Annotated in this window: 49 protein-coding genes and 2 tRNA genes; 21 read left to right on the forward strand and 30 right to left on the reverse strand. The window is 57.8% G+C overall.

Features of this window, described 5'->3' with window-relative positions; translation table 11 throughout:
- Nucleotides 1-1,096: 1,096 nt before the first annotated feature.
- Complete coding sequence (locus AC2FD9_RS04085; RefSeq protein ID WP_282171006.1) at nt 1,097-1,861, forward strand: DUF3299 domain-containing protein; 765 nt, start codon at nt 1,097-1,099, stop codon at nt 1,859-1,861.
- A 698-nt stretch (nt 1,862-2,559) separates the two neighbouring features.
- Here the strand turns inward: AC2FD9_RS04085 and gph are convergent.
- Nucleotides 2,560-3,219, reverse strand: coding sequence for a phosphoglycolate phosphatase (gph, locus tag AC2FD9_RS04090; protein ID WP_282121072.1), 660 nt, complete (start codon nt 3,217-3,219; stop codon nt 2,560-2,562).
- Nucleotides 3,220-3,444: 225 nt separating this feature from the next.
- Here gph and hemP point away from each other — a divergent pair, with 225 nt between their 5' ends.
- Complete coding sequence (hemP, locus tag AC2FD9_RS04095) at nt 3,445-3,612, forward strand: hemin uptake protein HemP (protein WP_081894606.1); 168 nt, start codon at nt 3,445-3,447, stop codon at nt 3,610-3,612.
- Complete coding sequence (locus AC2FD9_RS04100; RefSeq protein WP_496835519.1) at nt 3,609-4,085, forward strand: hypothetical protein; 477 nt, start codon at nt 3,609-3,611, stop codon at nt 4,083-4,085. Before hemP ends, AC2FD9_RS04100 begins: the two co-directional genes overlap by 4 nt.
- Nucleotides 4,086-4,136: 51 nt before the next feature.
- On the opposite strand, the gene AC2FD9_RS04105 is transcribed toward AC2FD9_RS04100, so the two are convergent.
- The 6 genes from AC2FD9_RS04105 to AC2FD9_RS04130 all read right to left on the reverse strand — a co-directional run bounded on the left by AC2FD9_RS04105 (nt 4,137) and on the right by AC2FD9_RS04130 (nt 12,458).
- Nucleotides 4,137-7,202 (reverse strand): aminotransferase class III-fold pyridoxal phosphate-dependent enzyme, encoded by a 3,066-nt coding sequence (locus tag AC2FD9_RS04105; RefSeq protein WP_496835521.1) that lies wholly within the window; start codon nt 7,200-7,202, stop codon nt 4,137-4,139.
- 15 nt (nt 7,203-7,217) lie between these two features.
- Nucleotides 7,218-8,090 carry an NAD(P)-dependent oxidoreductase gene (locus tag AC2FD9_RS04110; RefSeq protein WP_496835522.1) on the reverse strand — a complete coding sequence of 291 codons (873 nt, stop codon included), beginning with the start codon at nt 8,088-8,090 and terminating at the stop codon, nt 7,218-7,220.
- A gap of 97 nt (nt 8,091-8,187) precedes the next feature.
- Nucleotides 8,188-8,577, reverse strand: coding sequence for a Cu(I)-responsive transcriptional regulator (gene cueR, locus AC2FD9_RS04115; protein WP_496835524.1), 390 nt, complete (start codon nt 8,575-8,577; stop codon nt 8,188-8,190).
- Complete coding sequence (locus AC2FD9_RS04120) at nt 8,574-11,054, reverse strand: heavy metal translocating P-type ATPase (RefSeq protein WP_496835526.1); 2,481 nt, start codon at nt 11,052-11,054, stop codon at nt 8,574-8,576. Before AC2FD9_RS04120 ends, cueR begins: the two co-directional genes overlap by 4 nt.
- Before the next feature lie 307 nt (nt 11,055-11,361).
- Nucleotides 11,362-11,982 (reverse strand): pyridoxamine 5'-phosphate oxidase family protein, encoded by a 621-nt coding sequence (locus tag AC2FD9_RS04125; RefSeq protein ID WP_496835528.1) that lies wholly within the window; start codon nt 11,980-11,982, stop codon nt 11,362-11,364.
- 11 nt (nt 11,983-11,993) lie between these two features.
- On the reverse strand, nt 11,994-12,458 hold the full coding sequence (locus tag AC2FD9_RS04130; protein WP_496835530.1) for a nuclear transport factor 2 family protein: 465 nt from the start codon (nt 12,456-12,458) through the stop codon (nt 11,994-11,996).
- A 301-nt stretch (nt 12,459-12,759) separates the two neighbouring features.
- On the opposite strand from AC2FD9_RS04130, the gene AC2FD9_RS04135 reads away from it, so the two are divergent.
- Nucleotides 12,760-13,323 carry a TetR/AcrR family transcriptional regulator gene (locus AC2FD9_RS04135; protein ID WP_496733740.1) on the forward strand — a complete coding sequence of 188 codons (564 nt, stop codon included), beginning with the start codon at nt 12,760-12,762 and terminating at the stop codon, nt 13,321-13,323.
- Between the two features lie 126 nt (nt 13,324-13,449).
- Nucleotides 13,450-14,607: an acyl-CoA dehydrogenase family protein gene (locus tag AC2FD9_RS04140; protein ID WP_282121082.1), complete on the forward strand. Its 1,158-nt coding sequence runs from the start codon at nt 13,450-13,452 to the stop codon at nt 14,605-14,607.
- A gap of 144 nt (nt 14,608-14,751) precedes the next feature.
- Here the strand turns inward: AC2FD9_RS04140 and AC2FD9_RS04145 are convergent, their stop codons facing one another.
- Nucleotides 14,752-15,642 (reverse strand): LysR substrate-binding domain-containing protein, encoded by an 891-nt coding sequence (locus AC2FD9_RS04145; RefSeq protein WP_496835533.1) that lies wholly within the window; start codon nt 15,640-15,642, stop codon nt 14,752-14,754.
- 96 nt (nt 15,643-15,738) lie between these two features.
- On the opposite strand from AC2FD9_RS04145, the gene AC2FD9_RS04150 reads away from it, so the two are divergent.
- Genes AC2FD9_RS04150 through AC2FD9_RS04165 form a run of 4 tightly spaced genes read left to right on the forward strand, consistent with a single transcriptional unit; the run spans nt 15,739 to nt 21,463 of the window.
- Entirely contained in the window at nt 15,739-16,905 is a 1,167-nt protein-coding gene (locus AC2FD9_RS04150; RefSeq protein WP_472722965.1) for a pyridoxal phosphate-dependent aminotransferase, read from the forward strand.
- A gap of 23 nt (nt 16,906-16,928) precedes the next feature.
- The gene (locus tag AC2FD9_RS04155; protein WP_496835535.1) at nt 16,929-19,121 is read left to right on the forward strand and encodes a dehydrogenase E1 component subunit alpha/beta; all 2,193 of its coding nucleotides are present in this window, start codon (nt 16,929-16,931) and stop codon (nt 19,119-19,121) included.
- Complete coding sequence (locus AC2FD9_RS04160) at nt 19,118-20,152, forward strand: ACP S-malonyltransferase (protein ID WP_496835536.1); 1,035 nt, start codon at nt 19,118-19,120, stop codon at nt 20,150-20,152. The genes AC2FD9_RS04155 and AC2FD9_RS04160 overlap by 4 nt, the downstream gene beginning before the upstream one ends.
- A gap of 39 nt (nt 20,153-20,191) precedes the next feature.
- Nucleotides 20,192-21,463 (forward strand): NAD(P)/FAD-dependent oxidoreductase, encoded by a 1,272-nt coding sequence (locus AC2FD9_RS04165; protein WP_496835537.1) that lies wholly within the window; start codon nt 20,192-20,194, stop codon nt 21,461-21,463.
- Nucleotides 21,464-21,465: 2 nt separating this feature from the next.
- On the opposite strand, the gene AC2FD9_RS04170 is transcribed toward AC2FD9_RS04165, so the two are convergent.
- Nucleotides 21,466-22,167, reverse strand: a complete 702-nt coding sequence (locus AC2FD9_RS04170) for an SDR family oxidoreductase (protein WP_282153795.1) — start codon at nt 22,165-22,167, stop codon at nt 21,466-21,468.
- Between the two features lie 103 nt (nt 22,168-22,270).
- On the opposite strand from AC2FD9_RS04170, the gene AC2FD9_RS04175 reads away from it, so the two are divergent.
- On the forward strand, nt 22,271-23,122 hold the full coding sequence (locus AC2FD9_RS04175) for a LysR substrate-binding domain-containing protein (RefSeq protein WP_496835538.1): 852 nt from the start codon (nt 22,271-22,273) through the stop codon (nt 23,120-23,122).
- Here AC2FD9_RS04175 and AC2FD9_RS04180 read toward each other — a convergent pair.
- Nucleotides 23,113-24,015, reverse strand: coding sequence for a LysR family transcriptional regulator (locus AC2FD9_RS04180; RefSeq protein WP_058275318.1), 903 nt, complete (start codon nt 24,013-24,015; stop codon nt 23,113-23,115). The genes AC2FD9_RS04175 and AC2FD9_RS04180 overlap by 10 nt on opposite strands.
- A 76-nt stretch (nt 24,016-24,091) precedes the next feature.
- Between AC2FD9_RS04180 and AC2FD9_RS04185 the strand changes: the two genes are divergently transcribed.
- The 5 genes from AC2FD9_RS04185 to AC2FD9_RS04205 all read left to right on the forward strand — a co-directional run bounded on the left by AC2FD9_RS04185 (nt 24,092) and on the right by AC2FD9_RS04205 (nt 31,269).
- A complete protein-coding gene (locus AC2FD9_RS04185; protein WP_496835540.1) occupies nt 24,092-27,304 on the forward strand; it encodes a reductive dehalogenase in 3,213 nt (1,070 codons plus the stop codon).
- A gap of 129 nt (nt 27,305-27,433) precedes the next feature.
- Nucleotides 27,434-28,300 carry an FAD binding domain-containing protein gene (locus AC2FD9_RS04190; RefSeq protein WP_496757267.1) on the forward strand — a complete coding sequence of 289 codons (867 nt, stop codon included), beginning with the start codon at nt 27,434-27,436 and terminating at the stop codon, nt 28,298-28,300.
- Complete coding sequence (locus tag AC2FD9_RS04195; RefSeq protein ID WP_058278395.1) at nt 28,297-28,776, forward strand: (2Fe-2S)-binding protein; 480 nt, start codon at nt 28,297-28,299, stop codon at nt 28,774-28,776. Before AC2FD9_RS04190 ends, AC2FD9_RS04195 begins: the two co-directional genes overlap by 4 nt.
- Nucleotides 28,776-31,031 carry a xanthine dehydrogenase family protein molybdopterin-binding subunit gene (locus AC2FD9_RS04200; RefSeq protein ID WP_496757269.1) on the forward strand — a complete coding sequence of 752 codons (2,256 nt, stop codon included), beginning with the start codon at nt 28,776-28,778 and terminating at the stop codon, nt 31,029-31,031. Before AC2FD9_RS04195 ends, AC2FD9_RS04200 begins: the two co-directional genes overlap by 1 nt.
- Nucleotides 31,024-31,269 (forward strand): MoaD/ThiS family protein, encoded by a 246-nt coding sequence (locus AC2FD9_RS04205; protein ID WP_170559220.1) that lies wholly within the window; start codon nt 31,024-31,026, stop codon nt 31,267-31,269. The genes AC2FD9_RS04200 and AC2FD9_RS04205 overlap by 8 nt, the downstream gene beginning before the upstream one ends.
- Here the strand turns inward: AC2FD9_RS04205 and AC2FD9_RS04210 are convergent.
- A complete protein-coding gene (locus AC2FD9_RS04210; protein WP_496757271.1) occupies nt 31,266-31,973 on the reverse strand; it encodes a lysophospholipid acyltransferase family protein in 708 nt (235 codons plus the stop codon). The two genes, AC2FD9_RS04205 and AC2FD9_RS04210, sit on opposite strands and share 4 nt — an antisense overlap.
- Nucleotides 31,974-32,116: 143 nt before the next feature.
- Between AC2FD9_RS04210 and AC2FD9_RS04215 the strand changes: the two genes are divergently transcribed.
- The 3 genes from AC2FD9_RS04215 (at nt 32,117) to lptF (ending at nt 33,970) form a co-directional block, all read left to right on the forward strand.
- Nucleotides 32,117-32,192: transfer RNA gene (locus tag AC2FD9_RS04215), tRNA-Trp, on the forward strand.
- A gap of 288 nt (nt 32,193-32,480) precedes the next feature.
- On the forward strand, nt 32,481-32,648 hold the full coding sequence (locus AC2FD9_RS04220; RefSeq protein WP_282170985.1) for a hypothetical protein: 168 nt from the start codon (nt 32,481-32,483) through the stop codon (nt 32,646-32,648).
- Nucleotides 32,649-32,830: 182 nt separating this feature from the next.
- Complete coding sequence (gene lptF, locus AC2FD9_RS04225; protein WP_496835544.1) at nt 32,831-33,970, forward strand: LPS export ABC transporter permease LptF; 1,140 nt, start codon at nt 32,831-32,833, stop codon at nt 33,968-33,970.
- On the opposite strand, the gene AC2FD9_RS04230 is transcribed toward lptF, so the two are convergent.
- The gene (locus AC2FD9_RS04230) at nt 33,967-34,797 is read right to left on the reverse strand and encodes a LysR family transcriptional regulator (protein WP_496835546.1); all 831 of its coding nucleotides are present in this window, start codon (nt 34,795-34,797) and stop codon (nt 33,967-33,969) included. The two genes, lptF and AC2FD9_RS04230, sit on opposite strands and share 4 nt — an antisense overlap.
- Before the next feature lie 100 nt (nt 34,798-34,897).
- Between AC2FD9_RS04230 and AC2FD9_RS04235 the strand changes: the two genes are divergently transcribed.
- On the forward strand, nt 34,898-35,488 hold the full coding sequence (locus tag AC2FD9_RS04235; RefSeq protein ID WP_496696466.1) for an HD domain-containing protein: 591 nt from the start codon (nt 34,898-34,900) through the stop codon (nt 35,486-35,488).
- Here AC2FD9_RS04235 and speB read toward each other — a convergent pair.
- From speB to AC2FD9_RS04285, 10 genes are all read right to left on the reverse strand, one after another.
- The gene (gene speB / locus AC2FD9_RS04240) at nt 35,485-36,327 is read right to left on the reverse strand and encodes an agmatinase (protein ID WP_496835548.1); all 843 of its coding nucleotides are present in this window, start codon (nt 36,325-36,327) and stop codon (nt 35,485-35,487) included. The two genes, AC2FD9_RS04235 and speB, sit on opposite strands and share 4 nt — an antisense overlap.
- Nucleotides 36,324-37,493 carry a carboxynorspermidine decarboxylase gene (locus tag AC2FD9_RS04245; protein ID WP_496835550.1) on the reverse strand — a complete coding sequence of 390 codons (1,170 nt, stop codon included), beginning with the start codon at nt 37,491-37,493 and terminating at the stop codon, nt 36,324-36,326. Before AC2FD9_RS04245 ends, speB begins: the two co-directional genes overlap by 4 nt.
- 75 nt (nt 37,494-37,568) lie before the next feature.
- A complete protein-coding gene (locus AC2FD9_RS04250) occupies nt 37,569-38,792 on the reverse strand; it encodes a saccharopine dehydrogenase family protein (protein WP_109312396.1) in 1,224 nt (407 codons plus the stop codon).
- Nucleotides 38,793-38,814: 22 nt separating this feature from the next.
- The gene (gene speA, locus AC2FD9_RS04255; protein ID WP_496835552.1) at nt 38,815-40,704 is read right to left on the reverse strand and encodes a biosynthetic arginine decarboxylase; all 1,890 of its coding nucleotides are present in this window, start codon (nt 40,702-40,704) and stop codon (nt 38,815-38,817) included.
- A 101-nt stretch (nt 40,705-40,805) separates the two neighbouring features.
- Entirely contained in the window at nt 40,806-41,891 is a 1,086-nt protein-coding gene (locus AC2FD9_RS04260; protein WP_496835553.1) for a DUF1513 domain-containing protein, read from the reverse strand.
- Nucleotides 41,892-41,894: 3 nt separating this feature from the next.
- On the reverse strand, nt 41,895-42,905 hold the full coding sequence (locus AC2FD9_RS04265; protein ID WP_496835555.1) for an imelysin family protein: 1,011 nt from the start codon (nt 42,903-42,905) through the stop codon (nt 41,895-41,897).
- Nucleotides 42,906-42,908: 3 nt separating this feature from the next.
- Entirely contained in the window at nt 42,909-44,456 is a 1,548-nt protein-coding gene (locus tag AC2FD9_RS04270) for a di-heme oxidoreductase family protein (protein WP_496835557.1), read from the reverse strand.
- The gene (gene bfr, locus AC2FD9_RS04275; protein WP_496835558.1) at nt 44,416-44,901 is read right to left on the reverse strand and encodes a bacterioferritin; all 486 of its coding nucleotides are present in this window, start codon (nt 44,899-44,901) and stop codon (nt 44,416-44,418) included. Before bfr ends, AC2FD9_RS04270 begins: the two co-directional genes overlap by 41 nt.
- On the reverse strand, nt 44,849-45,142 hold the full coding sequence (locus tag AC2FD9_RS04280) for a (2Fe-2S)-binding protein (RefSeq protein ID WP_496835560.1): 294 nt from the start codon (nt 45,140-45,142) through the stop codon (nt 44,849-44,851). The genes bfr and AC2FD9_RS04280 overlap by 53 nt, the downstream gene beginning before the upstream one ends.
- A gap of 140 nt (nt 45,143-45,282) precedes the next feature.
- Nucleotides 45,283-46,551 carry an imelysin family protein gene (locus tag AC2FD9_RS04285; protein ID WP_282170975.1) on the reverse strand — a complete coding sequence of 423 codons (1,269 nt, stop codon included), beginning with the start codon at nt 46,549-46,551 and terminating at the stop codon, nt 45,283-45,285.
- Nucleotides 46,552-46,782: 231 nt separating this feature from the next.
- On the opposite strand from AC2FD9_RS04285, the gene AC2FD9_RS04290 reads away from it, so the two are divergent.
- Entirely contained in the window at nt 46,783-47,310 is a 528-nt protein-coding gene (locus tag AC2FD9_RS04290) for a ZrgA family zinc uptake protein (RefSeq protein ID WP_282170974.1), read from the forward strand.
- Nucleotides 47,311-47,416: 106 nt separating this feature from the next.
- Here AC2FD9_RS04290 and glyA read toward each other — a convergent pair whose 3' ends face one another.
- The gene (gene glyA, locus AC2FD9_RS04295; RefSeq protein WP_282170973.1) at nt 47,417-48,724 is read right to left on the reverse strand and encodes a serine hydroxymethyltransferase; all 1,308 of its coding nucleotides are present in this window, start codon (nt 48,722-48,724) and stop codon (nt 47,417-47,419) included.
- A gap of 97 nt (nt 48,725-48,821) precedes the next feature.
- Here glyA and AC2FD9_RS04300 point away from each other — a divergent pair, with 97 nt between their 5' ends.
- Nucleotides 48,822-49,691, forward strand: a complete 870-nt coding sequence (locus tag AC2FD9_RS04300) for a LysR family transcriptional regulator (RefSeq protein WP_496835561.1) — start codon at nt 48,822-48,824, stop codon at nt 49,689-49,691.
- A 204-nt stretch (nt 49,692-49,895) separates the two neighbouring features.
- Here AC2FD9_RS04300 and AC2FD9_RS04305 read toward each other — a convergent pair.
- The 7 genes from AC2FD9_RS04305 to AC2FD9_RS04335 all read right to left on the reverse strand — a co-directional run bounded on the left by AC2FD9_RS04305 (nt 49,896) and on the right by AC2FD9_RS04335 (nt 57,595).
- Nucleotides 49,896-49,972, reverse strand: a tRNA-Met gene (locus tag AC2FD9_RS04305).
- 81 nt (nt 49,973-50,053) lie between these two features.
- Nucleotides 50,054-51,028: an alpha/beta fold hydrolase gene (locus AC2FD9_RS04310; RefSeq protein ID WP_496835563.1), complete on the reverse strand. Its 975-nt coding sequence runs from the start codon at nt 51,026-51,028 to the stop codon at nt 50,054-50,056.
- 4 nt (nt 51,029-51,032) lie between these two features.
- Complete coding sequence (locus tag AC2FD9_RS04315; protein WP_496835565.1) at nt 51,033-52,502, reverse strand: flavin-containing monooxygenase; 1,470 nt, start codon at nt 52,500-52,502, stop codon at nt 51,033-51,035.
- Between the two features lie 103 nt (nt 52,503-52,605).
- Nucleotides 52,606-55,026, reverse strand: coding sequence for a GcvT family protein (locus tag AC2FD9_RS04320; RefSeq protein WP_496835567.1), 2,421 nt, complete (start codon nt 55,024-55,026; stop codon nt 52,606-52,608).
- A gap of 110 nt (nt 55,027-55,136) precedes the next feature.
- On the reverse strand, nt 55,137-55,376 hold the full coding sequence (locus tag AC2FD9_RS04325) for a hypothetical protein (protein ID WP_496835569.1): 240 nt from the start codon (nt 55,374-55,376) through the stop codon (nt 55,137-55,139).
- A 59-nt stretch (nt 55,377-55,435) separates the two neighbouring features.
- Complete coding sequence (locus tag AC2FD9_RS04330; protein ID WP_496835570.1) at nt 55,436-56,590, reverse strand: aromatic ring-hydroxylating oxygenase subunit alpha; 1,155 nt, start codon at nt 56,588-56,590, stop codon at nt 55,436-55,438.
- 99 nt (nt 56,591-56,689) lie between these two features.
- The gene (locus AC2FD9_RS04335) at nt 56,690-57,595 is read right to left on the reverse strand and encodes a LysR substrate-binding domain-containing protein (RefSeq protein WP_472722989.1); all 906 of its coding nucleotides are present in this window, start codon (nt 57,593-57,595) and stop codon (nt 56,690-56,692) included.
- Between the last annotated feature and the right edge of the window lie 76 nt (nt 57,596-57,671).

Genomic DNA, 57,671 nt, shown 5'->3' on the forward strand with positions numbered 1-57,671 from the left:
TTTCGTCGTTCTGGGGCGCCCCTAGCGCCAGCAATCCCAACAGTTCCCCAACCAACTCAATCGCATACTTCCCTTCTGTAAGCGTTGCATCTGACCCCCTAAATGAGCACCTCATCAGCCAACAACTAGAAGTCTATGATGTCTCCAAAAGGATACAGGCATCATGAATTCTCAAGCTTTAGGTGAGCTCGCAAATGACCAGAAAGTCAAAAACGTCTTCCACGCCCACTGTTACTCAATTCCCGTTGGGAAAGACGGCCGCCGTCTGTGGACCCGAAGGTTCAAAGATTAAATGGGGCAAAAAATGAAGTCGGGCCGTTTATCTGTTGGCGAAGTTGCAAAGACATGTGGTTTCAAACATGAGACCGCCTTCAGGTGGAAAAAAACGTCCGAGAAAAAGGTTTCGGGTCCTCATTCAACACTAGAATCCAAATCTCAGCAGCCCTTTGAGGAGATTAAAGTCAGCTCACGTGAGCAAGCTGCCACAGCCGAGTCAGAAAACAACATTTTCAAGCGCAGTGGCTGCGAGGTCCTATATCCCGCCAGTCATAGGGGTCGAGATTTCAGTAAGAGCTTTCGAGAATTCATACCATGAGGCCCCTTCTATCAAGGTAAGAAGTTCAAGGGCATGTCAATTGGGGAGCTCGTATGCATTTCGTACATTTCTCGCGAGATCGCCTGCATCGTCTAAGGTGAATACTTGGATGAAAAAAATTACGAAGTTGGAAGCAACGAGAAGCTGTTCACGCGAAGGCCAAAGCTCCGACCATTCGGGTGCTATGAGGAAGATGAATTTGAAGACGGACTAAAGTACCTACCCAAGATCGGTGATATTGCTCGCTTTTGTCCTAGCAGTAAGTCGGCAGCATCTTTGAAAGCATATCTCCTGATGGCTAAGCCATTGGTAAACTCTTGAAGGAAGACTTTCCGGTTTCCCTTCCCTGGTAAAAGCTCTTCAACTCGCATCTGGATTTCTCCGGCAATTCCGGGGCGAAAAACTATCCGCTAGATCATGAAAGACGGTGTCATCTACAAAAACACGTTGGAGTGAATTATAGTGGATGCATCGAATTGGGCGATGTGACGGAATCTGTAAATGAGAACTTTGTATGGGATTGCTACTGTGGTTGCGCTGGCCCTGACCAGTCCTACCGCAATTGCGGCTCCGGGCATTGCGCTTGATTGGTCAGATCTGCCTGAACCGTCGGTTCAAGTCTATGAAGACCCATACCGGGACCTCAGTCCGGAACAATTTGACGACGTTCTTTTCGTGGTTCGAATGCGCAGCAGGCTGCAGCAGGATGTTGGAACCGCAGTGGAACGGCACGAATGGCAGAAGCTTCTGACCGAGACTGAAGACGCCCTGGTAGACAGTGGAGTTAATGTCGACTGGTTGTTGGATCAGCGGCAGGTCGTAACCGAGCGACGCAAAATGGCTGCGACCGCGGGCAATCAGAAATTCGATGGTCAGACGGTCACATTGGCCGGGTTTGCAATTCCGGCACCGGCAGATGCGGATGGCCGGCCCGTGGTCTATCTGGTGCCGGAACGGGGTATGTGCAGCCACATGCCTCCGCCGCCGCCAAACCAGATGATCCGGGTGCGTTTGAACGGGGACTGGACCCCCAGCTATTTCCACGAGCCAGTGCGGTTGACCGGAACACTGACCATTGATCCGACGGATCAAAGTATGATGGTTGTGGATGGGTTGATGCCCATGCGCGCAACCTTTCAATTGGATGCCGATAACGCCGAGACATTGGAAACCCGTGGTGACCGCCTAGAATGGACCCAAAGCGTTGCCGATCGCCTTCGCGCCGCAGGCAATCGCAAGACCGGGGGCGTTAAGACGTCCGAATGACACGGCTGTCGCTTTGTCACCCTTGTGCCCTCTGTTTACGCAGGCGGCGCTTTGGTTCAGGGGCTGTCCGGACCTTCATCCGTTGAGGCCGCGTTGGATTCCGGTGAAGGCCTGACGAATCCGTAGTACCGCTTGCACTTTCCACGCACTGACATCCCGTGATGGTTTCGTTGGAAGGATAGTTTGATCGGGTACGGGTTTTGGGTCAGTTTCGACGATCTGCCATTGACGCAATCCACGAATGCCGATTTGGGAACTGGTGATGCGGCCGGCAGATCACACCGTCTTTTTTGTTCCTCGAAAACCCATTGCTGAATCCGGCGCAATCCAGCGTCACCCTGATCGGTCTGCGAGCTCAGACCGCTTTCTGTGGAAGGGCTGACTAATTTTTGTGGCAGTTTTGGCTTGGAGTAGAGTTTTTGCCCCTCAGATGGATGATTCTTGGGGTCAGCCATGTGTCAAAACGCGAATTTTATATTTTGGGTATTTTTTGTCCTAAAAATAATAGAAATTTCAATTAGTTACATTCACCTACGGGAAACCCCCAATTCCTGAAGGTAGGGCGATTCGTTAATGTTAAATCATCCAAAGAGTTACTGCGGACAATACCACTTTTCCCCGATGAGGGGCTGGCTACTTACCCCCTCGGCCGGCCCCTCAACCGCCTTCCCAAGTCCCCCTGCCAGCAAATTTCTCCCCTATCCCTGCAATGCCTCCAGGACGAGTGCGGGTAGTTTATGCGTGTCATCGTAGCTCAACCTGTGTGGGATCTCTTCCACCGGAGTTTTTCGGTAGCCTTCCGAAAACAAAAGAAATGGCACGTTTGCACGGCGCGCAGTTTCGGCATCCACTTCGCTGTCTCCGACATAGAGCCGGGGTCCAGCGTTCGCGACCGCGTTGAAGCTTGCCTCAAGGTGCGCGGGGTCTGGTTTGCGAACGGGTAGTGTGTCGCCGCCAAACACTGTTTCGAAGTGATGCGCCAGATCCAGTGCGTCCAGAATATGACGTGCGGGTGCCTCAGGTTTGTTTGTGCATACGCCCAGAACGCAGCCCAATTCGCGCAGTTGCGTCAGAGCTTGCGGGACGCCTGGGTAAGGGATTGTTTTGTCGCTGGAGGCGGCAGAGTAATGGGCGAGTGTGAGTTCGGTCAATTCGCTATGCTGTTCGATCGGCAGGTCGTGATGGCGGATCATGCGTTCGACCAGTTTTGGCAGGCCGTTGCCCACAAATTGTTTGATCGTGCTTTCCGGCAACGGGGCGATGCCGATATCCAGCAATGTCCGGTTGGCGGCCGCTGCAATGTCCGGAAGACTGTCCACCAGCGTTCCGTCCAGGTCGAACATGATTGTTGCCGTCATCGGTTTCCCCGTCGGTTAATGCGCGTGAGTCAGACCTAACCTGCATAAAATCCTTGCGCAATCACCCCACATCCGCGGTTTCCATCGAATAGGGTTGACATACCTGACTAAATTAATCAGATTAACGGAAAGACCCCCTCAGCCAACCCAGTTCGGGTCAGCCATATTGTTGAAAGCGCGAACAAATTAAGGCCCTTCGCCCGAGAACCTACTGGAGTTGTCCTGATGAATGTGCAGACCCCGAATCCCAGCCAGTCCTATGCGGTGTCCATGCTTCCGGCACATAAGGCCGAAGATCTGACCAAGGGTGGCAACCTGGCCCATATCGAACTGGGCGATCAACTATATACCTTGCGTATCACACGCGCCGGCAAGCTGATCCTGACAAAATGAGCACGCATTCCTCGCGCGGTGGCGCTGCGGTTGGGCGTCTGTCCGACCTCAGCCCAATCGAAGCCGGTGCTGTGATGTATCTGCGATTGTGGACCGAAAGTCCCGAGGCCCGTGCGGATGCTGCAAGCGATTTCGAAATTGCGCTTGGTCTGGATCAGGGGCGGGCGGCAATGATGACGCTGGATCGTTTGTGCGGGCTGTGTGCCCTTCACGGCCGTCGCCCGTTGGTGCGGCATGGTCTTGGCTGTTCCTGCCTTGGTGCAGATGAAAACTGTTTCGCCCAGATGATTGCTGCCGCCTCGGAAGGAGCGCGTGAAGACGCGATGATGATGGCAACGCTGATCGTTCGACCAGACTTTGCCCCGGCACTGGCGTCACTGTCCGAAGAGATGGGTATGGTGCTGCGTCGGATGACTGCGTCAGTACCCTTGCCGACAACCGGGCACAAAACCTCCTCGGCCGTGCTGCATTAAGCGGCAGGCGGCTTCAAAACCCCGACTCTGGCGAGCCGGGGTTTTGTTGTTTCAGCAGCACCCGCAGCCCGCGTGATGATGATCATGATCGCAAGTCGGGGCAGGGGCAAAGTCACCGACTTCGGACAAAACCTCGCGCAGGGTCCAAAGGATCATGTCGACGTCTTCCGCCTCGATGGTTAAAGGAGGGCGGACTTTCAGGATGTTGTCCTTGGGTCCTTCGCTGCCGATCAGGATACGGTGATCGCGCATCCGGTTCTTGACGTAACTGCAGATTTCGGTGCCCTCGGATCCGTCTGGATTGATCAGCTCCACACCAAGAAACAAGCCCATGCCGCGCACGTCACCGACACAGGCGAAATCAGCCTCGATCTGACGGAGCCCATCCATCAGCTGCCCACCCATGGCACGGGCGTTATCTTGCAGGCCTTCGTCATCGACGATGTCCAGTACCTCTTTACCGATTCGGCAGGACAGGGTTGAGCCGCCAAAAGTCGAAAAGAACTCGATGCCGTTGTTGAAACTGTCGGCGATGGCTTTGGTCGTGACCAGTACGCCCAACGGATGCCCGTTTCCGATGGGTTTGCCCATGACAACGATATCCGGCAACGCACCCTGGTGTTCAAAGCCGAAATAGTAGTCACCAAGGCGACCGAGACCCGTCTGTACCTCATCAGCGATACAAACCCCGCCGGCCGCGCGGATTTTTTCGTAGACGGCTGGCAGATACCCTTTGGGTGGGATGATCTGGCCGCCAACCGAAGGGAAGGTCTCGGCGATGAAGCCAGCCAACCCTTGGCCTTTATCCTCTAGCGCGGCAATAGCCGGATCCACGAGATCGGCGAATTTCTGTGCCCGGTCAGGATCGTCGCGCTTGAATGAGCCCCGGTAGTCGTCTGCAACCTCGACCAGTTCGACCCAATCGGCCTGACCAATCCCGCCTGGTTTGTTGAACTTGTAGGCAGAGATCGCCACCGCCGCATTCGTATTGCCATGGTACCCGTGGTCAGGCGTTACGATGCCTTTGGCCCCGGTATGCGCGCGCGCCAGACGCAAGGCCAGCTCGTTGGCCTCGGTGCCCGAGTTGACGAAAAAGCACACCTTGAAATGATCCGGTAGCTTGGACAGGATTTTGTCAGCAAAGGCTGTTTGCGCCGGGTGCAGGTAGCGGGTGTTGGAATTCATCCGCTTAAGCTGATCTGCCGCGACGGCCTGAATGCGCGGATGCGCGTGGCCCACATGGGGGACGTTGTTATAGGCGTCCAGATAGGGGCGCCCCCATTCGTCGAACAGATGATGCTTCCAACCGCGGACCAGCATGACCGGATCATCATAGGTCAGGCTAAGGTTGCCACCGAAATGGTCATGCCGCCCTTGCAGGATCGCCTGCTTGTCGGTCGGGCGATAGAACACTTTGTCGTCCGGCAGGTTCAACAGCGCCGCCGGGTTCGGGCAAACGGCGTGCCACAACTCCATCTCGTCTGGGTCGCCGACACCGGGCCAGTCGTTCTGCATCCCGTCAGTTGTCAGGGCCAGTTGGAAATGCACATGCGGGGCCCAGCCGCCATTCTGCGTGGCGTCCCCCAGCCGTGCAAAGGCCGCACCCTGCGCGACCGGATCGCCCGGTTTCAGCCGGTCACAGACCTCGGGGTCGAGATGACCGTAGAGCGTATAGAACGGATCACCCTCGGGTGTTTCATGGTGCAGGATCACTACGCCGCCATAATCCAGATGCGTATCGCGGTTTTCGACTGCCTCGATCCGGCCACTCATCGGTGCATGCAAAACAGTTCCGTCAGGGGCGAATACGTCTACGGCCAAATGCACCGTTCGCCTGTCAGAGGCCTTCCACGGTCCTTTGCGGAACGCAGGCTCGGCATAGATCAGGCGCGGTTCGTTGTAATAGCCCAGCCAGAGGCCTTCTCCGAACTCTTCGCCCACGCGCGCGGCTTCGTCTAGCGGCATGTGGAACGGGTTCTGGGGCCAGGTCGAGTTTTCAACCGACAGCGATCCCATCGGAACATCGCTCAGGTCCTGCTCGAACATCTGCGCGAATTGTCCGCGATGCTCGGACAGATAGGCGTGGATGCGTTCGGCCCCGTCGGTCACCGGCAACCCGCAGGCGGCGCGCAGCCGGGCGGACATCAAGCCGCCATTCATCGTATCGTTCTCTAGGAAGCGCCACGCAGGGGCCTGACTGATAGTTACATAAGGATCGTCCGGATTGTCCGCGGCCATCAAGGTCGAGTTCACCACGGACACGGCCAGCCGCATCCGCAGCAGCGGCCAGATCAGATCGACCTCGTCAGCACGCAGGCGATTGGCGGCGTGATAACCACGCACCAACGCCGTCAATGCCCGCTCGGGTTTTGGGTGGTCCAGAACGATATACGCCCCGGCAATTGCCAGATCGCAGATACGCGGTGCGGCGCACATATCACCAAGATCGATCAAGCCAGAGACGGTTTGCCGCTGACCCAGTTCACCGTCGACCAATATGTTGTAGTCGTTGGCATCATTGTGGATGGCTTGTTTTGACAATCCAGCCAGAGGGCCCGAGATGGCATCGAATTCAACGCAAATCTCTGACAACATCGCCCGCCGTGCAGGATCGGCAATGGCATCCAGCTTGTCCGAAATCCAGCCCGCTTGTGTCAGATCCCATTTGAATTCCGTGCGGTGCAGCCCGTCATGGGTAAACCGTTCCATTGCCCGGTCGGTTGCCCCCAGAATGCGGCCCAGTTTCAGGATCAGTTCTTCGGATTTCGGCGCAGCCTTGGCATAGCATTGGCCGGGCAGGCATTCGAGCAACCAAACCAGTCGGAGCTGCCCATCTTGATCAGAGATTTCCGGCAGCAGCGCACCGTTGATATCCGGAAAAACACTGGGAAAGGGCAGTCCCGGCGCCTCGGCGGCGATGTGTTTCAGCGCCTTGATCTGCAGGTCAATGAACTCTGCCTCGCAATCCGCACGCATGACTTTCAGCACGTAGTCCTGACCATTGGTGGCCTTGACCAGAAAGTTGAGGTCATATTCGCCGTCCAGCCGGTTCAGTTTGGTCTCAAGCCCCCAATGGGTGCGCAGGGCGCGGGCCCAGAATTCGGTCAACTCGGTCATCAGTGCGACGGTCCTTTAATCCAGCGCGCGCAGGCGTTTGATCAGCGAGGATGTGTCCCAGCGTCCGCCGCCCAGTTTCTGAACGTCTTTGTAAAACTGATCGACCAGAGCGGTCACAGGCAGTGAAGCCCCTGTTTCATTGGCCGTATCCAGACAGATGCCAAGATCCTTACGCATCCAGTCCACCGCAAACCCATGTTCGAAATGGTCATCCAGCATTGTCTCATATCGGTTTGCCATCTGCCAACTGCCTGCCGCGCCCTGACTGATAACTTCAACGACTGCGCGGCCATCAAGGCCCGCCTTCTCGGCAAAGTGCAGCGCTTCGCTGAGGCCCTGCACCAGACCGGCAATAGCGATCTGGTTGCACATCTTGGTCATCTGACCTGCACCGCTGTCGCCGATACGACGGCATATCTTGGAATAGACCTGCATAATCGGTTCAGCCGCGTCATACGCCGCCTGATCCCCACCGCACATAATCGACAGAACCGCATTTTCTGCCCCTGCCTGACCGCCCGAGATCGGAGCGTCCACAAAAGCGATGCCTTTTGTTTGCCCAGCTTCGTACAACTCGCGTGTCACACTGGCCGAAACAGTGGTGTGATCAACAAAGGTCGCCCTATTGGACATGCCGCTGAATGCGCCGTCTTCACCTGTACAAACCATCCGTAGGTCGTCGTCGTTACCGACACAGGCCATGACGAAATCTACACCCTGCGCGGCCTCTCGGGGCGTCGTCGCCATGGCGCCACCATGTTGCGCGACCCAAGCTTCGGCCTTAGTGGCGGTGCGGTTGTAAACGGTCACCTCATGACCTGCGGCCTGCAAGTGACCGGCCATGGGGTATCCCATGACGCCCAGACCCAGAAACGCGACTTTTGCCATTTGGAGATCCTCTCTGCTGTCCGGTACCCGTTTCTTTCAGCGGGCCGGATTGTTTAGCAGAGACAAAGCAAAGCTGCGCCCAAAGGGCAACCCCGCGTCACGCTTTGCCACCCAAATCCTGCAGGATCGGGCAATCGGGTCTGTCGTCCCCTGCGCAAGCGTTGATCAGATGGCTCAGAGTGTCCCGCATGGCGTTCAGGTCAGCGATCTTGGCTTCGATCTGAGCCATATGCGCGCGGGCCACCTTTTTGACATCGGCGCTGGCACGGGTTTCGTCCTCGTACAATGCCATCAGCGTCCGGCAATCCTCGATCGTGAATCCTAAGGCGCGGGCGCGACCCAGGAAATTTAACTTGTGCACGTCCTGACTGCGAAACCTGCGGTATCCGTTGTCATCGCGCAGGGGCTTTACCAGGCCGATTTCTTCGTAATACCGGATCGTCTTGGCGGGTAGGCCGGTCTGGTTTGAAACATCGCCGATATTCATGAGGTCACCGTTTGCGTTGCATGGCCTTGCGGGGTGTCAGGCAGGCTGGCCCGGACGCGTCGCAAACGCAGCGCATTCGAGACCACGAAAACACTGGACAATGCCATGGCCCCAGCGGCAAGCGCTGGGGACAGCAGATGGCCGCCAAAGGGGTAAAGAACCCCAGCGGCAACCGGAATAAGCAAGATGTTATAGCCGAACGCCCAACCCAGGTTCTGCTTGATGTTGCGCATGGTTCTGCGGCTGATCTCGACCGCGTTTGCGACGCCGCGCAGATCGCCCGACATCAGCACGACATCCGCAGTTTCAATCGCTACGTCTGTGCCGGTTCCGATGGCGATGCCGATATCCGCCGAAGCCAGTGCCGGGGCATCGTTGATGCCATCCCCGACAAAGGCCAGTGCACCAAACGTGTCGCGCAGCGCATTGATCGCGGCAAGCTTACCATCGGGCAGTACCTCGGCCGTGACATGATCTATGCCCAGCTTGTCCGCCAGAGCCTGCGCCGTCCGGGCGTTGTCGCCTGTCACCATCGCCAACGTTAGCCCCATTTCGTGCAACCGCCCTAGCGCCTGCACAGTGCCGGGCTTGATCGGGTCCGCGACCGCAAGCATTGCAGCGGCCTGACCGTCGATCGCTATAAACAAAGGGGTTGCGCCCTCTTCGGCGCGCTGGTTGGCCTCGGCCATCAGGTCCGTGACGGTTATGTCGTTCTGCTCCATCAATCTGGCCGAACCGATCAGCAACTTATGCCCCTCGACCACAGCCCGAACTCCCAGCCCTGTGAGAGACTCAAATTCTGATACCTTGGGCAATTCAGATGGTCCGGCACGAGTGATGGCAGTGGCAACGGGATGCTCTGACCTTGCCTCGACGGCGGCGGCCAAACGCAGAACACTGTCGCGGTCAAAGCCGTTTGCAGTCGTAACACTCTCCAGTTCCGGCCGGCCCAGCGTCAGTGTCCCGGTCTTGTCCAGCGCGACCACCTTGGCTTGCTGCAACTGCTGCAACGCATCGCCTTTGCGGAACAGCACACCCAATTCTGCCGCGCGGCCGGTGCCGACCATGATCGAGGTTGGTGTCGCAAGGCCCATGGCGCAGGGGCAGGCGATAATCAGAACTGAGACACCGGCGACCAGCGCCAATGGCAATGCCGGTTCCGGGCCGACGAACATCCAAATGGCGATCGTCAGCAGCGCAACAGCCATTACAACGGGCACAAATCGCGCAGTAATCCGGTCGACCAGCCCTTGGATCGGCAGCTTCGCCCCCTGCGCCTGTTCGACCATGTGGATCACCTGCGCCAACACCGTATCGGCACCAACGCGCGTTGCGCGTACCCGCAGCGCTCCGGTGCCATTCACCGTACCACCAACGACTTGATCCGATGGCGACTTGCCCACCGGCACCGGTTCGCCCGTGATCATGCTTTCATCCACATAAGAGGTGCCGTCCAGAACCTCGGCATCCACGGGAACTCGTTCGCCCGGGCGGATCTGCAGGGTATCGCCTACTGTTATGTCGGCGATGGGGCGTTCAATGAAATTTCCGTCCTGTTCGACCCGCGCTGTTTTGGGCTGCAGCCCAACCAGCTTGCGGATCGCGGCCCCGGTCCGACCTTTGGCCCGCGCTTCCATGACCCGGCCCAGCAGTATGAGAACCACGATGACAGAGGCGGCCTCGAAATACACATTGGCGCTACCCTGCGGCAGGATCTGCGGGGCGAAGGTTGCAGTGACGGAAAACAAATAGGCAGCCCCCGTTCCTAAGGCGACCAGCGCGTTCATATCGGGCGATCCGCGCATCAGTGACGGAATACCTTTGGCGTAGAACACGCGCCCGGGGCCAATCAGAATGGCCGAGGTCAGTGCGAACTGGATGAGGTGGCTGGTTTGCGTGCCGATCGTGGCCTGGACCCAATGGTGGAAGGCCGGGATCATATGCCCGCCCATTTCCAGAATGAATACAGGCAGTGCCAATACCGCTGCGAAGATCGTCGTGCGGGTCATCGCATGCGCTTCGTCGGATTTCGTGTGGTCTGTTTGGTCAGCCGTCATGCTGTCTGCCACGCGCGCAGGGTATCCTACGGCCTCAGACAAACCGGCCAGCTTTTGCGGGTCGGTGGCCCCGCCGATAAACGTGACCACAGCGGTTTCGGTCGCAAGATTGACTTGTGCGTCGACGACCGCAGGATCAGCGGTCAGCGCGTTCTCGATCTTTGCCACGCACGAGGCGCAGGTCATCCCGTCAATTTTCAGGGTCGTCTGCTTGCTGGCCGCCGGGTACCCGGCGTTGCTCAGGGCGTCAGTCAGTGCGTTGATCGGCCCGGTATGTGTGACCTGCGCCGTTTCGGTCGCAAAGTTGACCGAGGCGTCGGTCACTTCTGGCACCGATTGCAATGCGGCTTCTACACGCCCCACGCAGGACGCGCAGGACATGCCCGAGATTTTGAGTTGTGTTGTTTGCGGCGTAGCCATGCGACTCGTCCCGATGTGTTGTCTGCCCTCCAAATGGGGGTTCCAGTCACGGGAAGGTCAAGAGGTATCGCGGATTTTCTTTTTTGCAACCCGCGCGTCGGCGTCACCTGTTCGCAAACATTTCTAGCAAGAGAGAGTTGTAGGTATCCGGTGGCGGCGATCTGACGGCCTCGGGGGAGGCAAAGAACGCAAGAGACATTGCGGCCGTGGTCAGCGCAATGCCTACAAGAATGAAACCGGCCGTATTCAATGAAGATCGCGACATGGGCAAAGTCCTGGTTCGAGAGGTTCATCAGGCGCTGTTGGGTCAGGACTGTTTTGCCAGCTCTTGCTTCAACCTGTCATTTTCGGCCTGAAGTTGCGCCAATTGCTGCCCTAGCGAATTCAGATGTGGGCGAAGCTCGGCCTCGGTAAAGCGGGGCGTGATGTGGCGCGGGCAGTTCCAGTCCAGCGCTTCGACCCGGATGATGACGGCGCGTTCAGCCGGGGCATCGGCACCGTCAGGATATAGGCTGGTCGTGGCATCTTCGCCCTCGGTGAACGCGACCCGGCCAAGGATTTTCAGGCGCCGCCGATTGGCGTAATCCATCAGGATCATTGCAACCCGGTCATTTCCATCCAGATTACCGCGCGAGATATACTGCTTGTTGCCCGAAAAGTCGGCATAACCGATTGTCTGCGGTCCCAGAACTTTGAGAAACCCGGTCGGTCCGCCACGGTATTGCACATATGGCCAACCCGTTTCGGACACGGTGGACTGATAGAACCCGTCCCGCGCTTCGATAAAGGCCTTTTCAGGCTCGCCGATTACGTGGCCTTGCTGCGGGCCACTTTCGATGAATTTGGCATAGGTCTTGGCAGACCCCATCCGTTCCTGATGGGCGCGGACGGCAGGGGTGAAGGTCAGTTCGGAAAAGGCACGAGGCATGAGATGTCCTTTCAAAGTCCCAGATCGGACAGGCCGGGGTGATCGTCGGGGCGGGGGCCTTGCGGCCAGAAAAACAGACGTTCGGTTTCTGCAATCGGCAGGTCGTTCAGCGATGCGTGGCGTTCGGCCATTCGACCATCTTCGGCAAACCGCCAGTTTTCGTTGCCATAAGACCGGAACCACTGACCGCTGTCGTCACGCCATTCATATGCATAACGAACCGCAATGCGGTCACCGGAAAAGGCCCACAGCTCTTTGATCAACTGATAGTCCAGTTCCTTGTGCCACTTGCGTGTCAGAAAGGCATGGATGTCTGCATGGCCGCTAAGGAATTCTGCCCGATTTCTCCACTGGCTGTCTTCGGTATAGGCCGGGGTCACGACGTCCGCATCACGGCTGTTCCAGGCGTTTTCCGCCAATCGCACTTTTTGCGTTGCGGTTTCCAGGGTGAACGGGGGCAGAGGAGGACGGTTCATGCGCTGGTCTTTCAGGTCAGAGAAGCCGCCATCAAGGCGATAGTCAAGAGAAGGGGGATGTACTGGTGCGAGAGAGGTCTGGTGCGGGGTCTCAAATGTTCGCTCCTGAGTTTACTGATCGGTACACTGTGCCTTGAATGTGTACAGATCGGTAACCTTTTTCAAGTGTTGAGTTGGTTTTTTTTGAACCCACATTTTCGTCTCCTAAGGGGAGTATGTAAAAACAGAAGGTTAGGCTGTGTCTGTTGCAGCCATCGCTGCGGCGCACTATGTACCGATCAGTACATACAGGAGCTGACAGATGCGCCCGAACAAACGTGACGAGCTGGTCCGCAAGGCATTGCAGGTCTTCTATCGTGACGGATTTCACGTCACCGGCATGGACAAGTTAGTGGTCGAGACGGGCGTGTCGAAAACGTCGATGTACAAACATTTCCGTACCAAGGAAGAGCTGATCCTGGCGGCTTTACAGTTGCGGGATGAGAACTTTCGCAAATGGTTCCTGCAGCGGGTAGATGAGCTAGCCGATACACCGGCCGAACGGCTGATCGCCAGTTTCGATGTGCTGGGCGAATGGTTCCTGGAGGACAGCTTTCGCGGATGCATGTTCATCAAAGCGGGCGCAGAGTATCAGGAACAAGATCACCCGATCCATGTGCAGGCAGCCGAACACAAGCATCTGATGCTCGAATTTCTCACCAATTTGGCCCGCCAGGCAGGCGCACGTGATCCCGAGGCATTGGGATGCCAGCTGCTGCTCTTGCAAGAGGGCGCAATCGTAACGGCCGTCCTGGTAAAAAGCTGCGATCCTGCGCGAGATGCAAAGGCAGCGGCACAGGTTCTGCTGGATAATGCCCTGGCTTGACTAGGTTTAAACCTGTGAACGTAAGGTCTTGTGCGAAAAAGACGTTGCGTAGCAATCCGGTGGATGGGTTGGTTTGCGCGATGCCCAACGCTACCCTTATCGAAATTCGATTTGGGAGAAGCCTACATGTCGCTATTCAAGCCAACCGCCAACTGGGTCACTGACGAACATCAGATGTTTGCCGAAATGGCAAACCGGTTCATGGACGACGAACTTGTGCCCAATATCGAACGCTGGAACCAAAACGGCATGGTCGATCGCGAATTCTGGAACAAGGCCGGGGACATGGGGCTGATGGCCGGCGCTATTGCTGAGGAATATGGTGGCGTTGGCGGCGGGATTGGGTTCGACGCGGTCACGATGTACGGGCAAGCCGCACGCGGTGACTCGGGTTGGGGTTTTGGAATTCAGTCGATTGTTGTCCATTACCTGAACGCCTATGGCAGCGAGGATCAAAAGCACAAATGGCTGCCCCGTTTGGCATCCGGTGAAATGGTTGGTGCTTTGGCTATGACTGAGCCGGGAACAGGTTCGGACGTTCAGTCCGTTCGCACTACGGCAGACAAGGACGGAAATTCCTATCGCCTGAACGGATCCAAGATCTTTATCACCAACGGACAATCCGCCGATTTGATCCTGGTGGCCGCAAAGACGGATAAATCGCAAGGATCTAAGGGCGTATCGCTGATCGCAGTAGAAACCGAAGGCGCAGAAGGATTTCGCCGGGGCCGTAACCTCAAGAAACTGGGGATGAAGGCCAACGATACGGCCGAGCTGTTCTTTGAAGACGTCAAGGTTCCGATGACGAACCTGATCGGACCTGAGGAAGGTCAGGGCTTCTATCAGATGATGAAGCAATTGCCGTGGGAACGCCTGACCATCGGTATCATGGCGCTGGGCGCGATCGACTTCGCGATTGCCGAAACTGTACGCTATACGCAGGATCGCAAGGCCTTTGGCCAACGCGTTATGGACTTTCAGAACACGCGTTTCAAACTGGCTGAGTGCAAAACCAAAGCCGAAGTTCTGCGCAGTTTCGTCAATGACTGCATCGCACAACTCGAGGCTGGTACATTAGATGCGGCGACGGCTTCTATGGTGAAATACTGGGGTTCAGAAGTGCAGAACGAGATCATGCACGAATGCCTTCAGTTGTTCGGTGGTTACGGGTTCATGATGGAATACCCGATTGCACGGCTTTATGCAGATGCGCGGGTGCAGATGATCTACGGCGGCACCAACGAGATCATGAAGGAACTGATCGCCCGTTCTCTGGACAAGTAACGCACCCAAAGGGCTCCCGCCTGTCGCCAACGTTTCTGGAAAACGTCTCATCCCGTTGGGTCGGGCAGGTGCGGGCGCAGCCCGCACCTGCCCGACCTCTCTGCTGTCCGCAGGACGCAAAGCCGGAGGCTGCGAAGTTTTGGATCAGAATGGGCCAACCTGACCTTGCAGCCATATCCGAAATGACCGTAGCGGTTCGGATTCCGGTCGAGTCTGTGGCCAGACCAGAAAGAATTGCCCAAGGCTGATATGGGGCCCTTTCCATGCTGGAACCAATCTTTTGGTTTTCAGTTCGTCTTCGATCAGATAGCTGGGCAATAGCGCCGCTCCCAGCCCGTGAATCGTGGCCTGCACCATGGTCGAGAACTGATCGAACAGCATTCCCCGCATCCCTGATACGTCACGCCCTTGTGCCGCAAACCATCGCTCCCAAGCGTCCGGTCGCGTCTCTAGATGTAGCAATGGGGCCGTCATCAGCCAGCCCAAGTCCTGCTCCTGATCGGGCAACAGGCCCTGCGCGCAGACCGGAACCACATCTTCACGCATGATCGGCAGGTAGTTGACGCCCGGCCAGTTCTTTTGGCCGAAGTGGATGGCGGCATCAAAATGTTCGGTCTCGAAATCAAACGGCTTGAGGCATGTGCTCAGGTTTACGGTCACTTCGGGGTGGCGACGGGCAAAATCCTGCAGGCGCGGCGCCAGCCAGTGCATTCCAAAGGCGGGCAGGATGGACAGGTTCAGCGACCCGCCTGTTGGGTTGGCCTTCAGTTTCAGTGACGCTTGCGCAATTTGGTTTAGCGCTGTGCGCGCCACCTGAACATAATCTTTCGCGGCGGGGGTCAGGTGCAATCGCATCTGGTTTCGCTGAATGAGCGCGACGCCCAGTTGGTCCTCCATGGACTTCAACTGTCGGCTGATCGCGCTTTGGGTCAATGACAGCTCCTCGGCTGCAGCCGAGGCGCTGCCGAGGCGATCAACCGCCTCCAGTGCCAGAAGTGAGGGGATCGAGGGTAGAAACCGACGGGGCGCAATCATATTACAAATCCTCATACCTTTCACACGGAATATCACTGGCAATTGCCGTGCACCAGCCCGATACAGAGGCGTGGAATCCAATGTGGATGTGGATCAATGACCCTAACGACCAGTATTCAAGAGTTTCAGCCCGCCGATCGGCTGGACGGTATTGAGCTGTCAGAGATCGTTCGCATTTCCGAACAGGCCGCGCGCCTTCGGGCGCAGGGTGTCGACGTGATTGCGCTCAGCACTGGCGAGCCTGATTTCCCAACGCCGTCGCATGTTGTTGAGGCGGCCCACCGCGCAGCTATTGACGGGCAGACGCGATACCCCGCAACGGCAGGAACGCCCACTTTGCGATCAGCGATCGCGACTGAGGCTGGCGCGCATCCCGAGAACGTAGTCGTTTCGACGGGTGCCAAGCAGGTTTTGTCCTGCGCAATGATGGCAACTCTGAACCCCGGCGATGAAGTGATTATGGCTGCGCCATTCTGGACAAGCTATGCGGATATGGTCAGTTTGGCTGGCGGTGTCCCCGTAGTCGTCAGCTGTCCGGCGACGCAGAAATTCAAACTGACGCCGGATCAATTGGAAGCCGCGATCACCCCGCGCTCGCGTTGGCTGCTGCTGAATTCCCCGTCCAATCCAACTGGCGCGGTCTATTCCAAGGCGGAATTGCAGGCGCTGGGCGCGGTATTGCAAAACTATCCTCAAGTCTGGGTGATTTCTGACGAGATTTATCAACACCTGTCTTTTGTGCCTTTCACGCCCTTTGTGCAGGCCGTTCCCGAATTAGCGGAACGAACGTTGATCGTAAACGGCGTGTCCAAGGCCTATTCCATGACAGGCTGGCGCATCGGGTGGGGAATTGGCCCTGCTGAGTTGATCAAGGCGATGGTGGCTGTGCAGGGGCAAATCACGTCGGGGGCGTGTTCGATTGCCCAAGCTGCAGCATTGGAGGCCATCACCGGGCCGCAAGGCTTGCTGGCAGAACGCCGTCGGGCAATGCGAGCGCGCCGCGATCTCGTCGCCGAAGGGCTAAACGCCGCTGGTCTGGAATGTGCCGTGCCGGATGGCGCGTTTTACGTCTTTCCCAAAACTCATGCGAAAATGGCCACAGACCATGAATTCTGTCGCTTTCTGCTGGATGAGGCGGGTGTGGCGCTGGTGCCAGGGCGTGCGTTTGGGATGCCGGGGCATTTGCGGCTTTCTTTTGCCTATGCCACTGAAAGCCTGCAAGAAGGTATGCGCCGTATCGCGGACGCTACCGACAAGTTGTAACCAATAAGACCGGAAGACACCCAATGGACCGCGCCCAGATCGTTCACGAGAATTTCCTGACCCGGGTCGCCAATCGCGACTTTCCCGACGGAGCAAAGCCGCGGCAGGGTCTGAGCAATACCGATGCGGTGTCGCTTTTCCGGTCACAGGTCCTTGGCCGAGCGTTGGACAGGACCAGCCGGGCGATGCAGAAGGCGGGGCAGGGGTTTTACACCATCGGATCATCCGGCCACGAAGGGATGGCCGCCGTGGCGCATGCCTTGCGCCCGACCGATATCGCCTTTCTTCACTACCGGGACGCGGCGTTCCAGATCGCGCGGGCTGAGCAGGTGCCGGGCCAGCAGATCGCGTGGGACATGCTGCTGAGCTTTGCCTGTTCGAAAGAGGATCCGACCTCGGGCGGGCGGCATAAGGTACTGGGGTCCAAAGCGTTGACGATCCCGCCGCAGACCTCGACTATCGCTAGCCACTTGCCCAAGGCGGTGGGCGCTGCGTATTCGCTAGGCGCAGCGCGGAGACACGATCCTGAACACCGTGAACTGCCCTTGGACGGGATTGCGATGTGTTCCTTCGGGGACGCCTCGGCCAACCACTCCACCGCGCAGGGCGCGATCAACACCGCAGGCTGGACCAGTGTGCAGTCGACACCTCTGCCGCTGTTGTTTGTGTGTGAAGATAATGGGATCGGAATCTCGGTCAAAACGCCCAAGGGCTGGATACAGGCGTCGATGGAGCATCGCCCCGGGATCAAGTATTTTCAGGCCAACGGTCTGGATATCTATGAGACCTTCGCGGTGGCGCAAGACGCCGCCGAGTATGTCCGTACCCGCCGGAAACCGGCCTTCCTGCATCTGAAAACCGTGCGTCTTTACGGCCATGCGGGCGCAGATGTGCCGACCACGTACTTGCCGAAGTCCGAGGTTGAGGCGGATGAGGCCAACGACCCCCTGCTGCACTCGGTGCGCTTGCTGGAACAGGCCGGGGCGTTGGCGCCGGAACAGGCGTTGAATATCTACGAAGATACCTGCGCCCGTACTGATCGCATCGCGGCGGAATCCGCAACCCGTCCGCATCTGGCCACCGCGTCCGAGGTTATGGCCAGCCTGATCCCGCCAAAACGGGCTTGTAAGCCCACTAACGGTCCCAGCGCTGAAGCGCGCGCCAAGGCCTTTGGCGGCGACACGCGGGCAATGGATGATCCGCAACCCATGAGCCGTCTGATCAACTGGGCCCTGACCGATCTGATGCTGGAGCACGGCGAGGTCGTCTGTATGGGCGAAGACGTCGGCCGCAAGGGTGGCGTCTATGGCGTGACCCAGAAACTGCAGCAGCGCTTTGGCCCGGATCGGGTGATCGACACGCTATTGGATGAGCAGTCCATTCTGGGATTGGCCATCGGTATGGGGCATAACGGGTTCATCCCGATCCCCGAAATCCAGTTCCTCGCTTATCTGCACAATGCAGAGGATCAGATCAGAGGCGAGGCCGCGACCCTGCCCTTTTTCTCGAACGGGCAGTTCACCAATCCGATGGTTCTGCGCATTGCGGGGCTTGGGTATCAGAAGGGCTTCGGTGGTCATTTCCACAACGACAACTCGCTGGCAGTCCTGCGCGACATTCCGGGCGTGATCATTGCCTGCCCGTCGACAGGCGCGGATGCGGCGAAGATGCTGCGCGAATGCGTACGGCTGGCGCGTGAAGAACAGCGGGTCGTGGTCTTTTTGGAACCTATTGCCCTTTATCCGATGCGCGATCTGCACAATGCTCAGGACGCAGGCTGGATGACGACGTATCCGTCGCCCGACCAGAGTATCGCGCTGGGTGAGGTTGGCGTGCATGGCGAGGGTAAAGATCTGGCCATCGTCACTTATGGAAACGGGCATTATCTGTCGAAACAGGCTCTGCCCAAGTTGGAGGCAGCAGGCGTGAAAACCCGTATCATCGACATGCGCTGGCTGGCACCTCTCCCGATTGAAGCGCTGCGTCAGGCCACAAAGGGTTGCAAACACGTCCTGATCGTCGACGAATGCCGCCGCACTGGCAGCCAGTCCGAGGCGCTGATGACCTTTTTCACTGAAAACAGTCCCACGACCCCAATTGCGCGCGTCGTGGCCGAAGATTGTTTTATCGCCACTGGCCCCGCCTATGCCGCTCCGCTGCCATCGAAGGACGGGATTATCACCGCTGCGCTTAAACTGACCGGAGGCCGCTCATGACCCGCACAGCGGTCGTCATCTGCCCTGGTCGGGGTACATACAACAAGCCCGAGCTTGGCTATCTGCATCGCCATCACGCGCAGCAGACTGCGATGTTTAGGCGCTTCGACGCGATACGTGCGGAAGCAGGACAAGAGGCCGTTACCGCATTGGATGGCGCAGCGCGGTTCACAGTTTCCAAGTATTCAAAAGGCGATATTGCTTCACCGCTCATCTACGCAGCTTCGCTGGCAGACGCGCAATCGCTAGCCGATGATATCGAAGTGGTCGCGGTCACCGGGAACTCGATGGGGTGGTATATTGCGCTGGCCGCTGCCGGGGCGTTGTCGCCTGACCACGGGTTCCGCGTCGTGAACACGATGGGAACACTGATGCAGGATCACCTGATCGGTGGTCAACTGGTTTATCCCTTTGCCGACGACGGTTGGGCGGACGACGCTGTTCGCAAGGCAGAGCTGCTGGCGGATGTAAAACGCATCAATGCGATGGCAGGTCACGACCTTGCTTTGTCCATTGATCTGGGCGGAATGCTGGTTCTGGCAGGCAATGAGATGGGGCTGAAGGCGTTCGAGGCGTCACAACCCAACGTGCAGGACCGTTTTCCGATGCGCCTGCCAAACCACGCCGCGTTTCACACATCCTTGCAGGCACCGGTCGCTGCCGAAGGGCGTGCGCGCCTGGGCGCGGATTTGTTCGGACAGCCTGAACGCCCCCTGATCGACGGTCGCGGAAAGATTTGGTGGCCGGGTGCCACGGATACACAGGGGCTTTGGGATTATACCCTGGGCCACCAAGTGACCGAACCCTATGACTTTACCCGTGCGATCCAGACCGCCGCGCATGAGTTCGCACCCGATATGTTCATTGTTACCGGCCCCGGCGTGACCTTAGGTGGCGCAGTGGCGCAATCCCTTGTTCTGGCGAACTGGCGTGGCATGGATAATAAGGCTGATTTTCAAGCGAAACAGGATGCGCAACCCTTCCTGATCGCTATGGGGCGCGAGGATCAAAGAGCGCTTGCAACCGGCTGACACTGCCCTGATGATCCGCGCAATTTCAAGGAGCGCGACGTGAGCGACCACAACCAGTCCCTTTGGCTGAACACATGCCGCGAACTTGTCGAACCCAGTGTTTCGACCGGTGATATCACTGTTGATCTGGCGGTGATCGGTGGTGGGTACACCGGCTGTTCTGCGGCCCTGACTGCAGCCAAGGCTGGTGCCTCGGTCTGTCTGCTTGAGGCGCATGATGTCGGTCACGGCGGATCGGGCCGCAATGTCGGGCTGGCGAATGCGGGGCTTTGGTTGCCGCCCGTTGAGATTCGCGCGCATCTGGGTGACATGGTTGGGGATCGGCTGGTTGACCTTCTGGCTGCTGCTCCATCAGAGGTGTTCAGCCTGATCGACCAACATGGGATAGACTGCGAACCTGTGCGCAACGGAACTTTGCACTGTGCGCATTCGGCTGCGGGTCTCCGGGACCTGCAGGTCCGCCACGCGCAACTCAGCGCTGCTGGCGCACCGGTTGAGTTGCTGTCTGCAGAACTGACAGCGCAGCGCACCGGCAGTGCGGCCTTTGGTGGCGCCCTGTTCGATCCGCGCGCCGGAACCATCCAGCCATTGGCATATGTGCGCGGATTGGCGCGTGCCGGGGTTGAGGCTGGCGCGTTGGTTTCCACGCAAGATCCGGTTCTGTCCATGCAGCAAATGGATGGAATCTGGGTGTTGAAGACTGCTCGGAGCACGTTGCGCGCCAAATGGGTCATTCAGGCGACCAATGCCTATCACCGTGATCTGACCGCATCGGCCCCCGCCTATGTGCCGGTCTATTATTTCCAATATGCCACGGCTCCATTGTCCGATAATCTGCGCGCTAGTGTTTTGCCGGGGGATGAGGGGTGCTGGGACACAGACCTGATCATGACCTCGTTCCGAATGGATCAAGAGGGGCGGTTTATCATCGGTGCCATGGGTGATCTGGATCAGGCAGGCGGCGGGATTCACAAGAGCTGGATCAAGCGCAAACTGGCACAGCTGTATCCGCAACTGGCCGATCAGCCATTGGTCGAAGGGTGGCATGGCCGCATCGCCATGACGTCAGACCACATCCCGAAGATTACGCAGATCGGTCCCAATGCTCTGTCCGTTCATGGATTTTCGGGGCGTGGAATCGGGCCAGGCACTGTCTTTGGCCGCCTTGTTGCCCAAAGTCTGTTGCAGGACGATCCAAGCCTTTTGCCGGTGCCCGCAGTCCCAGAGTATCAGGAAAAGTGGATAGGGCTACGCCGCGCCTATTTTGAAACCGGCGCGGCGCTGACTCATTTTGTAAAAGCGCGGTTCTGACCTCAGACCGCGCGGGTGATGCCGCCATCAACCCGGATGTTTTGACCGGTGATATAGCCGCCGCCTTCTGACGCAAGCATCGCCACGACCGAGGCGATCTCGTCATAGCTGCGTCCATAGCGGCCCATCGGGATGCGCGCGCGGAATTCCTCTTTCTCTGGCAGGCTGTCGATGAACCCTGGCAAGACGTTGTTCATCCGGATGTTGTCAGCCGCGTAATGATCCGAGAACAGCTTGGTGAAAGCGGCCAAACCTGCGCGGAACACGCCGGAAGTTGGGAAAACAGGGTCGGGTTCGAACGCGGCAAAGGTTGAAATGTTGATGATCGATCCACCACCTTGTTTCTGCATGATTGGTGTCACCAGCCGGGTTGGTCTGACGGCGTTCAGGAAATAGACGTCCATACCGGTGTGCCAATCCTCGTCCGACAGCTCCAGCACTGGCGCGCGCGGGCCATGACCGGCCGAGTTGACCAGCACGTCGATACGCCCCCAATGGGTCATTGCGGTATCGACAAGTTTTTGCAGATCATCCGTCGACTGGTTTGACCCGGTCACACCAACGCCACCAAGTTCGTGCGCCAGTGCTTCACCCTTGCCAGAAGACGACAGGATGCCGACCTTGAACCCGTCTGCGGCCAGACGTCGGGCTGAATCTGCGCCCATTCCGCTGCCGCCCGCTGTTATCAGCGCCACTTTGGTCATGTGATTTCTCCATTCATTGATGGCATGAAGATGCGCTTTGGCGATCTGATTGACCAATCAGTTCTGCTGGCCTTATGATGTAGAAAAACTACAGGGTGCTACGATGGCGGCTCTTCCCCCTTTGAACGCTTTGCGGGCCTTCGAAGCTTCGGCGCGGCATCTGAACTTTCGCTTGGCTGCCGAGGACCTGGGCGTTACCCAAGGTGCTGTCGCGCAACAGGTGCGCGGGCTTGAGGCACGATTGGCTGTGACGCTCTTTGACCGCTTGCCACGTGGCCTTGCGCTGACCGAGGCCGGGCGCAGGTTCCATGCGCCCTTGCGCCGGGCCTTCCGTCTGATCGAAGAGGCCGTCGAGGATCTTTCTGGGGACAGACAAATTACTATCTCTGTCACGCCCAGCTTTGCCTCGAAATGGCTGGTTCCACGACTTCCGGACTTTACGCGGCACCACCCTGATATTGCCGTGCAGGTTGACGCGCGGGAACGGCTGGCGGATTTCCAGGGGGACGGTGTCGACATTGCCGTTCGGCAAGGGCGCGCGCCTTTTGGGCCGGGGGTGGTCGCTACGCCTCTGTTTTCCACAACTTTCGTTCCGGTTTGCGGTCCTGAGATGGCGGCCAGAATTGCGCATCCTGCTGACCTGATAAAGCACACTCTGCTGAACGACACCCATGGGCTGTGGCCTTTGTTTCTGCAGCGGGCAGGGATCACCGGCAAGCCAAAGATGATGAATTTCAGCCAGACCAGCCTTGCCATCGACGCAGCCGTGTCGGGCCAGGGTGTTGCGCTTGCTAACGAACCGCTTGTTTCTGCCCAGTTGGCCGCCGGTCAGTTGGTGCGCCCGATCCCGGACGAGCTGGTCGAGGACTTGGGCTTTTACATCGTAACACCCAAACAGCCACGCCAACCCGCGCTGGTCGCAGTGATGAAAGACTGGTTGCTGTCTCAATCCTGAAGCGTCGCTGCGATGGCTTCGATCCTGTCACGCAACCAGCGATGTGCCGGGTCATTGGAAGATCTTTGGTGCCAGACCATGTAGATAGAGACAGGGTCGCACGCGAAGGGCAGAGGTGCACAATCCAACGCATGTAGCGGCCCGTGTTTCATCAACGCCGTATCGGTTGAAATCAGGTCGCCGCCTTTCACAAATGAGGTAATGGCATTGAAATGCGGCAGGGTAACCGTCGGTGGCCTGATCTGGTTTTGATCGACGCCCCGCATAACAGCGCGCGAGCTGCGGCCATCCGCGAAGCGCACTTCGACATGCTCGGTTTCGCAATAGGTTTCCCAACTGTCCGGAGGAGATCGTCGCGTGCCATCATAGTAGATCATCAACGGGCTGCTGAGGATGCGCTTTTGAAAGATGTCCGGCCCATCCGGCGGCAAAGGCGTCAGCATCAATTGACACCGATCGCTGCGCAGCAGCTCAGGGTCTGGAACACCTGATGGGATAAACCCCAACCCCAGCCGCACGCCTTCGGTCCGAACCTTTTGCAGCAATTGCGGGAAAATCAATTCCCTCGGCATGTCGTTTGTGGCGATGTGAAAGACCATCTCTTCGGACAGCGGGTCGAACGGGCGGTCCTCGGTCAGTGCGCGCATATTGTCCAGAACCTGCTGCACGGGGTCTTTCAGGGACAAGGCGCGCTCAGTAGGGGTCAGACCTTGCCCTGATCTGATAAATAACGGATCGCCCAGAACCACCCGAAGTTTGGACAGGGTGTGGCTGATGGCCGATTGCGTCACGCCAAGCCGATCTGCGGCCTTGGACACCGAGTTTTCTTCGAGAATGGTTAGAAAGACCCTCAGGACTTTCCCGTCCAGATCCATAAAATCTATTTTGCTCATATCGCTTATGATTATTCATGAATGGATTTACTGTCCACGCCGCATTAGGTGAGACCTAGAAATCAGGAGGCGCACGATGGGGATCCGCTTTTTCTCGGACAAGAACCGGCCGGTCCACATGGGGCCTTATCCGTTGGAGCGGTTGGCACGTCAGAGCGTTGTGCCGGACCTATCTGCCGTGCCGCCGATGCCCGTACTCAGTTTTCACCGGCCGGATCAGCCTGAAAGCATCGTCAACGCCATGGGTGAGTTTCAGGCGATGATGGACGCTATTCGTGATGGATTCGTGAATGCTGTGCCCTCTGAAATCCCGGCTGATCCGACCGCGCGCGCCCATCACTTGAAGGCTTTTGGCTATTTCAATGACGCGTCGATGATGGGGTGTGGGCCTTTGCCTGCCGAGTCGATGCTGCCCCATCCGCGTCGTAACCCCGACATAGATCGACTGGCCCATGCGCTGAAGACCCGGCAGACCAAGACGCTGGCGTCGGGTATTGATGTCATTATGGCCGACCTTAAGGAAAGTATGGAGGCGGCCCCCAAGCCGATGGACACCCACCGCCACGCCATCGTCTTTGTCTATGAACACAACCGTGATCCGAACCCGGATGAGCCCGGCTCTGAATGGATCATGGATGCGCAGGACCACCGTTCCTGTTTGCTGGCGACCGAAAATGCGGTGGTGATTGCCAATTACATCCGGTTGTTGGGGTTCGATGCACGGGCGCATACCGCGATGTCCTCTGAGTTTGATCTTGGAAAACTGGCGGTGGCGGCTGGTTTGGCCTCGGTCGAGAACGGCGACGTCGTTGTGCCGTGGCTAGGTACGCGGTTTGGTCTGGCAGCTGTTACGACCGAGATGGAGATTGCGCATGATCGACCCCTGCAATCCATGGCGCAGCAACCGTGGTTTCGCACTCAGGGTCCGGCGTGGTGGCTGGGAACGGGGTTCGCCAAGAACGCGCTGAACCGGGATGCTTACGCCAAACGACGCTACGTGGACGGGGCGCATCCGTTCGAGAAGCTTAAGCGCGTCAAGGACCCGACTACCTACATCGACGAAGAAAACGTGGCCCGCGTTCCCAAACGCGCCGACATGTTTGCCCGCGCACAATTCGGGGATATGGGCAAACCGCTGCAGGATGCAGCCAGGGGGGGGCACTACGTGCGCAAGGCCGCCCCCAGTTTCGCGCAACGCCGTTCACTGGGCGCATTTGTGCTTTTGCAGGATGGCGACAGCGCGGATGGCCCGCGCCCGACCGATGCCGCCCGAAATGCCGCGAATATCAAGGCTGCGACCTATTTCATTGGAGGCGATGCCGTGGGCCTCAGCCGTTGTCCTGAATGGGCGTGGTACTCTCACGACGCGACCGGAGAAGAGATCAACCCGACCCACGATCAGGCCATCAGCATGATCATCGACCAGGGCTATGAAACGATGGAGGGGTCCAGTGGCGATGACTGGATCGCAGTTGCCCAATCGATGCGCGCCTATCTGCGGTTTTCACTTTTGGGCGGTGTGATCGCGCAGCAGATCCGCAACCTTGGCTTCAAAGCCAAGGCGCATACAGTCATGGATGGCGAAGTGCTTCAGCCGCCGCTTTTGTTGCTGTCTGGATTGGGCGAGGTCAGCCGGATTGGCGAGGTCATCCTGAACCCTTATCTCGGGCCCCGGCTCAAGTCCGGCGCAGTGACGACCGACATGCCGATGGAGCACGACAAACCGATTGATTTTGGCCTGCAGACTTTCTGTGAAAGCTGCAACAAATGCGCGCGCGAATGTCCGTCGGGGGCAATCACCGCGGGGCCGAAACTCATGTTCAACGGCTATGAGATCTGGAAATCCGACAGCCAGAAATGCGCGACCTATCGTGTGACCACACCCGGCGGAGCGATGTGCGGGCGCTGCATGAAGACGTGCCCGTGGAACCTTGAGGGCATCTTCAAGGAACGCCCATTCCGCTGGGCCGCGATGAACATCCCGAAAGCCGCGCCGGCATTGGCGAAACTGGACGATGCCGTGGGTAATGGCGGTTTGAACGACACTAAGAAATGGTGGTGGGATATCGAATTGCAGGCGGATGGAGCTTACCGCCCGACGAAACATCCGCTGAACCGGCGTGACCTGCAAACGGATCTGGACCTGCAGTTCGAAGATCAGACCTTAGCCGTCTATCCTGCCTATCTGGCCCCCCATCCGTGGCCATATCCTTTTGCGATGGACCGCGAGGCCGGGATTGCGGCCTATCAGGCGATGGTGTCAGCCGAAGAATACAAAAACCGCAAGGCAGCAGGGGATACGTCGATCGTGCATCGGTACTCGATCGCGGGCGATGCGCCGGTGATGCGAGTTGCGCTGACCAAGGTCGACAAGATGACGGCGGATGTGACCAAGTATGAATTCTCGGCCCTGAATGGCGCGCCGTTACCGGATTGGACCGCCGGGGCGCATTTGGATGTGCTGGTCGCGCCTGAGTTTCTGCGTCAGTATTCTATGTCAGGGGACCCATCGGACGGGTCAGTCTATCAGATTGGCGTCCTGCGCGAGGATGAAGGACGCGGCGGTTCGGCCCTGTTGCATCGAATCTTCAGCGAGGGGCGCAAGGTCTTCATCTCGAAACCGATCAACCATTTCGAACTGGATGAAACTGCAACAAAGACCTTCCTGATGGGTGGTGGGATCGGCATCAGCCCGATGATTGCATTTGCTCATCGGTTGCATACGCTGGGCAAGCCGTTCGCATTACACTATTCCGCCAGCACCCGTGCTGGGGCCGGGTACCTGGACGATCTGGTGGCGATGCCCTGGGCCGACCACGTGCATTTTCATTTCTCGGATGAAGGAACGCGCGCCGATCTGGATGCAGTCCTGTCGGGTTATCAGGAAGGGTGGCGCGTCTATACCTGCGGACCGGATCGCTACATGGACGGTGTCATACAAGCGGCCGACCGGCAGGGATTTCCCGAAGAGGCGCGGCACCTGGAGTATTTCTCAGTCCCCGAACAGCCGGAATATGAAAATCACTCCTTCACGTTGAAGCTGGCGAAGTCGGGTAGGGAACTGACCGTCCCCAAAGACAAAGATGCCGCTCAGGTATTGAACGAGGCGGGTATTCATGTGGATGTGAAATGCGCCGACGGCATATGTGGCGTCTGCAAATGCGGTGTGGTTTCCGGCGATATTGAGCATCGTGATTTCGTTCTGTCCAACAAACAGCGCGAGGGCGCGATCATCTTGTGTCAAAGCCGCGCGGCTGAACCTGACGGTGTGATTGAACTCGACCTCTGATCTGAGGTCTGAAAACGACTTCGATTAACACAAAAATTGGTCGTTCCAGCCATGGACGCCGTGGGGCTGCTGCACTAACGTCCCCCGCGAACCCCAGTGAATCCTGATCAACAGGTGCGAGGTATTTTCATGGATTATCACAGCCCCGCCAGCTTTGCCGAGGCGTCGGCTCTGGCCGCGAATGCGACGGGCATTACCCGGTTTCTGGCAGGAGGCACCGATGTTCTGGTGCAGCTGCGCTCGGAACTTGTGACCCCCGACACGCTGATCGACATCAAAAAGATCGACGGCGTCAGCGACATCATCAGCAATGCCGATGGCAGCTGGACGATTGGCGTCGCGGCCACCGGTGCCGAGATGAGCGAACATTCCGAATTGGGCGGCGATTGGCCCGGCGTGGTCGAGGCGATGGACTTGATCGGTTCGACCCAAGTGCAGGGTCGCGCAACGCTGACTGGGAACCTGTGCAATGGCTCTCCTGCGGCCGATTCTGTGCCTGCTATGGTCGCCGCCGGAGTGACCGTTACTGTCACAGGACCCGAAGGTACGCGCGAGGTTGCTGTCGAAGAAATTCCGACCGGCCCCGGCAAAACGTCGCTGTCCAAGGGTGAGCTGGTCTCGGCCGTGCACATTCCCGCACGGGGTGAGGATGGCGGCGACGCCTATCTGCGGTTCATACCACGGACCGAAATGGACATTGCCGTCGTTGGCGTGGGTGTAAACCTTCGTCTGGACGGCGACACTGTCACCGAAGCCCGCGTGTCGTTGGGTGCTGTCGCCCCGACCGTTCTGCTGGTCGAAGACTGTGCCAAGGCCATCGTCGGCAGTACACTGGACGACGCCGCGCTTGATGCGCTGGCTGCTGCGGCATCCGCTGCGTGCAACCCGATTGACGACAAGCGCGGCACCATCGCGTTCCGCACCGAGGTCGCTGGCGTTCTGGCCAAGCGCGCCGCGAAAATCGCCTATGCCCGTGCGAAGGGAGAACAAGCATGAGCAAGTTCCACGTATCCACCACTGTAAACGGCGACTCGGTTGAATACCTCTGCGACCCGCGCGAAACCCTGCTGGACTGTCTGCGCGACAAGCTGAACCTGACCGGCGCGAAAGAAGGCTGTGGTACTGGTGACTGCGGCGCGTGTTCCGTCTCGGTCGACGGGCGCCTGGTCTGTTCCTGCTTGATGCTGGGCGTCGAGGCCGATGGCAAGCAGATCGAAACGGTCGAGGGCATCGCGGATGGCGACGTTCTGCACCCGCTGCAGCAGAAGTTTATCGAACACGCCGCGCTTCAGTGCGGCATCTGCACACCGGGCATTCTGGTCGCGGCCAAGTCTCTGTTGGAAAAGAACCCAAACCCGACAGAAGAAGAAACCCGGTACTGGCTGGCAGGGAACCTGTGCCGCTGCACCGGTTATGACAAGATCATTCGCGCTGTGATGGAAACAGCCGAAGAACTGCGGGAGGCTTCGTAATGGCACTCGACGATCGCAAATCTGAATTCACCTTTGTTGGCACGCGACCGAACCGTCCCGATGGGTTGGACAAGGTTACGGGCCGCGCCAAGTTCGGGGCCGATATGTCGGCACCCGGTATGCTACACGGCGCGATCCTGCGCTCGCCTCACGCCCATGCGCGGATCGTGAAGATCAACACGTCAATGGCCGAGGCGCACAAGGACGTCAAAGCCGTCGTGACCCGCGCGGATTTTGCCGATGTGCCGTTCAAGCCCGGGCTTGAAGGCGAGTTCTGGAACGTTCTGGAAAACGTTATGGCGGGCGAAAAGGCCCTGTATGACGGTCACGCCGTTGCCGCTGTTGCTGCTACGTCTGCCCTTGCAGCGCGTGATGCGCTAAAGCTGATTGAGGTCGAATACGAAGTGCTGCCCCACGTCACTGATGTGGACAAAGCGATGGCCTCGGATGCTCCAGTCATTCGCGAAAGTGCTGCGGACTATTCGGTGCCCGAGGGCATGCACCCCAATGTCGTGCGGTACCACGAAAGTGGTCATGGCGATGTCGAGGCCGGCTTTGCCGAAGCTGACCTGATCATCGAAGACAGCTTTGTCACTGAGGCGACCCATCAGGGCTATATCGAACCGCATGCCTGCCTGGGTATGCTGGGCAATGATGGCAAGGGTGAGCTGTGGTGCACGACCCAAGGCCACTGGATCGCGCAGAAAACCTGTGCAGCGCTGTTGGGCATTGAGACCTCACAGCTGCGCGTGACTGCGTCTGAGATTGGTGGCGGCTTTGGCGGCAAGACAACCGTCTTTATCGAACCCGTTGCGCTGGCGCTGAGCCGCAAGGCCAACCGCCCGGTCAAGGTTGTGATGACCCGATCCGAAGTGTTTCGGGCAACCGGTCCCACTTCGTCGGCGTCGATGGACATCAAGATCGGGATGAAGAAGGACGGGACCATCTCTGCCGCGCAGGGCGTTTTCCGCCTGCAGGGTGGGGCCTTCCCCGGAGCGCCTGGTGACATGACCGCCATGTGCGCCTTTGCGCCCTACAACCTGACCAACGTCAAACAGATCGGCTATGACGTGATGGCCAACCGCCCGAAACAGGCGGCCTATCGTGCACCCGGTGCGCCGATGGGGGCTTTTGCGGTTGAATCGGTGATTGACGAGCTGTGCAAAAAGCTGGGCCTCGATCCTGTTGATGTGCGTCTGAAGAATGCCGCGCATGAGGGTACCAAAGCCAGCTATGGCCCGCGTTACGAGCGCATCGGGCTGGTTGAGACGTTGGAAGCCGCCAAGGCGCATCCGCACTACTCGGCGCCGCTGAAACCGGGGCAGGGGCGCGGCATCTCCTGCGGGTTCTGGTTTAACCACGGTGGTGAAACTTCGGTCTCGCTATCTCTGTCCGAGGACGGTTCGGCCCAGTTGATGGTCGGTACGCCGGACATCGGCGGCTCGCGTGCATCTATGGCGCTGATGGCGGCTGAGGTGCTGGGCATTCCCTACGAAAACATCCGGGTGACCATCGCCGATACAGCGACGCTTGGGTACAACGACGTCAGCCACGGCTCTCGCGTGACGTACGCCTCCGGTCTGGCGACCATCAAAGCAGCCAAACACGCGGTCGAAAAACTGTGCGAACGCGCGGCGGCCAGCTGGGGAATTCCGACGGACGCAGTCAAATGGGAAAACGGCTGTGCGGTGCCCTCTGGCCCCAATGCCGGTGATTTCGATCCGCGGCCACTGGCTGATATCACGGCTCATATGGGCTCGACAGGCGGACCGATCTCAGGCCATTTCGAAGCGACCCCGGAAGGCGCAGGCGTGTCCTTTGGTACCCATATCGTCGATGCCGAGGTTGATCCGGAAACCGGCAAGACTGCGATCACCCGCTACACGGTCATCCAGGATGCCGGTAAGGCGATCCACCCAACCTATGTGGAAGGGCAGTATCAGGGCGGTGCTGCGCAAGGCATAGGCTGGGCGCTGAACGAGGAATACATCTATGGCGAGGATGGTCGCCTGCAGAACTCGATCTTCCTCGACTATCGCATACCCGTCGCCAGTGACCTGCCGATGATCGACACGGTGATTGTCGAAGTGCCCAACCCCGGTCACCCCTTCGGTGTACGAGGCGTCGGCGAGACCGGCATCGTGCCGCCTCTGGCCGCCATTGCCAACGCCGTGTCCCATGCGGCTGGCGTGCGCATGCGTCAGTTGCCGATGTCGCCGCCGCGTATTCTGGCCGCGCTCAAGGACGATGGTTGAAGTTCATCTCTGGTCCGGCCTCCGGTCATTGACCGGGGGCCAGCAGGTCGTCGAGGTTGAAGCCAAGACGACCGGAGATCTGTTACGCGCATTGGTGCTCGCCCACCCACAGCTTCAAGGCCCTATTGATGCCGGGGTGTCTATTGCAATTGATGGCCGTGTTATAGCCACAGGGCTGACCGAGCCAATCCCTGAAGGCAGCGAAGTTTACCTGATGCAGCGGTTAAGGGGCGGTTAGGCCTCTGGCGACCACGGTTCGCGCCCGACCATGCGGTCGGCTTCAGCAGTGATATCGTTCATATGCTGCTCAAGGCTTTGGCGCAGCTCCTCGATTTCCTCTTCGGATGCTTTGCGAGGCACGGTCTCGGTCCACTCGCGGCACAGAAAGACTCCCTTGTTTCGCCAGGGGCGGGGCATCAAAAGACGATCCCATGTACCCGCTTCGCTGCCATAATGTGCAGAAAAGGTTATCCCGAAGATTCGTTTGCCAGATGTGCGCGCCCAAACCAATGGCACCGTGGAAAGCACACGCTCGGGTCCACGTGGTCCGTCAGCAGCGATGCCGATGGAAATCCCTTGTTTGATCTTACCGATCACTTCTCGCGAGACGGCAACGTTGCTTTTATGTTTGCTGGCCATGGCGATCGTGTCCATTCCGAACAATTTCTGCACCCGACCCACCATGCTGCCTGCGCGCGCAGACGAAGTGATTGAGCAGATGCGTCCTTTGTCCAGCGGGAAGAAGTACGGCGACTGCGCCAGCCTTTGATGCCACAGCACCACGATCACCGGCTCACCTTGTTCGGCCAACTGATCCAGTTCTTCGTATCCGATACGCTGCCATTTGGTGTTGCGATTGACCATCCGGATATAACTTGCGATGCGGCGCGCGGCCCAGTTCAAAACGGCTTCGCTGTCGGCGATCTTTTTGCGGATACTCACGGATTGGGTCCCTCGTACTGACCAAACCGTGTCTTATAGAACTAAACGCTGCACGCAACTTGTTTGTCGGGTGCATTAGTCGCGCGGAATTTGAAAAAGCCTCTTGAGTCCGCTGCGCGGCTGGCATATTTGATGCGCACCTTAGGGGTATAGCTCAGTTGGTAGAGCGACGGTCTCCAAAACCGTAGGTCGCGGGTTCGAACCCTGCTGCCCCTGCCATTTCTCCAATGAAAACCTAGAATCGGTGGAAGCCTTGTGAATTGCTCTCGTTCGTCGGGGCGCACGACTGCAGGCCGCTTCATGGAAAATTATCGGATCGCTATGGTCAGACGAGCGAGGATTTTCGAGAGATTGGATGTTTATGAATGCTTTTCAGAGCCCAGGCGCCGAGCCTGCCGTTAGGTTAACCCGGTAAGAACCCAGTGTTTTTACTTGATTTATTCGGTTTGTGTCAAAATACTGGCGAAAGTTTGTCGACTTAGCGATGTCAAGTTTGAGGTAGTAGTGATGGCGTATGGTGAAAGTTCGGAACTGACGGAAGACCAAAAGAAGTGGGCCGAATGGACGATGCATCCTAAGAAGCGCAAGTTCAAACTAACCGACTATGCGTCTGTCGTAGTCATTGCCGCGTCTGTCGTTGTCGTGACCGGTGTCCATCACTACGTGATCTTCTAAGTAGTTCAGAAATAAAGAATTTTGACCTTTACCTGCCTTGTTTTTGGGGAGTGAAGTTCGCAATCTTACTTTGTCCAGACATCGTTCTTCCCGCGCCCTGCTGTCAAAGGGTCAATCCCGGTTTCCTACGCCAGTAGAATGGCCTATGGTCCTGCCCACAACAGACAGGCGGAAGAGGGTTCATGTCGCGCTTTGATGGTTACTTCCTGCGGCAACTGCTGATTCTGTTCGGCTTTTTCACCTTGGTTCTGGTGGGTGTATTCTGGATTACCCGTTCCGTCAGCCTGTTTGACCGGGTGATCAGCGGCGGCCAACCCGCGATGGTGTTTCTGGAATTCACCGCACTGACGTTGCCGACCCTTATCCGCACCGTGATGCCAATGGCGGTGTTTGCTGCAGCCGTCTATGCCACCAACCGCCTGAGCCGTGAAAGCGAGATGACAGTGATGCTGGCCACCGGGACCAGCCCCTGGAGATTGGCGCGCGCAGTGTTCGTATTTGGCATCATAACCGGCCTGATGATGGCCGCGATCAGTGTCTTCCTGCGCCCCGCGTCAGTTGAACAATTGGAACAGCGTCAGGCCGAGGTCGCGGGGGATGTCACCGCCCAGCTTTTGAATGAGGGTGAATTTCTGCATCCCGCGCAGGGCGTTACGGTTTATATCGGGGAAATTGATCTGGATGGCACTTTGTCCGAGGTTTTTGTCTCGGATCGTCGGGATGAAGAGAGCCCGGTCAGCTATTCCAGCAAGACGGCCTATCTGGTCAACAATGGCACCGGCATTCATCTGGTGATGGTGGACGGGATCGCATTGCGCCTGAACCCGGAAGGTAGGACGCTGTCTTCGACGCTTTTTGCGGATGCCTCTTATGACATCTCGGAACTGACAAATTCAGACACCAACGCCATGCGCAGTCTTGAGGCGATCCCAACGCTCGAGCTTTTGCAGGGCCGGGAAAGTATTCTGGCGACCGAGCAGTTCTCAGAAGGGGAACTGATCGAAGAGCTGCATCAGCGTTTTTCATGGATCGCTATTTGTATCGCGGTGGCGATGGCTGGTTTTTCAACGCTGATGCTGGGCAGTTTTTCGCGCTTTGGGCTGTGGCCACAGATATTCGGAGCCTTCACGATTTTGGTCCTTTTGGAGGGGGTCCGGGGCTTTGTGTCCCCGGTCGTGATTGATGATCCAAACCTGTGGATTTTGCTTTATCTTCCTGCGATTGTCGGCGTCTTGATTTCATGCGTGTTCCTGTTGATCGCCGGGCGGCCATTGCTGCGCACCCGATCGCGGGGGGCGAATGGAGCCTTGTCCCAAGCTTAATCCGCCGCACGCAGTTCGGTCAGGCAGGCCACCACGTCGTCGAAGGCTTCGCTGTCCCGCCGGGTCACCAGGTAAAGCGGCAACATCAGGTCTATCGCTTCGGCAACCGGCACCAAGGTGCCTTCGTTCAATTGATCCCGAATAACATATTCGGGGAAGTACCCCGTGCCGCCGCGCTGCAAAACATACCGCAGGCCCATCATGCAATTGCCCAAAAAAAGCGTCTGTCCTACCGCTTTGCGCGCTGCTGACCGCACGTGGTCCTGATAAACTTCGCCTAACTCGAGATTTACGAAAACTGGGTCTTTGCCCGCGCCCAGGGTTTCGACCAACAATAAACGTTCCGGTGCCAGTTCGTGATATAGAACGCGCCGATCAGATGGTTTTTCGTGGGTCAGTGCGGCATCCAATACATGCGTCGCCACGGCCTCGACCATGTTGAGGTCATGATCGTAGTTCAGCGTCAGTAATAGCTGGCCATGGCGTTGTTCATAGCGAACGGCCAGATCGACCAGTAATGGATCCCAAACGCTGAGCTGTGCACCAAGGCGAAGGGCTATTCGGTGCGGTGTCTGCCCCGGTAGGTCACGAGAGGCGAAGGACCACAATGACAACATCTGCTCGGCATAGGGTCTAAACTGCCGTCCGAATTCTGTCAGGTTGGTGCCGCCTGCGCCCCGAGTGAACAAGAGTTTTCCGGTTTCCTCTTCGATCAGTTTGATACGGGCGCTGACCGCTGTCTGAGTGATGTTGAGGTGTCGCGCAGCGGCATGGAAGCCACCGGTGTCTGCAACGCACAAAAATGTCTCAAGGGCTTTGATTTGCATATCGAAAGTATTTTTTGATCGAAGCGATAAAATCAATTCATTTTTTTCAGCTGTTGCCTTCGGATATGCTGGCCGTAGCAGATCAGCCAGAGGAAACATCATGCTGGACAAAAGCCACAAACCCACCTGGACCAGTTTTGAAGAGGCGACCAAAGCCGATTGGGACGCCGTCATGGAGTATGAAGAGGCGTTCAACGCCGCCCTTCCAGACCGAATCCTGGACGCGATCCGTTCCCTGGACGAGGCGTGGACGCCTTACCCGGTCAATCGTTACCAGCACAGCCTTCAGGCCGCGACGCGTGCCTATGAGGATGGTGCGGATGAAGAACTGGTGGTCGCGGCACTGATCCATGACACCGGAGATATTCTGTCACCGTATAACCACGGTGAGTTGTCGGCAGCGATGATGAAACCTTATGTCAGCGAGAAAACCCACTGGATATTAAAACACCACTGCGTGTTCCAAGGCTATTACTACAATCACCACCTGGGTGGTGATCGCAACGCCCGCGACAAGTACCGCGACAGCCCCTATTGGGAGGACTGCCGTTACTTCTGCCATGAATACGATCAGAAGGCGTTTGATCCGGACTACCCGACCAAACCGCTTGAGTTCTTTGAACCCATGCTGCGCCGCGTCCTGAACAAGGGCGAAGGCCATATGGAACTGAATGAAACGTCCGAGGGTTAACAGGCGGCCATCAGACGATAAACGATCTGCGCGGCGGTGAAGTCCCAGGCGGCATTGCCGTTCGGGGCCAGTTCCACCACGTCGAAGCCTATGCATTTGCGGCCTTTCAGGGTGTGTTCTACCAGCCGTAACGCCTGATAATATCCCAGGCCACCGGGCACCGGAGTTCCGGTGGCGGGCATGATCGCCGGGTCCAGCCCGTCGACATCGAAACTGACATAGACCAGCTCGGGGAAATCCTCTGGCAGGTCGACAGCGTGGATATTGCTTGTGACCAGATCTTCTGCATCCACGTGGAAGATGTGGTTTTTCAGGCGGCTCTGTGCCTCTTCAGTCGAAAAGGCACGGACACCGAACTGAGCCAATCGAACGCCTTCTTCGGCCAGCAGGTGCATGACCGAAGCATGGGAGTGTTTTTCCCCCTGATAGGCGTTGCGCAGGTCAGCATGGGCGTCGATCTGAACTATGCCGATGGGTTGACCTAACGCGCGGGCCACTCCCATGACGGCGCCGTAACTGAGGGAATGCTCTCCGCCCAAAGTCACTGGAACCCTACCAGCGCGAACAGCGGCTTCGGTGCGCTGGGCAAGGCGCTCCATGATCTCGGACAGGGCGGCGTCGCAATCCACCGGTTCTTCGGTGAAGATCCCCTCGACGCATGGCTCGGCGTGTCCGGTGATGCGTTCCAGCTCATTGCTGGCTTCGATGATGGCATCAGGCCCTTTGGCCGTGCCCGAGCCGTAAGAGACCGTGCGCTCTAGCGGCACCGGGATTATGCGAAAGCGGGCATCTTGGGTGCGCTCAAATGCGGTCAGTTCACTGTCGAGGAAAATGCTCATGAGAGTCTGTCCTTAAAGTCGTCATAGCCGAACTGCTTGATGATCTTCAGCTCGTCCGTTTCGCTATTCCACAGGGCAATGGTGGGCAACGGTACGCCGTTGAATGTATTGGTCTTGACCATCGAATAGTGCGCCTGATCCAGAAAGGCAAAGCGTTGGCCGATTTCCAGTGGCCGATCCCACGTGTAATCCCCGATCACGTCACCGGCCAGACAGGAGGGGCCGCCCAGACGGTAAGTATGGCCTGCTTCGGCCTCATCCATCAGGGCGGGACGATAGGGGGCTTCGATCACGTCAGGCATGTGGCAAGTTGCGGAGATATCGGTGATTGCAAGGTTCATGCCATTGGTGGGCAGGTCGAGGATTTCGCCGACCAAGATACCTGCGTCCAGAGCGACCGCCTCACCGGGTTCGAGATAGACATCGATGCCGTATGTCTCGCGGATGTCCCGGATGAAAGCCACGAGCCCATCGCGGTCATAGTCGTCGCGCGTGATATGATGACCGCCTCCAAAGTTCAGCCATTTGAGTTGGCCGAGGAAGGGCTTGAGGCTTGGCAGGACGGCTTCCCAAGTGCGCTGCAATGGCGCGAACCCTTGTTCGCAGAGCGTGTGCATGTGCAGGCCATCAACCCCGGTCAGTTCGCCGGTCGTCAACTGACTGATTGGGGTGCCAAGGCGAGAGCAGGGCGCACAGGGGTCATATTTTGGGATCTCGCCTTCGGAATGTTCCGGGTTGATGCGCAGACCGACCTGAACGCCAGCGTTCCGAGCTTTGGCAAGAAACCGGTCTTTTTGCGCTGGTGAGTTGAATATGACGTGATCTGACAGCGACAGAATTTCATCGACGTCCGCGTCCTTGTACCCGGCGCAGAAGGTCGCGACCTCACCACCATATTCTTCGCGACCCAGCCGTGCTTCGAAAATGCCGGACGCGCATGTGCCGCCAAGATGTTGGCGGACAAGCGGGGCGAGCGAGAACATCGAGAACGCCTTGAGAGCGCTCAGCACATGGGCGCCGGATCGGGTTCCAATATCGGAGAGAATGGTCAGGTTCCGCTCGACGGCCTTTTCATCAACCACGAAGCAGGGGCTTGGCACGCGGCTCAGGTCAAAGCTGCGAAAAGATCCGGCATCTCCGGCCTGTGTGGTCATCATGTCGGACATGTCCGGCGCCTCCGAATTGTGGAGAGGCCGGGGGCTCTGCCCCCGGACCCCCGGAGTATTTGGGAAAAGATGAAATTAGAACTCGACCGGACCGTCGAGTTCGTGGACCTGCCATGGCAAGCCGTGTTCGTTCAGCATGTCCATGAAGTTGTCCGGATCCAGCTGTTCCATGTTCCACACGCCGGGCTCGGACCAGTTGCCTTTCAGCACCTGCGCCGCACCGATCATGGCGGGGACGCCGGTGGTGTAGCTGACGGCTTGGCTGCCGACTTCTGCGTAGCATTCTTCGTGATCGCAGATGTTGTAGATGTAATAGGTCTTCTCGCCGGAGCCGTCCTTGGCCTGACCCGTGGCGATGTCGCCGATGCAGGCTTTGCCTTTGGTTTCGGCACCCAGATCGCCGGGATCGGGCAGCAGAGTTTTCAGGAACTGGATCGGGATGATTTCCTTGCCGTCATGCATAACCGGATCGATGCGGGTCATGCCGACGTTTTCCAGCACCTTGGCATGCATGATGTAGGCATCGCCAAAGGTCATCCAGAAGCGGGCGCGCTCAATCTCGGGGAAGTGGGTCGTAAGCGACTCCAATTCCTCGTGATACATCTGGTACATGTTTTTCTGGCCGATGGCGGGGAAATCGTATTCGACTTTAGTGGTCATCGCCGGGCTGGTATGCCATGCGCCGTTTTCCCAGTGGCGCACTTCGGCCAGCACTTCGCGCAGGTTGATCTCAGGGTTGAAGTTGGTGGCGAATTCCTGATCGTTCGAGCCGCCATTGGCGTCCAACACGTCGATCTGGCGGATGGTGTCCAGCTTGTGTTTCTTCAGCCATTTGGCGAACACGCTGGTCACGCCCGGATCGAAGCCCGAGCCGAGGATGGCGGTCAGGCCAGCCTCTTTGAACCGGTCCTGATAGGCCCATTGCCAGTGGTATTCGAACTTGGCCACGTCTTCGGGTTCATAGTTCGCAGTGTCGAGATAATGAATGCCCGCCTCAAGACACGCATCCATTAGCACCAGATCCTGATAGGGCAGGGCGAGGTTCACCAGCAGTTCGGCCCCGGTTTCCTTGATCAGCTTGACGGTATCTTCGACCTTATAGGCGTCCAGCTCCGCCGTGGCGATGTCAACGCCCACGCGATCTTTCACCGCCTTGGCGATGGCATCGCATTTTGATTTCGTGCGGCTGGCCAGAGTGATTTCGGTGAAGATATCCGAATTCATTGCCATCTTGTGCACGGCCGCGTGCGATACGCCGCCTGCGCCGACAACCAGTGTTTTGCCACTCAAAGTTCCCATGGGGGTCATCTCCTCTCTGGAGTTATTCGTAATAGGTGTAGCCATTGATGGAGTCGCGATAGGCGCTCATCAGGGTTTTGCGTTCGCTGGCTTTCAGAGTACCGGTCGAGATCGCCTCGTCCACCATTTTACGGAACGCGGCGACACAATCGTTGGGGTCGAACTCGACATACGACAGAACCTGGCTGATCGTGTCGCCCTCTTGCTCGTGCAGCAAGTCAAAGCCGCCGTCCGCGCGCAGGTCGATGGTGACGACGTTTGTGTCGCCGAACAGGTTGTGCAAATCGCCCAGTGTTTCCTGATAGGCCCCGACAAAGAAAACACCCATGAGGTATTCCCGATCTTCGGGCAGGGAGTGCACAGGCAGGCTGGGCGAGACACCGTCGGCCAGGATGAACCGGTCGATCTTGCCGTCGCTGTCGCAGGTGATGTCCGACAGCACCGCGCGACGATCTGGCGTCTCGTTCAGGCCCTGCAACGGCACGATAGGGTGCAGTTGGTCAATGGCCCAGACATCAGGTAACGACTGGAACAACGAGAAGTTGCAGTGATAGATATCGGCCACTTTCTCAAGCTGATCATCCACATCCGTGTCCAGATCATCGCTTGCGGCCAGCGCCTTGAGACGGGTCATCAGCGACAGGTAGATCCGTTCGGCGCGGGCCATCTGGCGCAGGTCCACATAGCCGCGGCGGAACAGCGCGCGCAGTTCGTTTCGGTAGAAATTCGCGTCGTTCCAGCATTCCTGCAGGCGGTCGCTGCTGAGATAGCCGTTGATTGCCGCCAGATCTGAGACCAGATGGTGATCGTCCGCTTCGACCTCGGGGCCGTTGGGCGCATCGTAAAGCGTGCTTTCCAGCACGTTAAACACCAGCATCGATGATGTCGCCACCACGGCGCGGCCGCTTTCGGTAACCAGCGTGGGATGGTTCACCTCTGCCTCATCCATCGCATAGGCGACGGTTTCCACGACATTGGCGCAATATTCCTCGACCGTGTAGTTGATCGAGTTCTCGGCGGCCTTCTTTTCACCCGTGTAATCCACGCCCATGCCACCACCGAGGTCCAGATGGGTCAGCGGCACGCCTTCGCGCGTCAGTTCGGTGTAGTAGCGGCAGGCCTCGCCTACCGCACGGCGCACGTCGTTGACGTCCTGCACCTGAGAGCCCAGATGCGAATGCTGCAGCTTTAGGCAATGCAGCAAACCTGCCTCTTTCAGCTTATCCACCGTGGCGACCAGCTGATCGGTGTTCATGCCAAAGGCCGATCGATCACCCGAGCTTTCTTCCCACTTGCCGCTGATCTGGTTGGTCAGTTTTACCCGCACGCCGATCAGGGGTTCGATGCCCAGCTCGTTATAGACTTCGATCACCGTGTCAGCCTCTTTCGGGCTTTCCAGAACAATGACCGTGTTAAACCCGATCTTGCGGCTGAGGATGGCCAACTGAATGAATTCGGCATCCTTGACGCCGTTGCAGACAATCAGCGCCTCGCTGGCCAGACGATGCGCCAAGGCCACTACCAGTTCAGGCTTTGATCCGGCCTCAAGCCCATAGTTGTATTTCTTGCCGAACTCGACAATCCGGTCGACTACCTGCGCTTGCTGGTTCACCTTGATCGGGAAAACACCGCGATAGCTGCCCTTGTAGCCGGTGCGTGCAATCGCATCGCGAAAGCTCTCGTTAATGTGGACAATCTCGTGTTCCAGATAAGAACTGACGCGCAGTATCATCGGCGCTTTGATGCCGCGTTCATCTAGATCACTGAGAATACCCGGTAAGCTGATCGCTTCGGCCTCGGGGGCCATCGGATTGCGCAGACCGATTTCGCCCTGCTCCGTCACCTCAATGAGACCTTTGCCCCATTTCTCAACTCCGTAGATGGAATGCGGTGCGTCGGGCGTGTGTTTCAATCAAGTCAGTCCTTTTAAGTCAGGGTGCCAGTTTCGCGCCCGCCAATACGGCAGCTATATGATTCTTCCAAGTGTAATCTATGAGGCGGAATTTTCCGAATTCATGCAGCTGTGCGAATTGGGATCAAATGGTTGTCCCATTGGCAATCAGCCCGGTTGGATATTTGGGCCTTGTTTGTGGACAATTGCCCGATGACTCCAGTCCCGGTTGTGAACACAAACCCGTTTGATGCGGTGCCAAGGCCGCAAACATCCTCGTGCAGGAAGACGCCATCAAGCTGTCCGTCCGCGACCCGAAAACGGTGCACGGCATTGCCGCGGGGGCAGGTGATAGCGACTGTTTCGCCTGCACCGGAAAAGGCGATGCTGCCCGCATATCCCTGCAACGTGCTTTGGTCAGCGTCGGGCGCTCTGAGTAGCAGGGGCTTTTCGCCACGGCGATGCAAACCCAAAAGGGGAGGATGTTGCGATGTATCGCCTTGCCATTGCATCGCAAAGCCGATCAAACCGTCAGGTCGCACCGCCAGATGGCGGATCGAGTTTTTGTGCAGCTCTTGTGGCAGTTCCACCTGCTCAAGAACCCCGCCGTTTTGGTCCAGATAGGTCAGGCGCGGTTGCATCACAGGCAGGTTGAGTTTGGTTCTTCCTGTTTCTGGATGGGTTTCGATCCCGCCATTTGCCACAACCAATGTGCGGCCATCTGGCATCAGACGCATATCATGGGGACCGACACCGCCCGAAGCGAACTCGCCAATTCGTGTGTAGCCATCCGTGTTCCAGACACCAATCACGCCCTGACCGGTCTCAAAATCGTTTTCAGTGGTGAACAGCCGTGTTCCATCGGTTGAGAACACGCCATGCCCATAGAAATGGCGGCCTTTTGGGGCTTCTAACACAGCGGTCTGTGTGCCGGTCGTGCAATCGATGATGATTGCAAATGTTCCCGGACGGCGTGCAAAGGCCACCGCCTGCGCGTGGTAGGGATGCGCCGCCGCCGCGTGCCCGCGCGCGGGCAACGGCAGAGAAAACAGGATGTCACCGCCCGTATCCAACCCGGCCAGCCGAAAAGCCCCATCCGGGAACAGTGCGGCGGCCAGATAATCCGGTGCGCCGACAGCGGACCATCCACGCAAAGGCGCAAGGCTGGCAGCAGCCAACCCAGCGAGAAAGCTTCGACGGCTTGTCACGGTTCAATCCCCGTCCAGTGAGTTGAACCCGGCATTGATGCCCAGCGTGGGGCCAAGCTCGGTCGAGGCAATGGCGCGGATATCGTTGATGGATTGTTGCAGCGCCTCAACGCGGAATCTTCCCTGTGGGGTTGCCACCCCGGCAAATGCCGGATCGTACAGCGACTGCGCCCGATCGATGGCGGCGGCGAATGCGTCATCCAGATCGGCGGCGATGTCCGGGTGATCTGCCGACAGACGCGCGGCAAGGTCACGCAGGGCGATCAAAGACAACTCCACATGGCGCAACGAACGTTCTGAACGCCGCGCCTCGGCGCGTTTGGGGCGGGGGCGATCGAAACTTCCCATTGGGCGACCAAGGCGGGTTTCGGCGGTGAATTCCAGACCGGTCGTCAGGGCCTTGTAAAGCTCTTGCATGGCTTCGTCTTCAGACCGGTATGGACTGTTCTCACCCGGGCTTGCCAATGCGCGTGCGTAGTCCGCCCAGTCTGCATCAATTGCCCCGGCATTGCGGTTGATGTCTGCGGTTATGGCCTGCATCAGTGCGCAGCGATACTCGGCGCTGCCCAGATCGGTGAACCGTGGATCGTAGAGCATCAGTTCCAGCGCGAAAAAACCGCGTCCGGCCACGGAGGTTTCCGCAAAGGCATCCGGGGATTGAATGGCTGTATCCTCAGCAGAAATCAGGCCGGACAGGGCTTTGGGGGTGAATCCCTTGGTATCGGGCCAAAACGCCAACGCAAAGGCGCGGTCCTCGGCTTCGGATGGGCCAAAGCGCAGATGACTAACCGAAATCCAATCGTCAAACGCATCGTTGTATGCATTGCGAAGCGGGGTCGAGTTCGGGTCACAATCCGCCCGTGCAGCATTAGCCAAAGCATTGGTGGAATCTGACAGGGCGGCATAGCCAGGTAGGATATGAGCCTCGATGGCGTCGGACAGGATCGGCCCACGATCTTGTGCGTTGGCGCCCAGAGGCAATGTCAGGGAAAGAGCAAGTACGAAGGCGCGCATGGGTCAAAGGCTTTCCAGAAAACGGATAAGGGCATCGCGGTCAGGCTTTGGCATCTCGACGACGGCGTCACGCGCTGCCTGCGCCTCACCGCCGTGCCACAGGATCGCCTCAAGTAACGACTGCGCGCGCCCGTCATGCAGAAACTGCGTATGTCCTGACACCTGCTGGGTCATGCCGATTCCCCAAAGCGGCGGCGTGCGCCATTCACGACCCGTGGCGCGCGCTTCGGGCCGATTATCGGCCAAACCTTCGCCCATGTCGTGCAGCAGCAGGTCCGAATAGGGCCAGATCAGCTGAAAGCTATGCTCGGGACGGTCTTCCATACGATGCGTCACGAACGAGGGCGTGTGGCACGATGCACACCCGGTGTCGTGGAACACCTGCTTGCCGCGCAACACGTCAGCGTCGTTCATATTCCGCCGGGCCGGAACACCCAGATTCCGGCTGTAGAAGGCGACCAGATCCATGCCGATTTGATCGATCTCGAAGGTCCGGTCGTCACCATCACCATGCGGCGCGTTCACGCAATCGACTTGCGCATCAGTGCAATCGCCGTGCGCCGCTGGATAGAGCGGGCTGGAAACGCCTATATCCCCGGCGAAGGCCGCCGCGGATTGCTCCATGATCGTGGGCATGCCTGCCTTGTGGCCAAACCGGCCCATCATCGGCGCGCCATATTCAATTGCCCATACGATGTTAGGCCGGCCGGATATTCCGTCGCCGTTCTCGTCTTCGGGGTCCGCATTCGCCAGCAGGTCTTTAACTGGGATCGCTTCGAGCAGACCCAAACCGATCATCTGTGGGGCTACGCGTGGGCTTATCATGGCGTCGGGGTGCAGCGGGCCATAACCCAGATCCGCAGCCTCGTAGGTCGGGCGGCGCAAGGTAATGGTTTCCCCATCAGCCAACGTGACGGGAACGTCCTCGTAAGTGATATCCAGCCTGTATTCCGCCGGGTGGCCGGGCAGGGCCAGATCTTGCATCTGCCCGCCGTAATTCGGCTCGGGCAGGGTGGCGATGTAGTCTTCGATCTCGGCGTACCCGTCTTCGGGTGTGCCAGGGATGGACACGCGCAAGAACATCGAAATCGCGTTGTCATCTGGCCCGTTGGGCGTATGCCCGCGCCCGTCTTTGGTGTGACAGCGTTGGCAGGATCGTGCGTTGTAGAGCGGCCCCAACCCATCTGAGGCCAGTGTGGATGACGGAGATGACACCCAGATTTTCTTGAACAGGCCGTTGCCGACTTTGAAGTCCAGCTCCTGCTCGAAACTCAGGTTGCCCGAGGGCTGCGAAAACGCCTCTGCGTCGGTGCGCACGCGGACAGTTGCGGCACCACCGGGCAACTCTTCAAAGCGCTGCGGCGCGCTGAAATCGTCAGGTGCGGCGGTTACGCGCGCAATCCTTGCTTGTTCGTCTTCGGTTCTGGGAAGGTAGTTCAGGTGAAAATCCCGCAGCTCGGCCGACAGGGATTGGGTGGCCGCAATGGCGGCCACCGTCACCAGCGAAAGCTTACGCGCCTTCGTCCATTTTCGATGCGTTGAGTTGCGCATAATTGGCTTCGCCAATCCTTTCGTACAGGTCCAGCTGTGTTTCGAGGAAATCGATATGCCCTTCCTCATCCGCCAGTAATCCTTCAAACAGAGACATAGTGACGTAGTCGCCAGCGCTCTGACAGTATTCGCGCGCTTCCTTGTACAAGGCCCGGGCGTCGACCTCTGCGGCCAGATCACATTCCAACGTCTCTTTTGGGGTCTGGCCGATGCGCAATGGGTCAAGTTGTTGCAAATTCGGGTGACCGCCCAAGAAAATGATTCGCTCGATCAGCTTGTCCGCGTGCTCCATTTCCTCGATGGACTCTTCACGGCTTTTCTTGGCCATATGAACAAGGCCCCAATCCTCCTGCAGGCGGTAGTGCAGCCAATACTGGCTGACTGCCGTTAGCTCATGCCGCAGTGATTTGTTTAGATATTCTATGACCTTGGGGTCGCCCTTCATCTGCATTCTCCTGTGTTGCCTCGCTGCGAAGTGCGCGAAGCTGCATCGGGAACTCCAACTTATCGCTGGAGCGCATCGAGTCTAGGAAAAGCGGCATGCACCCGCCACAATCTGCTGATTTTCCAAGGGCATGGTAGATTTTACCGGGGGTAATGACCGTGTAAGGATCAGACGTGCGCATCCAGTCGATAGCTGCGCGGATATCGTGATCCGAGATGTTTGTGCAGTGGCATACGATCATAGCAATCAGGGCTCTGAGTTGTATTTCTTACTGTATTAGTAAGTTAATTTGGAAACGTCCAGAGGCAACAGATCAAAGGTACCTCACAAGATTTGGAGGCGGCGTGAAACAGCCGCCTCCGTTTGGCGCAAACCTTGTGTTTACTGGAAGACCGCGTCTGGGTTGTCCAGGCTGTCCGAACCTTCGAACGCGATTTGGTCAAGTTCCAATACAGTCACAATGCGCTCGATCGTCTTGGTCTGATCAACTAGACCGTTTACGCCGCCCATGATCAGCACTTCGCCGCCTTCGTTGCCGCGTTCCAGCATCTGGTCATAGGCAAAACCGGCCTCTGCGGTCGATTTCAGACGCCCAAGGGCCTGCATGGTGTTGGCTAGTTTCACCTTCATCTCGGCATCCAGAGCCGGATCGTTGGCAACAACCAGATCCGACAGCGATGCGCCGGAAACCGGAGTGCCGTCGATGCGGGTGTAGCTGCCCAGATAGACGTTCTGAACGCCCAGACCATCGTAGTAGTGGCTGTTGTGGGTGTTGTCCGAGAAGCAATCATGCTCTTCTTCGGGGTCGTTCAGCATCAGGCCCAGACGCATACGTTCACCGGCCTGCTCGCCGTAGGACAGCGAACCCATGCCGGTCAGAATGGCGCTGACGCCAGCGGTTTCGTCGGCCGTCAAGGCGGCGCGTGCTTCGCCACCTTCGGCCCAATGCGCGGCCATCCATTCCAGATCGCTGACCAGCAGGTCAGTTGCAGCGCTCAGGTATTGTGCACGGCGGTCGCAATCGCTGTTGGTGCAGTCGTCACCCTGAACGTAATCGGTATACGGACGGTCGCCGGCGCCCGCGCCATGGCCGTTCAGATCCTGGCCCCACAGCAGGAACTCGATTGCGTGGTAGCCTGTGGCAACGTTTGCCTCGATCCCGTCGGCTTCGTGCAGGGTTTCGCCCAGCAATTCCGGGGTGATTTCGCTGGCGTCGATGATTTTGCCCGACAGCTCAAAGCTGGGGTTGGCGATGACATTCAGCGCGGCGAACTCGTTCTCGTCAGTCGGACCGCCATAGGCTGCGTCCACATAGTCGATCAGCCCTTCGTCCAGCGGCCATGCGTTTACCTTGCCTTCCCATTCGTCAACGATCGCGTTGCCGAAACGGTAAACCTCGGTCTGCTGGTAAGGAACACGTGCGGCAACCCAAGCGGCGCGTGCTGCGTTGAGTGTGGCGTCTGATGGATCAGCAATCAGCGCATTTACGGCGGCCTGCAGCGACTTTGCCGCGATCAGGCTGTCGTCATATTTGGCTTCGGCGATGTTCGCGTAGGTGGTCAGAACGTCGATCTTCGCTGGGGCGTCCGCAAACGCTGCAGTCGCGATCCCAAGGGTCAATACGCTGGTGGCGGCAAAAAAATTGGTCATGGAGGTGACACTTTCCTGTCAAAAAAACTCACTAGCGCCGCCTCAGCGACGCGCATGCGCTAAAAACTGAGTGAATTAGTAAGTTAAGTCAACCTGAGTCTTATTGTCGGAAATAAATGTCGCACCCTTTCCCCATAATTAGCGGGGTAGGTGGGCCGAAGCCGCGATTGCACGGGGTATTAATCACATTAGAATGGACGACGTGATTCCTTGTTGGATGGTGCTTTGTTTATGAAATGTGCAGCCATTGCTTTGATGCTGACACCGGCGATTGTTCTATCGCAGGTGCAAGGCCCTGCCCATGAACATGGTACGGGATATGTGGATATCGCCTTTTCTGATCAGGCATTTACTTTGTCCCTCAATGTGCCATCTGCAGACATCATTGGTTTTGAAGGGCCGGCCGAAACCGATGACGATCGCGCGCAGGTGGCGGTTGCGGTCTCAGACCTGTCCAAACCTTTGGGCTTGTTTGTGCTGCCGGAAGAGGCCGGATGCGTTACCGCATCAGCCAATGTCACCCTTACGGGTGAAGGATTGGGGCAGGACAATACCACCAAGTCTGCTGATCAAGATCAACATAGCGATTTTTTGGCCGATTACCTGATTCAGTGCCAGGATATTACAGCGCTGGTGAATATAAGGTTTGCGTATTTCGAGCGGTTCGAAAATGCGCAGACGTTGATCTTGCAGGTGACCCGATCCGGTCAAACCCAAACGTATGAGATAACTCGGAACCAACCGGATCTGGCAATGTGAAACGCCATAACGCGGGCCATAGCGGACGGCCCGCGCCCATATACGATGCAAAGGGCGCAATCATGCAAGCGTGACGAAAGCGCCATGGACGGCACCCAAAGTGCCGTCAGTGTACGAAATGCAGTTCTGAAAAACTCTGCCGCCACTCTGCAACCTCGGCGGCGATATCCGCGCCCGCCAATCCAGAGGTGATCAATGCCGCCAACCGATCAGTGTCCTGCGACGTCATCCCCCATCTGACCAGTTCAGGCGTCCCGAACCGCAGGCCGTTCATGTCCCCTTTCACTTCGGGTGCAGGCAGTCCAATTCCGCAAGCAAGAAACCCAGCGCGGCGCAGCGTTTTGGACGCCGCTTGCCCGCCGCCGTAAGATTCTGCCAACACAGCAAACTGGTGCGAGTTGGTAAACCCTTCCCGACCCGCAAAGACGGGAACGCCACGAGCGTCCAATCGTTCTGCGAGCGCTTGCGCCATCGAGATCATTTCGACCGCGTATTGTTTGCCGAAGTCGCGCCAGTCCAGCATTGTTACGGCCAACGCTGCGGACTTGGCCGCGTCGAAGTTGGCCGTCATTCCCGGAAAGGCAATCGCGTCGAGCTTTTGCGCAATTTCTGCGTCATTGGAGACGATCAAACCACCAGCGGGGCCGCCCAGGCTTTTGTAAGTGCTCATCGTCATGAAATGCGCGCCCTCGGCCAAAGGATTGCACCACGCTTTGCCTGCGATGATCCCGCATTGGTGCGCAGCGTCGAACATGACCTTAGCCCCGATCTCATCAGCGATCTGCCGGACCTCTATTACGGGATGTTCGAACAGATTGAGGCTGCCCCCGATGGTGATCAGCTTGGGCCGTTCTTTCAGAGCCAATGCGCGTAGCTGATCCAGATTGACGGTATAACCGTCAGCATCCGTCGGCGCCTCAATCGTGCGCAGACCAAAGAGACCGGCACATCCCGCTAAGTGATGGGTCACGTGCCCACCGATGGAGGCTGGGGGCGCAATTATTGTATCGCCAGGTTTGCAGGTGGCCATAAAACCATAAAGGTTGGCAATCGCGCCCGACGGCACCCGGATTTCGGCGAATTTGGCATCAAAGACCTCGGCGCTGAGCTGGGCAGTGATCACTTCGATCTCTTCAATGGCCTCCAACCCCATCTCATATTTGTCGCCGGGATAGCCCAGCGATGGCCGCGACCCGATGCCCGACGATAACAGGGCCTCGGCCTTTGGGTTCATCACGTTGGTTGCGGGGTTTAGGTTGAAACACTCTCGCTCGTGGATCTCGCGGTTTCGGGTCGCAAGATCATCGATCCGTTTGATCAGTTCATCAGACGAGGCCTGAGACGCCTTAACGGCGATTTGTTGAACCCGGGTTTCGCACTGATCCGGGACCCAATTTCGGTGTGTGATTGTCATGTCTGTGACCTCCTGCTTGTCACCAGATTGAACAATTGAGGCGACATCGCAAATCAGAATTGCTATTTCTTGGCGTAGAAAAACTGAGTCTAAGGCAATGGCTGTTCTCCCAAGACGCCCGAAAGGGCCACCTCTTAACGCACTCCGCGCTTTTGAAGCTGCGGCAAGGCTGGGCAGTTTCGTAGCTGCTGCCGAAGAGCTGAGCGTCACTCCCGGTGCGATTTCGCAACATATAAAGACAATTGAAGCGTGGGCGGATGTGCCGCTGTTCCGGCGAAACGCGCAAGGGGTTGATCTGACCGCGCCTGCGCGCCAACTGGCCGGTGATTTCACCCTGGCTTTCGATCAGCTTGCGGCCGCAACACAGAACCTGCGGAACCTGAGCCCGAGCGTTGAGATCCACATCGCCGCCCTGCCTTCGGTCGCACAGCTTTGGCTGCCGGCGCGTTTGGGGCGAATCCGAAACACGTGGCCGGACATGAAGTTCTCGGTAACGGCCATGGAAACATCGCCTCGCCTATCACGTGATCTGTTTGATCTTTCGGTCTTCATTGCCGAACCTGACGGGGCGGCTGATCAAATTGTAATCGCGGAGGACGTCATTTTCCCGGTTTGCGCGCCGGAATTGGCCGAGAGTTTCGACTTTGAATCCACACCGCTGCTGCACGATCAGACATGGCATGATGACTGGCGGCGGTGGTCCGAGGAGACGGGGACAATTATCAGCGATCCTAACAAAGGGCCGAAATATTCGCTTTACGGTCTTGCAGTCGAAGAGGCGAAATCCGGAGCTGGTGCCTTGATGGCGCATGGATGTCTGATCGAACCTGCGCTCAAGGCCGGGCATTTGGTGCGGGTATCGACGCAGGCCTGCGAAACAGGCCGGTCGCTGGTGATAAACCTTCCGCATCCATCGAGGCGACGCGCGGAACTTGAAAAAATTGTCGCACTATTGCGGGAAGGTTAGCGACGATGGGGCGATGACTACTGCCCTTATAAAGTAACTGAACTTTGCGAGGATGGTTTCGGAGAGTAATTGATATCTCGACCATGCAAGGTCCGACTAACGAGTTTCCTGATACGCCGGGATGCAGCCCAATTCAGCCACAGCGACAAGATCACAAGAAGTGTTTGGGCCTGTGATTGCGACGGTCTAATTTGAATGGGGATTTGGTAGCGGAGGAGGGACTTGAACCCCCGACACGCGGATTATGATTCCGCTGCTCTAACCAACTGAGCTACTCCGCCATGAGTGAGAGGCGATTTAAGCGAGGGGCCGGAAAGGGTCAAGGGGGAAACACCGCCTTACAGAGATTATTTTTGCCCCGATCAATCTGCTTTGGTTGCCTGTTGTGCAGCGACCCCAGCAGTATCAGCAATTCTACGAATGAAGGCCGCGCAGGCGTCGGGTGCGGTGATCGGGATCATATGGCCCAACCCTTCGATCTTTTCGTCGCTCAGCCCGAACCGGGTCATGGGGGCACCGTTGGCGGTGGGTGAAAGTATGGTGTCTTGTGCCCCGTACAGAATGCCGCCGGGTACGGACAAGTCGGTATAGCGGTCTACCTGGGCTCCGATACTTTCATCCACCCCTACAACATCCTGCGACGCGGTAATGAAGGCCGAAGGGCGCAACCCCAGCGCACCGCCGGCGCGGTCCAGAAAGTCATCTGGCGCGGGTTCCGGATAGAAAACGGCTCCCAATGTATGCGGGGCGGTCTTAGCCGATATGGGGACAGCGATCGTGTTGCCGATAAAGTTGCGCAACCACTCGGTACGTATTTCCAGCGGTTTGAAAACTTGCGGCGTATTCGACAGCTTTTGCGTCAACGGGGCGAGCAAAGCGAGCGCTTTGGTTTTCTCCCGGTGTTCCAACGCCATGGCTAGCGATACGGCCCCGCCCAATGAGTGCCCGACCAGAACGGCGTTGGAAATGCCTTTGGTGTCCAGAAACTCTTGAATCATGCGGGCCTGTTCGGGCAGGCGCCCAAGATCGGCGCTATCGCGGGTTGAGTATCCGCAGCCTGGGCGGTCGACTGCGATGACGTGATAGTCATCCGCCAACAGGTCCATCAGAGAATAGGTGAAATGCTGCAGCTGCCCCGCAAGCCCGTGGATCATGATGATTGTCTGCTTAGTGGGGTCGCCCTTTTCCACGTAATGAATGCTGCCGCCGCGCACCGGGACAATCTGTCCAAGTTGCGGGACGCGCTGCAACCCCTGCCGGGTCAGTCGCCGGGTCCACAGGTTCATGCCGACAAAGAAGCCGCCGACCAGAAGGGCGATAACTAGAATTGTGGTCATCTCATCACTTTCCGCATGAGGAAGGGGTAGGTTGGTATTGTTCCAGCCCGGATTGCGCCATGCGCTTTTCATACTCTGAAACTGTCCCGGGCCAAAGCGTCGTGTTCCGGCCCTGTGCATCCTGATACCATGAGGCGCAGCCACCCACCTGCCATACGCTGTCTTCGTGCCGCTCGCGCATCTCCTGTTCGAAGGCTTCCTGGTAGTCCGGGCGCGGGGTTATCATCTGCAACCCGTCGCGGTTCATCTGGTCCAGCACTCGGCCGATGTGGCGAACCTGTGCTTCGATCATCAGCACAACCGAGTTGTGACCGAGGCCGGTATGTGGCCCGAGCAAGATGAAGAAATTGGGGAAACCTGCGATGGCAGTACCCAAATGCGCTTTCATTCCGTCCGACCATGCCTGGCGCAATGTCAGTCCATCGGATCCCGTTATGTCGAGGCGCTCGACGACATCTGTGACATGAAACCCGGTGCCCCAGATCAGAACGTCAGCATGTGTTCGGCTTCCGTCAGATGAAATGATCTGATCGCCCTCAATTGATGCCACACCGTGCGGGAGAACTGTCACGTTTTCACGCGCCAGTGCCGGGTACCAATCGTTCGAGCTGAGGATGCGTTTGCAACCGATCCTATAGTCCGGCGTCAACTGTTTGCGCAGGCCTGGGTCGGCGATCGCGCTTTCCAACGATTTGCGCCACATCTTCATGGCAAAATTTACCATCCGTTTTTCGCCGCTGAACACGCGGTGGCGATACTCGAAGACCATGTAAATCAGTTTCCGGCGTGCCCAAGGTAACACCGGGATGCTGCGATAAAGGCGGCGTAACCGGGGCGCGATTGGGCCATCCGGGCGGGGCAGGACATAGGGCGCGCTGCGTTGAAAGATTGTGACGTGTGCAGCAGTTTTCGCAATTTCTGGAACAAACTGGACAGCGGATGCGCCGGTTCCGACAACTGCGACGCTTTTTTCCTCAAGCGGCGTGTCGTGATCCCACTCGGCTGAGTGAAAGCAAGGCCCGGGAAAACTGTCCGCACCGGGTAAATCGGGGATGCTGGGCAGATGCAGCGCCCCAATGGCCGAGACCAGAAACCGCGCGGACCAGCGCTGCCCACTTTCGGTTTCCACCTGCCAGCGCATGCCGTCCCAGCGGGCAGATTTCAGCTGCTGACCGAAATGGCAAAGCTGGTAAATCCCCTCATCAAGGCAGACCTTTTTCAGATAGGCCTGAATTTCAGCGCCGCCCGCGTAGGCCCGACTCCAGTCCGGGTTCAGATGCGTTGCCATGGAATAGAGGTGCGATGGGATATCACACGCGACACCGGGATAGGTGTTCTCACGCCACGTCCCGCCAATCTCATTCGCTTTTTCAAGGATCACAATGTCCTTGATGCCGCGTTTGCGGGCCTCAATCGCCATCGTCAGGCCGGAAAATCCAGCGCCGACGATCAGCATATCGGTTTGATATTCCATGCGCCCGTCCCTCCCAAAACGACCGATATGGTTGGGTCAGACTATAGGCGCTGAAATGCGTGAGAACAGCCTCCCGTAGGGTCAGGCGCCGATCTCGGTTTATTCAGCCGCGCAGTATTTCACCATTTGGATCAAAGGGCGGCTCGGACAGAATGGTCGCCTTGTGCGGATGTCCCAATACCATCACCTCGACCTCATCCCCTGCTTTGGCATCGATTACAAAGCCAAGCGCCAGAGACATGCCGACGGAATAACCATAAGCGCCAGAGGTCACGCGGCCGATACCCTGACCATTTTTGAAGATTGGCTCACCGCCGGTCGCGTCGGCGTTCGACGCGCTGGTGTCAGCCTCATCCAAATGCAAAAGGACAAGCTGTTCGCGGGCAGGGTTGGCTAAAACGGGCTCGGCTGCGTTCTTGTTCAGAAAATCTTTGCTGAACTTGCACAACCGATCCAGACCTACCTCATGCGGCCAGTATTCGGGGCTGTATTCGCGGCTCCACGAACCATACCCCTTTTCGACGCGCAAAGACATCAACGCCCGGCTGCCCACTGGGCCTGCGCCAAACTCCTGACCGACCTGAAGCAGGGCGTCATACAGGCGGGCCTGATCTTCGGTGGCACAGTGAACCTCCCACCCCAAATCACCCGTGAACGAAACCCGTAGGGCCAGTACTTCGATTCCGGCCAGTTCGATTTGGGCGGATCGCATGAAGGGGAAATCCTCGGTGGCCAGCGAGGTATTGGTCAGGCGCTGCAATAACTCGCGCGATTTTGGGCCAGCGACGTTGAACCCGCACACGGCCTCGGTCCGGCTTTTGAATGTGGTGCCATCGGGCAGGGGGACCTGTTTGAAGAACCGTTTGTGATACCGCTCGGCCAATCCGGATCCGATGATCCAAAACTCGTCATCGGCCACACGGGTTACAGTGAAGTCCCCGGCGATGCCCCCGCGTTTCGAGATCAGAGGCGTAAGACAGGACCTGCCGACCGATTTGGGCATGGTGTTGGTGAAAACAGCATTCAGCCAGTCCTCGCCTCCCGGTCCCTTGCAGACATATTTGGCAAAGTTCGAGATATCGATGATCCCCGCGCGCTCACGCAGCATCCGGCATTCCTCACCCACGGGTTCCCACCAGTTCTGACGGGTAAAGCCATTAGTGTCTTTGGTTCCTGGCGTATCCGCGAACCACAAGGGGTGCTCCCACCCTGCGTTCAGGCCAAACACTGCGCCTATTTGAGCTTGCGTGTCATAGATGGGGCGCGTGCGCGCTGGGCGGCCTGCGCTGCGTTCCTCGTTCGGGAAGTGGATCGCGAACCGGTGGGCGTACTGGTCCTGAACGCGGGTCATTGTGAACTCTTTCGTCGCCCAGTCATCGAACCGAGCCATATCCCAGGCGAACATATCGTACTGCGTTTCACCCTCGATGATCCATTGCGCCGCCATCAGGCCCATGCCGCCAGATTGTGAGAAGCCGGGGATGATACCGTTGCAACAGAAATAGCCGTCGACCTCGGGCACTGGTCCCATCAGCACGTTGCTGTCGGGCGACCAGATCATCGGCCCGTTGATAACCCGCTTGATACCGGCTTCACCCACGGCGGGCAGACGTTCGATGGCGTTCATCATATTTTCTTCGATCCGTTCCAGATCGTCGGGGAAGAGATCATGCGCGAAGTCGAGTGGCGTGCCGTCCTCGGCCCAGAATTTCATGTCCTTTTCATAGGCGCCAACCAGCAGGCCCTGACCTTCCTGCCGCAAGTAATACTCGCCGTCACGATCACTGACCGAGGGCAGCCGGGTGCTATGCGCTGCCACGTCCGCCATTGTTTCGGTCACGAAATACTGGTGCTCAGTCGGTTGTAGGGGCAGCTCAATTCCGGCAAGTTTGGCGACTTCGCGCCCCCACAGACCGGCGGCATTGACGACCCAAGGGGTGTGGATGTCGCCCTTGGGTGTTCGTACGATCCAAGTGCCATCTTCTTGCTGGTCAGTCGCCGTGACGGGGGTAAATCGATGGATCTCGGCTCCGCGTTGCCGGGCGCCCACCGCATAGGCGTTTGTGACGCCCGATGGATCCACATTGCCACCGTCTGGTTCGTACATCACGCAGCGGATGCCATCGTAGTTGACCAGCGGGTTCAGTCGCTGGGCCTCTTCGATGCTGATCTCATAAAAGTTCATGCCGTAAAGCTTGGCCTTAGCGGCTTGCAGCATCAGCTGATGTTCGCGTTCTTCGGTTTGAGCGAGGTAAAGCGAGCCGGGCTGGAACACGCCGCAGCTTTGGCCGGTTTCGGCCTCAAGCTCTTTGTACAGGTTCATCGTATAGTGCTGAATGCGGCTGATATTGGTGCTGTCGTGCAGCCCGTGGATGTTCGCCGCGGCGTGCCAAGTGGACCCGGATGTCAGTTCATCCCGTTCCAGAAGAACCACATCCGACCATCCCAGTTTGGTCAAATGATAGAGGATCGAACACCCGATCACCCCGCCGCCAATCACCACCGCCTGTGCATTCGTTTTCATGAGCCTGCCGTATCAAAGTTGGTCCCGTCGCCATGTGTCATCATCGCGATGGCACCGGCAACGGACATAAATTTCATGTTGGGTTGAGTGAGTTTAATCTGAGGCTAAACTCAGAAATCCAGCTTTTGGGCGCGGTCATATGCGACTAGCCGCTGGTTCAGCGCGTTAGCCTCGGGCGCGCCGGATTCCAGCGCGAAAACAAAAGCATGCGTGAGGTAGAAACAGGCCGCGTCAATGTCTTGCGCCGCTTCGTGCTCATCCGCGGCCAGGGTGTATAAGCGGATCAGATTGGCATGATCATTGCGATCATGTGCGTCCAATAAAAGGCGATCCAGTTCCTGTTTGTCCATGGGCGTCCCCTTCTAAGATCAACCGGTCGGCCACTTGGCAACCGACCGACTAAAAGAGGTTAATCCGCGCGACCGTTTTCGACTTGCGTCGCGACCCAATGGTGGAAGTTATGCGTCGGCCCGTCCATAGCAGGCGAAAACCGTCCGCCGTCGAACAACATCCCGTGTCGGCCTTTCTGCATGCCTTCGACCACAAAGACATCCTCTTCGAATACCGTCTTCCACAGCTGCGCGTTCGAAGCACGCAGTCCATCCTGCTGCGGAGTGTCATCAATGCTTTTGGCATAGTATAGCTCGATATGTTCGACGGTGTTTTCCTGATCGACCGGCTCCAGCACAATGGCAAATGCGTGATCGCGCTGCACGCCCAGCAGAACGTTTGGATAAACCGCAATATACTCTGCGCCTTCGTTCCACTTGTCGCTCAGCCCGTCAAAATCCGGGAAGGTTGCGCCGTCCTGATCTGTCAGTTGGCGGTAAACCAGGGTCCCTTGACCCGAATACTGACCGCGCTCTTCGATGTTGTAGTGATCCTCCAGCCGCGAATAACTGTTCAGACCGGGATGCACCCATGGCAGGTGATAGCTTTCGCAATAGTTCTCGACCGCAAGCTTCCAGTTGGTCTTGACCTCAAGCTTGAATGAGGACGTTTCACCGCCGTGGAAGACGGGTTTCTCAAATTCCTTCCAACGTTCCAGCAGGGGGCCGTGTACCTCTTCGAATTCCGGTGCTGTGCCGTCAACATTCACAAAGATCACGTCGCGCCAGACGTAGGACCGCACGCGGATCAGACCCAGGTCTTCGCGATTGACGTCTTCGTGCTTGTTCTGGCCGGGACCACCCACATGCGGGGTTGCGCGCAGCTCGCCTTTCAGGCTGTAGCACCAGCTGTGATAGGGGCAGCGGATTGCGCCGCCGATTTTGCGCGGCGTGTCTACCAGAATCATCCCGCGGTGGCGGCAGGTGTTTTGAAAAACGCCAACCTCGCCGTCTTTGTCCCGGACAATCAGCAGCGGCATGCCCAGAAAATCGACTGGTTTTGCATCGCCTTCTTCCGGAACATCCTTGCCGAAGCCGATCCCGGACCAGTTGGCATACAGCACAGAACGCTTTTCTTCGTCAAAAACGGTCGGATCGATGTAATGTTCGTTCGGCAGGCCATTTGCGACGTTTACATCGGCCAGAACGGAAGACAGCGCGCTATGCTTGTTCATCGGGCTCTCCTGAGGTTTTGCTGGATGCTATTAATCCCTATTGGCGGATTGAACCTGTTGGTCTCAATATCAGAAAAGCTCATCAGAGAGTGATTTCACCTAAACCGAACCTTCTTGAACCTCTTGAACGATCCAGTTCTTCAGGGCGCGGGCGCTATCTGAGAGCTCTTCGTCCGGGCGTCCGACCAGGTAAAACTGGTTCGGAGCGGGCACTTGGTGTGTGCCAATAGGAACCAGTTTGCCTGATTGCAGCATGGGTTGGATCAGCCGCTGCCAACCCAGCGCCAGCCCGGCACCCTTGCGCGCAAGCTGCAGCGCGACGGAATAGCTGTTGACGCGGGATTCAATGGGCACTGTGCCATTATATCCCAACTGCTGGAACCATTCGGGCCAGGTGGTCCAGGTGCGGTCTTCTGACTCCAAATGGATCAGCCGTTCAGAGGTCAGATCCTCAAGACCGGCATCCGCAAGCCTTTCTGCCATTTCTGGGCTTCCGACCGGGACTAGCTGGTCGCGAAACAGCGGAGTGTGTGACAGGTTAGGATCGCTGTCCCGCCCATAGCGAATGAAAAAGTCGACGTCAGGCCGATCGCGAAAGGGGCGATCCTGTGACAGTTGATCAACATTGACTTCGGGCATGTCCCGCCAGAACCGAATGACAGCGGGAGACAACCACAACGCGGCAACTGCTGTTGTCGATCCCACGGTCACCTTTCCGGCCGTGGACCGGTCGCGGATCATGCTCAGCGTTTTCGAGATGCGCCCGAAGGACGTGGACAGCGCGTCATAAAGCGCCTTGCCATCCTCGGTCAGATCAACGCCGCGATGCTTGCGTTGAAACAACGGTGTGTCCAGATCGCCTTCAAGCGCCTTGATCTGGTGGCTGACCGCGCCGGGTGTGACAGACAGTTCAACGGCGGCGTTCTTAAAGCTCAGGTGGCGGGCGGCGGCCTCAAAAGCTGACAAGGTTGTCAGCGGCGGCAGGTTGTAGTGGCGTCTGGACATGGAAGCTGGTGAATCGTTTTTCGGTTTAGTTTAATTTTTATCAACTCAGTTTTAGTTTTATTGAAGGTGAAAGCTA

This window comes from Ruegeria sp. YTSC230, assembly GCF_059609665.1.

Bases quoted from the DNA above. Each gene is read 5' to 3' on its own strand.
- AC2FD9_RS04180 (WP_058275318.1), bottom strand. From the start codon at position 24,015: ATGAGCAAAATAGATTTTATGGATCTGGACGGGAAAGTCCTGAGGGTC.
- AC2FD9_RS04300 (WP_496835561.1), top strand. From the start codon at position 48,822: ATGGCTGTTCTCCCAAGACGCCCGAAAGGGCCACCTCTTAACGCACTC.
- AC2FD9_RS04175 (WP_496835538.1), top strand. From the start codon at position 22,271: ATGGCGGCTCTTCCCCCTTTGAACGCTTTGCGGGCCTTCGAAGCTTCG.
- hemP (WP_081894606.1), top strand. From the start codon at position 3,445: ATGAATGTGCAGACCCCGAATCCCAGCCAGTCCTATGCGGTGTCCATG.
- AC2FD9_RS04270 (WP_496835557.1), bottom strand. From the start codon at position 44,456: ATGCGCAACTCAACGCATCGAAAATGGACGAAGGCGCGTAAGCTTTCG.
- AC2FD9_RS04185 (WP_496835540.1), top strand. From the start codon at position 24,092: ATGGGGATCCGCTTTTTCTCGGACAAGAACCGGCCGGTCCACATGGGG.
- glyA (WP_282170973.1), bottom strand. From the start codon at position 48,724: ATGACAATCACACACCGAAATTGGGTCCCGGATCAGTGCGAAACCCGG.
- AC2FD9_RS04170 (WP_282153795.1), bottom strand. From the start codon at position 22,167: ATGACCAAAGTGGCGCTGATAACAGCGGGCGGCAGCGGAATGGGCGCA.
- lptF (WP_496835544.1), top strand. From the start codon at position 32,831: ATGTCGCGCTTTGATGGTTACTTCCTGCGGCAACTGCTGATTCTGTTC.
- AC2FD9_RS04110 (WP_496835522.1), bottom strand. From the start codon at position 8,090: ATGGCAAAAGTCGCGTTTCTGGGTCTGGGCGTCATGGGATACCCCATG.
- AC2FD9_RS04330 (WP_496835570.1), bottom strand. From the start codon at position 56,590: ATGAACAAGCATAGCGCGCTGTCTTCCGTTCTGGCCGATGTAAACGTC.
- AC2FD9_RS04155 (WP_496835535.1), top strand. From the start codon at position 16,929: ATGGACCGCGCCCAGATCGTTCACGAGAATTTCCTGACCCGGGTCGCC.
- speB (WP_496835548.1), bottom strand. From the start codon at position 36,327: ATGAGCATTTTCCTCGACAGTGAACTGACCGCATTTGAGCGCACCCAA.
- AC2FD9_RS04245 (WP_496835550.1), bottom strand. From the start codon at position 37,493: ATGTCCGACATGATGACCACACAGGCCGGAGATGCCGGATCTTTTCGC.
- AC2FD9_RS04140 (WP_282121082.1), top strand. From the start codon at position 13,450: ATGTCGCTATTCAAGCCAACCGCCAACTGGGTCACTGACGAACATCAG.
- AC2FD9_RS04325 (WP_496835569.1), bottom strand. From the start codon at position 55,376: ATGGACAAACAGGAACTGGATCGCCTTTTATTGGACGCACATGATCGC.
- AC2FD9_RS04335 (WP_472722989.1), bottom strand. From the start codon at position 57,595: ATGTCCAGACGCCACTACAACCTGCCGCCGCTGACAACCTTGTCAGCT.
- AC2FD9_RS04220 (WP_282170985.1), top strand. From the start codon at position 32,481: ATGGCGTATGGTGAAAGTTCGGAACTGACGGAAGACCAAAAGAAGTGG.
- cueR (WP_496835524.1), bottom strand. From the start codon at position 8,577: ATGAATATCGGCGATGTTTCAAACCAGACCGGCCTACCCGCCAAGACG.
- AC2FD9_RS04235 (WP_496696466.1), top strand. From the start codon at position 34,898: ATGCTGGACAAAAGCCACAAACCCACCTGGACCAGTTTTGAAGAGGCG.
- AC2FD9_RS04250 (WP_109312396.1), bottom strand. From the start codon at position 38,792: ATGGGAACTTTGAGTGGCAAAACACTGGTTGTCGGCGCAGGCGGCGTA.
- AC2FD9_RS04100 (WP_496835519.1), top strand. From the start codon at position 3,609: ATGAGCACGCATTCCTCGCGCGGTGGCGCTGCGGTTGGGCGTCTGTCC.
- AC2FD9_RS04190 (WP_496757267.1), top strand. From the start codon at position 27,434: ATGGATTATCACAGCCCCGCCAGCTTTGCCGAGGCGTCGGCTCTGGCC.
- AC2FD9_RS04265 (WP_496835555.1), bottom strand. From the start codon at position 42,905: ATGCGCGCCTTCGTACTTGCTCTTTCCCTGACATTGCCTCTGGGCGCC.
- AC2FD9_RS04195 (WP_058278395.1), top strand. From the start codon at position 28,297: ATGAGCAAGTTCCACGTATCCACCACTGTAAACGGCGACTCGGTTGAA.
- AC2FD9_RS04290 (WP_282170974.1), top strand. From the start codon at position 46,783: ATGAAATGTGCAGCCATTGCTTTGATGCTGACACCGGCGATTGTTCTA.
- AC2FD9_RS04085 (WP_282171006.1), top strand. From the start codon at position 1,097: ATGAGAACTTTGTATGGGATTGCTACTGTGGTTGCGCTGGCCCTGACC.
- AC2FD9_RS04130 (WP_496835530.1), bottom strand. From the start codon at position 12,458: ATGAACCGTCCTCCTCTGCCCCCGTTCACCCTGGAAACCGCAACGCAA.
- AC2FD9_RS04150 (WP_472722965.1), top strand. From the start codon at position 15,739: ATGACCCTAACGACCAGTATTCAAGAGTTTCAGCCCGCCGATCGGCTG.
- AC2FD9_RS04105 (WP_496835521.1), bottom strand. From the start codon at position 7,202: ATGACCGAGTTGACCGAATTCTGGGCCCGCGCCCTGCGCACCCATTGG.
- AC2FD9_RS04120 (WP_496835526.1), bottom strand. From the start codon at position 11,054: ATGGCTACGCCGCAAACAACACAACTCAAAATCTCGGGCATGTCCTGC.
- AC2FD9_RS04205 (WP_170559220.1), top strand. From the start codon at position 31,024: ATGGTTGAAGTTCATCTCTGGTCCGGCCTCCGGTCATTGACCGGGGGC.
- AC2FD9_RS04230 (WP_496835546.1), bottom strand. From the start codon at position 34,797: ATGCAAATCAAAGCCCTTGAGACATTTTTGTGCGTTGCAGACACCGGT.
- AC2FD9_RS04310 (WP_496835563.1), bottom strand. From the start codon at position 51,028: ATGACCACAATTCTAGTTATCGCCCTTCTGGTCGGCGGCTTCTTTGTC.
- AC2FD9_RS04200 (WP_496757269.1), top strand. From the start codon at position 28,776: ATGGCACTCGACGATCGCAAATCTGAATTCACCTTTGTTGGCACGCGA.
- AC2FD9_RS04285 (WP_282170975.1), bottom strand. From the start codon at position 46,551: ATGACCAATTTTTTTGCCGCCACCAGCGTATTGACCCTTGGGATCGCG.
- bfr (WP_496835558.1), bottom strand. From the start codon at position 44,901: ATGAAGGGCGACCCCAAGGTCATAGAATATCTAAACAAATCACTGCGG.
- AC2FD9_RS04160 (WP_496835536.1), top strand. From the start codon at position 19,118: ATGACCCGCACAGCGGTCGTCATCTGCCCTGGTCGGGGTACATACAAC.
- gph (WP_282121072.1), bottom strand. From the start codon at position 3,219: ATGACGGCAACAATCATGTTCGACCTGGACGGAACGCTGGTGGACAGT.
- AC2FD9_RS04320 (WP_496835567.1), bottom strand. From the start codon at position 55,026: ATGAAAACGAATGCACAGGCGGTGGTGATTGGCGGCGGGGTGATCGGG.
- AC2FD9_RS04125 (WP_496835528.1), bottom strand. From the start codon at position 11,982: ATGCCTCGTGCCTTTTCCGAACTGACCTTCACCCCTGCCGTCCGCGCC.
- AC2FD9_RS04280 (WP_496835560.1), bottom strand. From the start codon at position 45,142: ATGATCGTATGCCACTGCACAAACATCTCGGATCACGATATCCGCGCA.
- AC2FD9_RS04145 (WP_496835533.1), bottom strand. From the start codon at position 15,642: ATGATTGCGCCCCGTCGGTTTCTACCCTCGATCCCCTCACTTCTGGCA.
- AC2FD9_RS04135 (WP_496733740.1), top strand. From the start codon at position 12,760: ATGCGCCCGAACAAACGTGACGAGCTGGTCCGCAAGGCATTGCAGGTC.
- AC2FD9_RS04315 (WP_496835565.1), bottom strand. From the start codon at position 52,502: ATGGAATATCAAACCGATATGCTGATCGTCGGCGCTGGATTTTCCGGC.